Annotated in this window: 38 protein-coding genes, 2 pseudogenes and 1 riboswitch; of the genes and pseudogenes, 19 read left to right on the plus strand and 21 right to left on the minus strand. The window is 67.5% G+C overall.

Translation table 11 applies throughout. From position 1 onward, the window contains the following. Positions 1-1,112, minus strand: a 1,112-nt coding sequence (locus CEK65_RS12810; protein ID WP_152181981.1) for a histidine kinase, incomplete at its 3' end; no start/stop codon positions are given. Between the two features lie 140 nt (positions 1,113-1,252). Here CEK65_RS12810 and CEK65_RS12815 point away from each other — a divergent pair. The 5 genes from CEK65_RS12815 (at position 1,253) to CEK65_RS12835 (ending at position 4,340) form a co-directional block, all read left to right on the plus strand. Next, entirely contained in the window at positions 1,253-1,846 is a 594-nt protein-coding gene (locus CEK65_RS12815) for a GNAT family N-acetyltransferase (protein ID WP_010341204.1), read from the plus strand. A 2-nt stretch (positions 1,847-1,848) separates the two neighbouring features. Beyond that, positions 1,849-2,610, plus strand: a complete 762-nt coding sequence (gene minC / locus CEK65_RS12820; RefSeq protein ID WP_152181982.1) for a septum site-determining protein MinC — start codon at positions 1,849-1,851, stop codon at positions 2,608-2,610. Between the two features lie 36 nt (positions 2,611-2,646). Beyond that, positions 2,647-3,456, plus strand: a complete 810-nt coding sequence (minD, locus tag CEK65_RS12825) for a septum site-determining protein MinD (protein ID WP_010340244.1) — start codon at positions 2,647-2,649, stop codon at positions 3,454-3,456. 2 nt (positions 3,457-3,458) lie between these two features. After that, the gene (gene minE / locus CEK65_RS12830; protein ID WP_010340245.1) at positions 3,459-3,716 is read left to right on the plus strand and encodes a cell division topological specificity factor MinE; all 258 of its coding nucleotides are present in this window, start codon (positions 3,459-3,461) and stop codon (positions 3,714-3,716) included. Positions 3,717-3,842: 126 nt separating this feature from the next. Then, a complete protein-coding gene (locus CEK65_RS12835; protein ID WP_152181983.1) occupies positions 3,843-4,340 on the plus strand; it encodes a hypothetical protein in 498 nt (165 codons plus the stop codon). A gap of 10 nt (positions 4,341-4,350) precedes the next feature. Here CEK65_RS12835 and CEK65_RS12840 read toward each other — a convergent pair whose 3' ends face one another. Together CEK65_RS12840 and CEK65_RS12845 are read right to left on the minus strand one after the other, a co-directional pair. Beyond that, positions 4,351-5,664: a HAMP domain-containing sensor histidine kinase gene (locus tag CEK65_RS12840; RefSeq protein WP_017910133.1), complete on the minus strand. Its 1,314-nt coding sequence runs from the start codon at positions 5,662-5,664 to the stop codon at positions 4,351-4,353. Continuing rightward, positions 5,654-6,355 (minus strand): response regulator transcription factor, encoded by a 702-nt coding sequence (locus CEK65_RS12845; RefSeq protein ID WP_010340248.1) that lies wholly within the window; start codon positions 6,353-6,355, stop codon positions 5,654-5,656. The genes CEK65_RS12840 and CEK65_RS12845 overlap by 11 nt, the downstream gene beginning before the upstream one ends. 304 nt (positions 6,356-6,659) lie before the next feature. On the opposite strand from CEK65_RS12845, the gene CEK65_RS12850 reads away from it, so the two are divergent. From CEK65_RS12850 to CEK65_RS12860, 3 genes are all read left to right on the plus strand, one after another. After that, positions 6,660-7,439, plus strand: coding sequence for a phosphatase PAP2 family protein (locus CEK65_RS12850; RefSeq protein WP_152181984.1), 780 nt, complete (start codon positions 6,660-6,662; stop codon positions 7,437-7,439). Continuing rightward, positions 7,436-9,097, plus strand: coding sequence for a phosphoethanolamine--lipid A transferase (locus tag CEK65_RS12855; protein ID WP_152181985.1), 1,662 nt, complete (start codon positions 7,436-7,438; stop codon positions 9,095-9,097). Before CEK65_RS12850 ends, CEK65_RS12855 begins: the two co-directional genes overlap by 4 nt. A gap of 126 nt (positions 9,098-9,223) precedes the next feature. After that, a complete protein-coding gene (locus CEK65_RS12860; RefSeq protein ID WP_152181986.1) occupies positions 9,224-11,242 on the plus strand; it encodes a M2 family metallopeptidase in 2,019 nt (672 codons plus the stop codon). A 30-nt stretch (positions 11,243-11,272) separates the two neighbouring features. Here the strand turns inward: CEK65_RS12860 and CEK65_RS12865 are convergent, their stop codons facing one another. The 3 genes from CEK65_RS12865 to CEK65_RS12875 are packed head-to-tail and all read right to left on the minus strand — an operon-like array spanning position 11,273 to position 13,519. Beyond that, positions 11,273-11,803 carry a GNAT family N-acetyltransferase gene (locus CEK65_RS12865; protein WP_017911298.1) on the minus strand — a complete coding sequence of 177 codons (531 nt, stop codon included), beginning with the start codon at positions 11,801-11,803 and terminating at the stop codon, positions 11,273-11,275. 4 nt (positions 11,804-11,807) lie between these two features. Further along, positions 11,808-12,218 carry a hypothetical protein gene (locus tag CEK65_RS12870; protein ID WP_017910138.1) on the minus strand — a complete coding sequence of 137 codons (411 nt, stop codon included), beginning with the start codon at positions 12,216-12,218 and terminating at the stop codon, positions 11,808-11,810. Between the two features lie 50 nt (positions 12,219-12,268). Continuing rightward, on the minus strand, positions 12,269-13,519 hold the full coding sequence (locus tag CEK65_RS12875) for a multidrug effflux MFS transporter (RefSeq protein WP_152181987.1): 1,251 nt from the start codon (positions 13,517-13,519) through the stop codon (positions 12,269-12,271). A gap of 288 nt (positions 13,520-13,807) precedes the next feature. Next, a riboswitch (glycine riboswitch) is annotated at positions 13,808-13,912 on the plus strand. Between the two features lie 102 nt (positions 13,913-14,014). Between CEK65_RS12875 and gcvP the strand changes: the two genes are divergently transcribed. Continuing rightward, complete coding sequence (gcvP, locus tag CEK65_RS12880; RefSeq protein ID WP_152181988.1) at positions 14,015-16,876, plus strand: aminomethyl-transferring glycine dehydrogenase; 2,862 nt, start codon at positions 14,015-14,017, stop codon at positions 16,874-16,876. Positions 16,877-17,108: 232 nt separating this feature from the next. Next, complete coding sequence (locus CEK65_RS12885; protein WP_152181989.1) at positions 17,109-19,223, plus strand: catalase; 2,115 nt, start codon at positions 17,109-17,111, stop codon at positions 19,221-19,223. A gap of 821 nt (positions 19,224-20,044) precedes the next feature. On the opposite strand, the gene CEK65_RS12890 is transcribed toward CEK65_RS12885, so the two are convergent. Further along, entirely contained in the window at positions 20,045-21,208 is a 1,164-nt protein-coding gene (locus tag CEK65_RS12890; RefSeq protein WP_152181990.1) for a zinc-dependent alcohol dehydrogenase, read from the minus strand. Positions 21,209-21,363: 155 nt separating this feature from the next. Here CEK65_RS12890 and CEK65_RS12895 point away from each other — a divergent pair, with 155 nt between their 5' ends. Beyond that, positions 21,364-21,714, plus strand: a complete 351-nt coding sequence (locus CEK65_RS12895) for a nucleotide pyrophosphohydrolase (protein WP_150411117.1) — start codon at positions 21,364-21,366, stop codon at positions 21,712-21,714. A gap of 367 nt (positions 21,715-22,081) precedes the next feature. Here CEK65_RS12895 and CEK65_RS21000 read toward each other — a convergent pair. From CEK65_RS21000 to CEK65_RS12910, 3 genes and pseudogenes are all read right to left on the minus strand, one after another. Then, positions 22,082-22,597, minus strand: a pseudogene (locus CEK65_RS21000) (DUF6496 domain-containing protein); the annotation flags it as partial. 124 nt (positions 22,598-22,721) lie between these two features. Beyond that, positions 22,722-23,363 carry a phosphatase PAP2 family protein gene (locus CEK65_RS12905; RefSeq protein WP_226980569.1) on the minus strand — a complete coding sequence of 214 codons (642 nt, stop codon included), beginning with the start codon at positions 23,361-23,363 and terminating at the stop codon, positions 22,722-22,724. 286 nt (positions 23,364-23,649) lie between these two features. Beyond that, positions 23,650-25,053, minus strand: coding sequence for a DUF763 domain-containing protein (locus CEK65_RS12910; protein ID WP_152181992.1), 1,404 nt, complete (start codon positions 25,051-25,053; stop codon positions 23,650-23,652). A 403-nt stretch (positions 25,054-25,456) separates the two neighbouring features. On the opposite strand from CEK65_RS12910, the gene CEK65_RS21340 reads away from it, so the two are divergent. Both CEK65_RS21340 and CEK65_RS12925 read left to right on the plus strand, forming a co-directional pair. Continuing rightward, positions 25,457-26,413 (plus strand): DUF4291 family protein, encoded by a 957-nt coding sequence (locus CEK65_RS21340; RefSeq protein WP_343192914.1) that lies wholly within the window; start codon positions 25,457-25,459, stop codon positions 26,411-26,413. Between the two features lie 210 nt (positions 26,414-26,623). Further along, entirely contained in the window at positions 26,624-28,906 is a 2,283-nt protein-coding gene (locus tag CEK65_RS12925; protein WP_152181994.1) for a glycoside hydrolase family 3 N-terminal domain-containing protein, read from the plus strand. Positions 28,907-29,281: 375 nt separating this feature from the next. On the opposite strand, the gene CEK65_RS12930 is transcribed toward CEK65_RS12925, so the two are convergent. Both CEK65_RS12930 and CEK65_RS12935 read right to left on the minus strand, forming a co-directional pair. Continuing rightward, positions 29,282-31,798, minus strand: coding sequence for an excinuclease ABC subunit UvrA (locus CEK65_RS12930; RefSeq protein ID WP_152181995.1), 2,517 nt, complete (start codon positions 31,796-31,798; stop codon positions 29,282-29,284). A gap of 124 nt (positions 31,799-31,922) precedes the next feature. Continuing rightward, a complete protein-coding gene (locus tag CEK65_RS12935) occupies positions 31,923-32,564 on the minus strand; it encodes an HD domain-containing protein (RefSeq protein WP_152181996.1) in 642 nt (213 codons plus the stop codon). Positions 32,565-32,791: 227 nt separating this feature from the next. On the opposite strand from CEK65_RS12935, the gene CEK65_RS12940 reads away from it, so the two are divergent. The 6 genes from CEK65_RS12940 to CEK65_RS12965 all read left to right on the plus strand — a co-directional run bounded on the left by CEK65_RS12940 (position 32,792) and on the right by CEK65_RS12965 (position 37,553). After that, entirely contained in the window at positions 32,792-33,253 is a 462-nt protein-coding gene (locus tag CEK65_RS12940; RefSeq protein ID WP_152181997.1) for a GNAT family N-acetyltransferase, read from the plus strand. Positions 33,254-33,405: 152 nt separating this feature from the next. Continuing rightward, positions 33,406-33,666: a hypothetical protein gene (locus CEK65_RS12945; RefSeq protein WP_226980570.1), complete on the plus strand. Its 261-nt coding sequence runs from the start codon at positions 33,406-33,408 to the stop codon at positions 33,664-33,666. Positions 33,667-33,744: 78 nt separating this feature from the next. Continuing rightward, the gene (locus CEK65_RS12950) at positions 33,745-34,167 is read left to right on the plus strand and encodes a hypothetical protein (protein WP_152181999.1); all 423 of its coding nucleotides are present in this window, start codon (positions 33,745-33,747) and stop codon (positions 34,165-34,167) included. 64 nt (positions 34,168-34,231) lie between these two features. Then, entirely contained in the window at positions 34,232-34,963 is a 732-nt protein-coding gene (locus CEK65_RS12955; RefSeq protein ID WP_226980571.1) for a hypothetical protein, read from the plus strand. A 23-nt stretch (positions 34,964-34,986) separates the two neighbouring features. After that, positions 34,987-35,727 (plus strand): hypothetical protein, encoded by a 741-nt coding sequence (locus CEK65_RS12960; RefSeq protein ID WP_152182000.1) that lies wholly within the window; start codon positions 34,987-34,989, stop codon positions 35,725-35,727. Positions 35,728-35,732: 5 nt separating this feature from the next. Beyond that, positions 35,733-37,553 (plus strand): XVIPCD domain-containing protein, encoded by a 1,821-nt coding sequence (locus tag CEK65_RS12965; protein WP_152182001.1) that lies wholly within the window; start codon positions 35,733-35,735, stop codon positions 37,551-37,553. Positions 37,554-37,717: 164 nt separating this feature from the next. Here the strand turns inward: CEK65_RS12965 and CEK65_RS12970 are convergent, their stop codons facing one another. The 9 genes and pseudogenes from CEK65_RS12970 to CEK65_RS13015 form a co-directional block, all read right to left on the minus strand. Then, entirely contained in the window at positions 37,718-38,014 is a 297-nt protein-coding gene (locus CEK65_RS12970) for a hypothetical protein (RefSeq protein ID WP_226980572.1), read from the minus strand. Between the two features lie 348 nt (positions 38,015-38,362). Continuing rightward, a complete protein-coding gene (locus tag CEK65_RS12975) occupies positions 38,363-41,140 on the minus strand; it encodes an SNF2-related protein (protein ID WP_152182003.1) in 2,778 nt (925 codons plus the stop codon). Positions 41,141-41,150: 10 nt separating this feature from the next. After that, positions 41,151-41,648 carry a hypothetical protein gene (locus tag CEK65_RS12980; RefSeq protein WP_152182004.1) on the minus strand — a complete coding sequence of 166 codons (498 nt, stop codon included), beginning with the start codon at positions 41,646-41,648 and terminating at the stop codon, positions 41,151-41,153. Then, entirely contained in the window at positions 41,645-44,869 is a 3,225-nt protein-coding gene (locus tag CEK65_RS12985; RefSeq protein ID WP_152182005.1) for a DUF1156 domain-containing protein, read from the minus strand. Before CEK65_RS12985 ends, CEK65_RS12980 begins: the two co-directional genes overlap by 4 nt. Positions 44,870-44,881: 12 nt before the next feature. Further along, positions 44,882-45,871, minus strand: coding sequence for a hypothetical protein (locus CEK65_RS12990; RefSeq protein WP_152182006.1), 990 nt, complete (start codon positions 45,869-45,871; stop codon positions 44,882-44,884). Next, the gene (locus tag CEK65_RS12995; RefSeq protein WP_152182007.1) at positions 45,871-48,600 is read right to left on the minus strand and encodes a DUF499 domain-containing protein; all 2,730 of its coding nucleotides are present in this window, start codon (positions 48,598-48,600) and stop codon (positions 45,871-45,873) included. The genes CEK65_RS12990 and CEK65_RS12995 overlap by 1 nt, the downstream gene beginning before the upstream one ends. Positions 48,601-49,000: 400 nt before the next feature. After that, positions 49,001-49,562: pseudogene (locus CEK65_RS13005) on the minus strand (hypothetical protein); the annotation flags it as partial. Between the two features lie 414 nt (positions 49,563-49,976). After that, positions 49,977-50,324: a hypothetical protein gene (locus CEK65_RS13010; protein ID WP_226980573.1), complete on the minus strand. Its 348-nt coding sequence runs from the start codon at positions 50,322-50,324 to the stop codon at positions 49,977-49,979. Then, positions 50,308-50,979, minus strand: a complete 672-nt coding sequence (locus tag CEK65_RS13015) for a transcriptional regulator (RefSeq protein WP_226980574.1) — start codon at positions 50,977-50,979, stop codon at positions 50,308-50,310. The genes CEK65_RS13010 and CEK65_RS13015 overlap by 17 nt, the downstream gene beginning before the upstream one ends. Between the last annotated feature and the right edge of the window lie 139 nt (positions 50,980-51,118).

Genomic DNA, 51,118 nt, shown 5'->3' on the forward strand with positions numbered 1-51,118 from the left:
GACGTGGCGGCCGCCACGTCCAGGCTGCCGCCATACTGGCTCAGGCGCTCGCGCATGCCGCGCAGGCCGTTGCCGGGAGCCAGGGTCTCGCACCCGCGGCCGTCGTCGCGCGCCTGGATCACCACCTGCGGGCCGTCGCGGCGCACCTCGATCCACAGATTGTCGGCCTGGGCGTGGCGCACCGCGTTGGTGATGATCTCCTGGGTGCAGCGCAGCAACACGTGCGCACGCTCGGGATCCTCCACGGTCAGCGGCTCCTCCACCTGCAGATGGATCTGCAGCGACGGCACCCGCTCGGCCAGCGGCCGCAGCGCCGCCGCCAGGTCGATCGCACCGCTGTCGCGCAACTGGCTGACCGCCTCGCGCACGTCGGTCAGCAGCAGCTTGGCCAGGGTATGCGCCTGCTGCACGTGCTCCTGCGCGCGGCCCTCGGTGATATGGCCGGCCACTTCCAGGTTCAGGCTGAGCGCGGTCAGGTGGTGGCCGAGCAGGTCGTGCAGTTCGCGCGAGATGCGGGTGCGCTCGTTGACCCGGGCGCTCTCGGCCAGCAGCGCGCGGGTGGCGCGCAGCTCGGCGTTGAGCTGGCGCTGCTCCTCGCGCGCCTGGGTCTGCTGGCGCGCGACCAGGCTGGTGACGAAGATGAACATGGAGAAGCCGCCGTACAGCAGCGACTGCATCAGCGCCTCGAACGGCGGGAAGCCGATGGTCAGGTACACCGGCAGCACCGCCAGCTGGCTCAGCAGCAGCCAGGCCACGCCGGCGCGCACCGGCAGCAGCCAGGGGATCACCCCGGCCGCGACCATCATCAGGATACTGCCCAGCCCCGAGCGGTGCAGGTAGCCGACCGCCAGCGCGCAGATGGTCAGCAGCACCAGCATGCCGCGGTCGTACCAACGCACGCCGTCGCCGCTGTGCAGGCGTCGGGTCAGCAGGAAATAGACCACGCCGAAGCCCAGGTAGCTGGTCAGCAGCAGCCACACCTCGCCGCTGGGCATCCGTCCCGATTCCTCGACCGGCTCCCAGTACAGGTACAGCAACGGCATGCAGATGACCGCCCAGGTGAACAGGCCGGCATAGCGCAGGACGCGGGTATGGCTGAGATATCCCAACATGCAGCCATCTTAGGATGAACGGCGCGCATTGCACTCCCACGGAAGTCATGCCGGCGCGGCTCGCCGCCCCGGGTCGCGCGTGCGATAATCCGCCCCTGCGGTCCGCACGGGGCCGCGCGCGCATCAGCAATGGAGTCTCAATGTCGATCGTCATCCGCGACGTGCGCGAGCACGAGCTCGATTCGGTCCTGGCCCTGAACAACAACGCCGGACTGGCGATCCTGCCGCTGGATTCGGCCAAGCTGCACCGCTTCTACGAAACCGCAGAGTACTTCCGCGTCGCCGAGCGCGACGGCAACCTGGCCGGCTTCCTGGTCGGCTTCGGCAGCGACAGCGACCACGACAGCAGCAACTTCGCCTGGTTCCGCGAGCGCTACCCACAGTTTTTCTATATCGACCGCATCGTGGTGGCCAGCCGCCGCCGCGGCGGCGGCGTCGGCCGGGCGTTCTACGCCGACGTGCAGAGCTACGCCGAGTTGCGCTACCCGCAACTGGCGTGCGAGGTTTTCCTGGATCACGGCGCCGATGCGGCGCTGCTGTTCCATGGCAGCTTCGGTTTCCGCGAAGTGGGCCAGAACACGATGAACGAAGTGGAGGTGCGTGCGAGCATGCTGTTGAAGGATCTGTGCAGTTACGCCTGGGTGCGCGAAACCTACGGCGACACCCTGCCCGACCTGCCCTGGGCCGGCCACGCCCATCGTCTGCAGCGGGCGCAGCGCCCGACCGGGACCTGAGCGTGTCGTCGATGAATCTGGACTTCGAGCAGGCCGGCGAACTGAAGATCGGCCAGGTCGGCATCGCCAACCTGCGCGTGCGCACGCTGGACGTGGCGCGGCTGAGCCAGGAGATGCGCGAGCGCGTGCAGCGCGCGCCCAAGCTGTTCGGCCGGGCCGCGGTGATCATCGATTTCGGCGGGCTGGCGCAGACCCCGGACGTGGCCACCGCGCAGGCGCTGCTGGACGGGCTGCGCGACGCCGGCGTGCTGCCGGTGGCGCTGGCCTACGGCACCCGCGAGATCGAGGAACTGTCGGTGGCGCTGGGGCTGCCGCTGCTGGCCAAGTTCCGCGCGCAGTACGAACGTTTCGATGGCGGCGCGCCCGCTGCGGCTCCGACACCGGTCTCGCCGCCGCCCCCGCCTCCGCCGCCGCCCGCTCCGGCGGCGCGGCCGCAACCCGGGCGCATGCAGAAGAACGCGGTGCGCTCCGGGCAGCAGCTGTACGCGGAGAACTGCGACCTGACCGTGATGGCCACCGTCGGCGCCGGCGCCGAGGTGATCTCCGACGGCAGCATCCACATCTACGGCACGCTGCGCGGCCGTGCGCTGGCCGGCGCCCAGGGCAACACCGAGGCGCGGATCTTCTGCCGCGATTTCCACGCCGAACTGGTCGCCATTGCCGGCCACTACAAGGTGCTGGACGATATTCCCAAGGAACTGCGTGGCAAGGCCGTCCAGGTCTGGCTGGAGCAGGACCAGATCATGATCGCCGCGCAAGACTGACGCGGCCCAACCTCGAACGTATCAGGAGATAGTCCTTTGGCTGAAATTATCGTTGTCACCTCCGGCAAGGGCGGCGTCGGCAAGACCACCACCAGCGCGAGCCTGGCCTGCGGGCTGGCGCGACGCGGCAAGAAGGTCGCCGTGATCGACTTCGACGTGGGCCTGCGCAACCTCGACCTGATCATGGGCTGCGAGCGCCGCGTGGTGTACGACTTCGTCAACGTGGTGCACAACGAAGCCACGCTGAAGCAGGCGCTGATCAAGGACAAGCGCTTCGACAACCTGTTCGTGCTGGCCGCCTCGCAGACCCGCGACAAGGACGCGCTGACCCAGGAAGGCGTGGAGAAGGTGCTCAAGGACCTGGCCGCCGACGGCTTCGACTACATCGTCTGCGATTCGCCGGCCGGCATCGAGAAGGGCGCGTTCCTGGCGATGTACTTCGCCGACCGCGCGGTGGTGGTGGTCAACCCGGAAGTGTCCTCGGTGCGCGACTCCGACCGCATCCTCGGCCTGCTCGACTCCAAGACCCACAAGGCCGAGAGCGGCAAGAGCCTGCCCGCGTTCCTGCTGCTGACCCGCTACAGCCCGGCGCGCGTGGAAACCGGCGAGATGCTCAGCATCGGCGACGTGGAGGAAGTGCTCGGCCTGAAGGCGATCGGCGTGATCCCCGAATCCGGCGACGTGCTCAACGCCTCAAACAAGGGCGAGCCGGTGATCCTGGACGCCGAATCCCCGGCCGGCCAGGCCTACGAGGACGCCGTGGCGCGCATCCTCGGCGAGGAACGTCCGATGCGTTTCATCTCCGTGGAGAAGAAGGGCTTCTTCACCAAGTTGTTCGGAGGGTGAGCATGGGACTATTCGATTTCCTCAAGACCAAGAAGAACACCGCCGAGACCGCGAAGAACCGCCTGCAGATCATCATCGCGCAGGAACGCAGCCACCGCGGCGGCCCGGACTACCTGCCGCTGCTGCAGCGCGAACTGTTGGAAGTGATCAAGAAGTACGTCAACATCGACGCCGACGCGGTCAAGGTGGACCTGGTCAAGGACGGCGAGCACGACGTGCTCGACATCTCCGTCGCCCTGCCGGAAGGGCCGACGCCCTGAGGCCGCGCGTCGGCCGTGGCAGCCGCCGCGGCTGACGCGTCGATCCGGGCCGGCGCCGCGACGCGCTGTGCCTGCCGTGATCGGGCGCGCCCGCCGCGCCTTTTCCATCCCGACGACCTCCACACGATGCAGACCGACGCCGCCCTCTCCACTGCCGCCGCCCAGGTGCTGACCGTGGGCACGATCGGCCTGGACGCGCCGCGTGCGCTGCTGGCTGGCTATGGGCTGACCCTGCACCGCGTCGCCGACGGCGCCGCCATTCCCGGCAGCTACTGGGGCGAGCCGGAGGCGGGGGTGATCGCCAGCGACGTCTACGTGCGCGACGACACGCCGGTGCATTCGCTGCTGCACGAAGCCTGCCACCTGATCGTGCTGCCGCCGCAGCGGCGGGCGCAGGTGCATACCGACGCTACCGACTCGGTGGAAGAAGAAGACGCCACCTGCTACCTGCAGATCGTGCTGGCCGACGCCCTGCCCGGCGTGGGCCGTGCGCGGCTGATGGCGGACATGGACGCGTGGGGCTACACCTACCGGCTCGGTTCCACCCGCGCCTGGTTCGAGCAGGACGCCGACGACGCGCGCACCTGGCTGGCGCAACGCGGGCTGCTGCCGGCGCAAGCCTAGCCCGTCGTCCTTACGACGCGGGCGACGGCGGCGACGCGCCGGGGCGCTTCAGCGCGCTGCTCAGGTCCAGCGTCGCGCGGGTGCCGCTGCCGGCCAGCGAATCCAGGTGCAGCGCCCAGCCCAGGTGTTCGCACAGCCGCGCGATCAGGTCCAGACCGATACCGCTGCCCTCGCGGCTGCCGCCGCCGCGCGCCATGCGCATGTAGATCGCGCTGATCTCTTCCGGGCTCATGCCGTGGCCGGGATCGTCGATGCAGACCACGCCCGGCGCCAACATCGTGATCTGGATCTGCCCCTTGTCGCTGTTCTCGATGGCGTTGCGCAGCAGGTTGCCGATGGCGACCTGCAGGATCGCCAGCGGCGTCTCCACCTCGCACGGCGGCATCGGCGCCAGGGCCAGCTCCAGGCGCTTGTCCGCGCACAGGTGGCGATGGTCCTCGACGATCTCCGGCAGCAACTGGTCCAGCCGCACCAGGTCGCTGCCACGCGCCATCCGCGCCGGATCCTTGGCCAGCACCAGCAGCAGCGAGATGAGTTGGCCGACGCCGCTGGCGGTACGGCGGATGCGCAGCAACTGGTTGCGCACGCTGGGCGGTACGTCGTGCTGCTCCAGCGCCAGCTCGGCGGCGCCGCCGATCACCGCCACCGGCGTGCGCAGTTCGTGGCTGGTGCTGTCGATGAAGGCGCGCTCGCGCTCCACGAACAGGTCGTTGCGCGCCAGGTAGTCGTTCAGCGCTTCGGCGATCACCACCTGCTCGGCGCTGGCGCGCGGATGCACCTCGATGCGCTGCCCGGGCCGGTCCGGGCGCAGGCTGCCGATGCGCTGGGCCATGTCGATCAGCGGCTGCACCACCCGGCCCATGCCCCAGGCCACCAGCGCGCCGAGCAGCAGCACCGCCACCGCGTTGGATACCAGCATCCACAGCGCCAGGTTGTCCTCATGGTCGTGCAGTTCGGTGATGTCCAGCGCCAGCGCCAGGCGACGGCCGCGCACGTCCTGCACCAGCACCACCTTCTCGCTGCCTTCCAGTTGCACTTCGTCGTGCAGGCCCGGACCCAGCGCCGTCACTGCCGGCGGCAGCGGTGCGCCACCCTCGTCGCCGTACAGGCTCACGGTGCGGGTGTCGATCCAGCGATAGTCCGGGTCGGCCGCGCTGCGCGCCAGGAAGTGGTCCAGCTCGGAGGTCAGCAACGAGCGCCAGGTGAGCTGCTCGGCCTGGTCGTTGACGATGTAGCCATGCACGAACACCGCCAGCGACAGCAGCGCCGCGTAGCCCACCAGCCACAGGGTCAGCCGCTGCCGCAGGCCGGCCCTAGTCGGCATGCTCGCCCTCGTGGGGACCGACCACCGCCAGGCGGTAGCCGATGCGCGGCAGGGTGTGGATCAGCTTGGCCGCGAACGGGCCATCGACGCTGCGGCGCAGGTCGTAGATGTGCGAACGCAGCATGTCCCCGTCCGGCGGCTCGTCGCCCCACAGCGCCTGCTCCAGGCGGTCGCGGGTGACCGCGGCCGGGCTGGCCTGCATCAGCACCTCCAGCAGCTTGCGACAGGCCGGGTACAGATGCAGGGTGCGCCCGCCGCGGGTCACTTCCAGCGTGGACAGGTCCAGCTGCAGGTCGCCCACGCGCAGCAGCTTGCTGCGGCCGCGGCCGCTGGCGCGCACCAGCAGCGCCTCCAGCCGCACTTCCAGTTCCGGCAGCGCGAACGGCTTGGTCAGGTAATCGTCGGCACCGGCGCGGAAGCCGGCGATCTTGTCCGGCAGCTCGTCGCGCGCGGTCAGCATGATCACCGGCACGTCGGCGTGGTGTTCCTCGCGCAGCGCGCGCAGCACCTGCTGCCCGTCCAGGCGCGGCAGCATCCAGTCCAGGATCAGCGCGTCGTAGCGCTGGGTGGTGGCCAGGTGCAAGCCGGTCACGCCATCGGGCGCCGCGTCCAGGGTGTGGCCGCGCACCTCGAAGTAGTCGAACAGATTGGCGACCAGGTTCCGGTTGTCTTCTATGACCAGCAGCCGCATGGGCGCGCTCGAATTCGGGGGACGGACCTGCCCATGCTAGCGGAAGCGTGTCGGAACGAAGTCAGAACGGCCGCGCGCCCTTGATCGAATCTCGACAAACCCTGGAAGGAATCCCAACACGACATCCTCAGGCTGGCAGTCCTGCCGGTCACGGACTTGTATGGCCCGGCGCTTGCATCAGTGCGGCGGTGCGCAACCTTCGCTGAAGCCCTGGCCCTCTCACCGGCAGTTCCGACAGCTATCCGACACCGGCAACCTGACCATGCCCCCACTTTCCCGCCGTCCCTGGCCGCTTTCGTCGACCATGATCAGTACGCCCCTGCGATTGTCCGCTGCGGCGGCGCCCCACCTCGGCGCACGCCGGCATTTCTATTTGTTCCACCTCTGGATGCCGCTGGCGCTGGTGCTGCTGGCCAGTGGCGTGCTGATGGGCCTGGGCGGGGATTTCTGGATCGCCGACCTGCTGTATCGCTGGGAAGGCGGACAGTGGGCGCTGAAGGATGCTGCGCTGACCCGTAGCCTGATCCACCACGACGGCAAGATGCTGAGCGCGGCGGCATGGGCGGTGACCGCCGCGCTGGCGGTGTGGGCCTGGCACCGTCCGGATGCCCGCCGCTACCGGCTGCCGCTGCTGTACCTGCTGCTGACGGTGGCGCTGAGCACCGGCGTGGTGTCGCTGCTGAAGTCGGTGACCCACATGGACTGCCCCTGGGACCTGGTCCGCTATGGCGGCGAGCGGATCTTCGTGGGCCTGTTCGAGACCCGCCCGGCGGGCATGCCGCGCGGGGTATGCTTCCCCGCCGGTCATTCCAGTGCCGGCTATGCCTGGGTGGGGCTGTACTTCGTCGCGCTGGCGCTCAAGCCGGCCTGGCGTTGGCCGGCGCTGGCGATCGGCCTCGGGGGAGGCCTGCTGTTCGGTCTCGGCCAACAGCTGCGCGGCGCGCATTTCATGTCGCACGACCTGTGGACGCTGGCCCTGTGCTGGGGCGTGGCACTGGGCCTGTACCGGGCGATGCTGTGGCCGCGCGCGACCCTGTCGCAGGCCAATCGACGCCCTTCCACTACCAACGATTCCGCCGCATGAGCCATTCCGTCGCCCCGCCCTCGCCGTCCACCGCCTCCCGCGCCCGCTGGTGGGCCTGGCGTCCGCAATTGAGCAACGAGATGCTGGCGCTGGCGGCCAGCGCGTTCTTCGCCCTGGCCTGCAACGGCATGTTCTGGCGCAGCGCGATGAGCGGCCATGGCGGCGACGTGAAGCTGGCGCTGTCGCTGTTCCTGCTGCTGCTGGCGGTGCACGGCCTGCTGCTGGGCCTGCTGCTGTGGCGCGGCATCGCCAAGCCGGTGCTGACGGTGCTGCTGATCACCACCGCGTTCGCCGCGCACTACATGAACAGCTACAGCGTCTACCTGGACGCGGACATGCTGCGCAACGTGCTGGCCACCGACCACAAGGAATCGCGCGAGCTGATGACCCCGGCGCTGATCGCGCCGCTGCTGTTCTACGCGGCGCTGCCGATCCTGGTGCTGTGGCGGGTGCGGCTGATCCGGCGTTCGCCGCTGAAAGCGCTGGCGATCCGCGCCGGCTTCCTGATCGGCATGCTGGCGCTGGGCGGCGTCGCTGCGATGCTGTCGTTCCAGGACCTGTCGGCGATGATGCGCAACCATCGCGAGATCCGCTACCTGGCCACGCCGATCAATTACCTGGTCGCGCTGCGGCAGAACTTCAAGTCCGACAGCCCCACGCGCAAGGCGCCGAAGCTGCCGCTGGAACACGACGCCAAGGCCACCACGCGTGCGCCGGGCAGCAAGCCGCGGCTGCTGGTGGTGGTGCTGGGCGAAACCGCCCGCGCGCAGAACTGGGGCCTCAACGGCTATGCGCGGCAGACCACGCCGGAGCTGGCCAAGCGCGACGTGATCAACTTCCCCGACATGCACTCCTGCGGCACCAGCACCGAGGTGTCGGTGCCGTGCATGTTCTCGCCGTTCGGCCGCCACGACTACAACGAGAGCAACATCCGCAAGCACCAGTCGCTGCTGCACGTGCTCGAGCACGCCGGCATCAGCACGCTGTGGCGCGACAACCAGTCCGGCTGCAAGGGCGTGTGCGACGGCCTGCAGATCCAGCACCTGGACGACGCCAAGGATCCGCAGCTGTGCAAGGACGGACGCTGCATGGACGAGATCCTGCTGCAGGACCTGGCCGCGCAGGTGCGCGCCAAGCCCGGCGACCGCGTGGTGGTGCTGCACCAGCTCGGCAGCCACGGCCCCAGCTACTTCGAGCGCTACCCGGTCGCGTTCCGCCGCTTCACCCCGACCTGCGACACCGCCGACCTGGGCAACTGCAGCCGCGAACTGATCACCAACGCCTACGACAATTCGCTGCTGTACACCGACCACCTGCTGGCGCGCACCATCGACGCGCTGCAGGCGATGCCCGACTACGACACGGCGATGATCTACCTCTCCGACCACGGCGAGTCGCTGGGCGAGAAGGGCCTGTACCTGCATGGCGTGCCCTACGCGATCGCGCCGCAGGAGCAGACCCATGTGCCGATGGTGATGTGGTTCTCGCCCGGCTTCGCCAGCGCGCGCGGCCTGGACCTGGCCTGCCTGCAGGCGCGGTCGCGCCGCTACGCCGACCAGGACAACCTGTTCCCGTCGGTGCTGGGCCTGATGCAGGTCAGGACCGGCGTCTACGACCACGCGCGCGACCTGTTCGCGCAGTGCGCCAAGCCGCAATGACCGCCGGCCCACGCGCGGGCGTGGCGTAAGCGGACGCGGCGGCGCGACCCAGAGCGCGCCGCCTGAACTTGCGGCGGTGCGGGCGGGCCACTAGCCTTCCGGGCAATCGCCCTGCAAGGATTCGCCGTGACCCATCGCTCTCCGCTGCTCGCGCTGTGCCTCGGCGCGAGCCTGCTGACGCTGTCCGCCTGCCGCAAGGAACCCGCGGCCGAGACCGCCGCCCCCGCCGCGGCCCAGCCCCAGGGCGAGAGCGCCGACCAGTTCGTCGCCCGCATCAACGAGGAGTACCGCGCGCTGCTGCCGGAACTGACCGCGGCGCAGTGGCTGTCGGCGACCTACATCAACGGCGACAGCGAGCGACTGGCGGCCAGGGCCAACGCGCGCTGGCTGACCACCCTCAACGGCTGGATCGCGCAGGCCCGGCGCTACGACGGCAAGCCGATGTCGGCCGACAGCGCCCGCGCACTGCGCCTGCTGCAGCAGATGACCGCGATGCCGGCGCCGCGCGATCCGGCGCGGCTGGGCGAACTGGCCGCCCTGGCGACGAAGATGGAGGGCGCCTACGGCGCCGCGTCCTACTGCACCGGCGAGGGCGACGCGCGCCGTTGCCGGCAGTTGGGCGAACTGGAGGACGTGCTGCGCCGCAGCCGCGACTACGACCAGCAACTGGATGCCTGGCAGGGCTGGCACGCCGCCGTGCAACCGATGCGCAAGGACTACCAGCGCTTCGTCGAACTGGTCAACGAAGGCGCGCGCGACATGGGCTACGCCGACACCGGCGCACTGTGGCGCAGCGGCTACGACATGCCGCCGGCACAGCTCGCCGCCGAGACCGACCGGCTGTGGACGCAGGTCAAGCCGCTATACGAACAACTGCACTGCTACGCGCGCGGCAAGCTCGACGCCGAATACGGCAAGGACAAGGGCGAACTGGCCGGCGGCCTGCTGCCGGCGCATCTGCTCGGCAACATGTGGCAGCAGGACTGGAGCAACCTGTGGGACCTGCTGCAGCCCTACCCCGGCGCCGGCAGCCTCGACATCACCGACGCGCTGGAGCGGCAGTACCAGGGCAACCTGAGCGCGGCGCTGGCGCGGCGCAACGGCGACACCTCGGTGGACGCGCGGTTCATGGCCCAGCGCGAGGCGCAGTTGCTCAGCGCACGGCAGATGACCGAGCGCGCGCAGGACTTCTACACCTCGCTGGCGATGCCCAGGCTGCCCGACAGCTACTGGACGCGCAGCCAGTTCATCAAGCCGCTGGACCGCGACGTGGTCTGCCACGCCAGCGCCTGGGACATGGACATGGCCGGCGACGTGCGCACCAAGATGTGCGTCAAGCCGAACGAAGAGGACTTCACCACCATCTACCACGAACTCGGCCATGTCTATTACGACCTGGCCTACAACCCGCTGCCGCCGCTGTTCCAGGCGGGAGCCAACGACGGCTTCCACGAAGCCATCGGCGACACCGTGGTGCTGGCGATGACCCCGCAGTACCTGCATTCGATCGGCCTGGTCGACGCGCCGCAGGTGGGCCGCGAGGCGCTGATCAACGCGCAGATGCGCATGGCCTTGAGCAAGGTCGCGTTCCTGCCGTTCGGGCTGATGATCGACCGCTGGCGCTGGGGCGTGTTCGACGGCTCGATCGCCCCGGACCGCTACAACCAGGCCTGGTGGGAGCTGAAGGCCAAGTACCAGGGCGTGGCACCGGCGACACCGCGCGGCGAAGACTTCTTCGACCCCGGCGCCAAGTACCACGTGCCGGCCAACACCCCCTACACCCGCTACTTCCTCTCGCACATCCTGCAGTTCCAGTTCTACAAGAGCCTGTGCGACGCCGCCGGCTACAAGGGCCCGCTGTACGAGTGCACCTTCTACGGCAACAAGGAAGCCGGGCAGAAGTTCTGGTCGATGCTGCAACGTGGCGCCAGCCAGCCGTGGCAGGCCACGCTCAAGGAACTGACCGGCAGCGAGCGCATCGACGCCGGCCCGCTGCTGGAATACTTCGCGCCGATGCAGGAATGGCTCAAGCAACAGAACCAGGGACGGATGTGCGGGTGGGAGGCGTCGGCGCCTGTCTCGGCGCAAACCACCTCGCCCGCATCCCCTACGCCGGCTCCGACCACGCCACCGTCTCGGCATTGAGCGCTGCCAGCCGCATGGGCCACCGCCAGCTCAGTCGTCCGCCAGCCGCGCCCAGCGCTCGTGGTCGCGCCACACCCCGCCGATGCGCAGGTAGCGTGGCGAATAGCCTTCGCGGCGGAAGCCGGCGCGCTGCGCCAGCGCCAGCGAGCGGGTGTTGTCCGGCTGGATGTTGGCTTCCACCCGGTGCAGGCCCAGTTCGGCGAAGGCGTAGGCCACGCACAGGCGCAGCGCATGCGTCATCAGTCCGCGACCTTCGCAGCCGGCCATGGCGTGGTAGCCGAGATAGGCGCTCTGGAAACAGCCGCCGACCACCTGGCTGAAGGTGAACAGGCCGGCGAGCGCGCCGCTGCTGCGTTCGCGCGCCAGCAGGGCGATGTTGCTGCCGTCCAGGGTCTGCGCGTACCAGGCCTCGAAGCCCGGCACATCGGTGAACGGGTAGGTCCACGGGTGATGCAGGGCGACGCTGGCGCGGTGCGCCTGGATCAGCGCGATGCCGTCGCGGCGCCGCACCCGCGCCAGCGACACGGCCTCCTGCGCAGCCTGGCCGGCGCTCTGGCCCATGGCCTCAGGCCGGAGCCGCCGCGCCGTCGTCGCGACGCATGACCTGGGCGTGGCGCGTCTTGAACTCCTCGAAGCTCAGGCCCTGCGCCTGCGCATCGGCCTGCGCCGCGTCCTTCAGCGCGTCCGAGTACATCAGCCGCACCGGCGTGCCGGCGCGCTCGTGCAGCTCCGCTGCCTGCATGATCAGCGACAGCACCTGCGCGGCGCTCTCGCTCTGCCCGGCGATGCGCCCGTCCATGCCCAGCACCCACTCGCCGTCGCGGCGCACGATGCCGGCCAGCAAGGTGCGCTGCTGGTCGCGCAGTTCCGCATGCGGTTCGATGGGCGCGGCCGGCGCGGCGCCCTCGGCGCGGTGGCGCAGGCGCTCGGCCAGCTTCTTGCGCAGGTCGCGGCGCTGCTTGGACTGGATGGACATGCGGTTTCCTCAACGATGACCCGACGACGATAGCCCAACCGCGGCGATGCTCACAGCGGGTCGACCGGTTCCAGCCGCGGCACCTGCGCGTTCGGCCGCGGCAGGCGCTTGCCGCTGCGCCGCTCCCAGCGCCAGAAACCCCAGCCGAGCAGGAAGAACGCGCCCGAGCCCAGCGCCAGGTGCAGGGCATGGCCGCTGAGCAGCGGCGACAGCACCCCGGCCACCAGCACGGTGACCATCAACTGGGTGAAGGCCTGCAGCGAGGAGGCCAGCCCGCGCTGGCGCGGATACATGTCCAGCACCGCCAGCGCCAGGATCGGGAAGATCAGCGCGGTGCCCAGGCCGGCGAAGAAGATCGGCAGCACCGCCCAGGGCAGCGCGATGGCCGGCGCCAGCGCGGTATAGGCGATGTTGCCGGCCATCGACAGGCCGCAGCAGACGAAGCCGAAGCGCACCTGGCGCATCGGCCCGAGCCGCCCGGCCATGCGCCCGGACAGGAACGCGCCCAGGGTCATGCCGCCGATGGTGGGCAGGAACAGCCAGGCGAAGTCGCGCTCGGTCTTGCCCAGCAGGTCGATCATGAACACCGGCGCCGAGGCGATGTACAGGAACACGCCGCCGAAATTGAACGCGCCGGCCGCGGCCAGGCGCTGGAAGCGCGGATTGAGCGCGATGCCGATGTAGTCGCGCAGCAGCGTGCGCGGCGCCAGCGGCGTGCGCGCCTGCGGCGGATGCGTCTCCGGCATCCAGCGCAGGGTCGCCACCAGCAACAGCGAGGAGAAGCCGACCAGGAACCAGAAGATCGTCGGCCAGCCGCGGCCGCTGCCCAGGATCCAGCCGCCGATGATCGGCGCGATCGCCGGGGCGATGCCGAACAGCATCGACACCTGGCTCATCAGCCGCTGCGCATCGTCGCCGTGGAACAGGTCGCGGATCACCGCCCGCCCGACGATCATGCCGACCCCGGCCGACACACCCTGCAGCGCGCGGAACACCAGCAGGGTCGGCAGGTCGCGCGACAGCGCGCAGCCGGCCGAGGCCAGGATGAACACGACCAGCCCGGCCACGATCACCCGGCGCCGTCCCAACGCGTCGGACAGCGGCCCGTGGGCCAGGCCCATCAGCGCGTAGGCCAGCAGGTACACGCTCACCGTCTGCTGGATCGCCACCGGATCGGCATGCAGGCGCTGCGCAAGCTGCGGGAACGCCGGGAAGATCGTGTCGATGGAGAACGGACCGAACATCGCCAGCCCGGCCAGCAACAGGGCCATGCGGCGTGTGGACACGGACGGGAGCGTCATGGGGACATCATCCTGAAAGCCGGCCGCGGCGGCCGCAGGACGGGCGCACGCGCGGCGACGCCGTCCGGCATGGACGGGCGCGAGAAAAGGGAGTGCGGCCATGATACGCGCTGCGGCCGCAGGCGCGCATCCGCCGCGGCTTGCCCATTCAGGCTGGCGTGGGCGCGCGCGGCCCGCCGTGGGCGCCGCCGGCCACGTTATAATCGCTGCGCAGCAAGGTGGGAGAAGCGGGGCGACCCGCTGCCGAAGGCGCAAACGCCCGTAATCGCTCAGGCCCGATACCACCCGCACCAAGACTCTGGAGAGACCGGTCAAACCCGGCGCCGAAGGGGCACGAAGCGCAGCGCCAGCCGCCGCTTCCAAACTCTCAGGCAAAAGGACAGAGGGGCATTGGGAAGACGCGTGCTTCCCGTCGATCGTGCCCGCCGCTGCGGCCCGACGACGGCCTAGCGCGCGTCCCCGCCTCCTCGTGCCTTCCTCAGCCGGACGACTGCCATGTCTCACACCTCTTCGCTGCGCGACCTCGAACACCACTGCGCCTTCATCGAGCGCCACATCGGCCCGAACGACGCCGAGATCGCGCACATGCTGCGCACCGTCGGCCACGACTCGCTGGAGGCGATGACCGACGCCATCGTGCCTGGCAACATCAAGTCGCCCGCCGCGCTGGCGTTGCCCGACGCCATCACCGAGGAGGAGGCGCTGGCCAAGATCCGCGCCATCGCCGACAAGAACACCGTGTTCCGCAGCTTCATCGGCCAGGGCTACTACGGCACCCACACGCCGAAGGTCATCCTGCGCAACATCCTCGAGAACCCGGCCTGGTACACCGCCTACACCCCGTACCAGGCGGAGATCTCGCAGGGCCGCATGGAAGCGCTGATCAACTTCCAGACCATGTGCGCCGACCTCACCGGCATGGAAATCGCCAACGCCTCGCTGCTGGACGAAGCCACCGCCGCGGCCGAGGCGATGACCCTGGCCAAGCGCTCGGCCAAGTCCAGGTCCGACACCTTCTTCGTGCACGACGCGGTGCACCCGCAGACCCTGGAACTGCTGCGCACCCGCGCCGAGCCGCTGGGCATCGTGCTGCGCGTGGGCACGCCGGAGGAAGCGCTGCAGGCCGAGTGCTTCGGCGTGCTGCTGCAATACCCTGATAGTTTCGGTCACATCGGCGACCACAAGGCACTGGCCGACGCGGTGCACGCGCAAGGCGGCCTGGTCGCCGTCGCCACCGACCTGCTCGCGCTGACCCTGATCGCCGCCCCCGGCGAATGGGGCGCGGACATCGTGGTCGGCAATTCGCAGCGCTTCGGCGTGCCGTTCGGCTTCGGCGGCCCGCACGCCGCGTTCATGGCCTGCCGCGACGCCTACAAGCGTTCGATGCCGGGCCGCCTGATCGGCGTGTCGATCGACGCCGCCGGCAACCCCTCCTACCGCCTCACCCTGCAGACCCGCGAGCAGCACATCCGCCGCGAGAAGGCCACCTCCAACATCTGCACCGCGCAGGTGCTGCTGGCGGTGATGGCCTCGATGTACGCGGTGTACCACGGCCCCGAGGGCCTGGTGCGCATCGCCCGCCGCACCCACCGCCTGGCCGCGATCCTCGCCGCCGCGCTGCGCGGTGCAGGCGTCGCCGTCGGCGAGCGCTTCTTCGACACCCTGCACGTCACCGGCGTCGATGCCGAGGCCATCCACGCCAAGGCGCGCGTGGCCGGCATCAACCTGCGCGCGATCGACAGCGCATCGCTGGGCATCAGCCTGGACGAGACCGCCACCCGCGCCGACGTGGTCGCGCTGGCGCAGTTGTTCGGCGCGCAGGCCGATGTGGACGCGCTCGACGCCGCCACCGCCGATGCGCTGCCGCCGCAGCTGCTGCGGCACAGCGCGTTCCTGCAGCACCCGGTGTTCAACACCCACCACAGCGAGCACGAACTGTTGCGCTACATGCGCGCGCTGGCCGACAAGGACCTGGCGATGGATCGCACCATGATCCCGCTGGGCAGCTGCACCATGAAGCTCAACGCCACCGCCGAGATGATCCCGGTGACCTGGCCGCAGTTCGGCGCGATCCATCCGCTGGCCCCGGCCGAGCAGAGCGTCGGCTACAAGCAACTGATCGACGAACTGGAAGCGATGCTGGTCGAGTGCACCGGCTACGACGCGGTCAGCCTGCAGCCCAACTCCGGCGCGCAGGGCGAGTACGCCGGCCTGCTGGCGATCCGCGCCTATCACCGCGCGCGCGGCGAAGGCCACCGCGACATCTGCCTGATCCCCGAATCGGCGCACGGCACCAACCCGGCCTCGGCGCAGATGTGCGGCATGACCGTGGTGGTGACCAAGTGCGACGGCAACGGCAACGTCGATGTCGCCGACATCCGCGCCAAGGCCGAGAAGTACTCGGACCGCCTGGCCGCGCTGATGATCACCTACCCGTCCACCCACGGCGTGTTCGAGGAAGACGTGGTGGCGATCTGCGAAGCGGTGCACGCGCACGGCGGCCAGGTCTACACCGACGGCGCCAACATGAACGCGCTGGTCGGCCTGGCCAAGCCCGGCAAGTGGGGCTCGGACGTGTCGCACCTGAACCTGCACAAGACCTTCTGCATCCCGCACGGCGGCGGCGGCCCCGGCGTCGGCCCGTGCGCGGTGAAGGCGCACCTGGCACCGTACCTGCCCAAGACCCTGGGCGGCGACGGCGAGGTCGGCATGGTCAGCGCCGCCAGCTTCGGCAGCGCCTCGATCCTGCCGATCAGCTGGATGTACATCACCATGATGGGCAACAGCGGGCTGCGCAAGGCCACCCAGGTCGCGCTGCTCAACGCCAACTACATCGCCAAGCGCCTGGCGCCGTACTACAAGACGCTGTACACCGGCCGCAATGGCCTGGTCGCGCACGAATGCATCCTCGACGTGCGCCCGCTGGAGAAGACCAGCGGCATCGGCGCCGAGGACATCGCCAAGCGCCTGATCGACTTCGGCTTCCACGCGCCGACGCTGAGCTTCCCGGTCGCCGGCACGCTGATGGTGGAGCCGACCGAGAGCGAATCGCAGCACGAGCTGGACCGTTTCATCGACGCGATGATCCAGATCCGCGAGGAGATCGCCGCGATCGAGGACGGCCGCCTGGACCGCGAGGACAATCCGCTCAAGCACGCCCCGCACACCGCCGCGCAGGTCACCGCCAGCGAGTGGACCCACGCCTATCCGCGCGAGCTGGCCGCGTTCCCGCTGCCGACGCTGAAGCAGCAGAAGTACTGGCCGCCGGTGGCGCGCGTGGACAACGTGTACGGCGACAAGAACGTGATGTGCGCGTGCATCCCGGTGGATGCGTACAAGGAAGACGCGGTGGTCTGAGCCGCGTTCTCGTTCGACGCTGCACCCCAGACCCAGCCTCGTGCGCGAGGCTGGGTTTTTTTATGCGTGCGCAGCGCGCGTACCGAGGTAGACAAGTGCGCGCGATGCGGCGCGTTGCACGGCTCGTTCACGCCGCGCCACCCAGGATCGGGACTTCCGCCGCGCCCGCATCCTCACGCACCGGGCACCCCACCGCGACACCTTCTTCCGCCACGCACCGGAGCGATCTCCCATGGCCAGCCGCAAGCGCACGCCCAGCGATTCCGCATCGTCCACCGCCCTCGCCTCCACCGCCGCGCCCGCCGATCAGCGCGGCCATGGCGACGAACTGCACCAGCAGGCCGGCGGCACGCATCCGCCGCTGACCACCAACCAGGGCATTCCGGTCGCCGACAACCAGAACTCGCTGCGCGCCACGCCGCGCGGGCCGACGTTGCTGGAAGACTTCATCCTGCGCGAGAAGATCACCCACTTCGATCACGAGCGCATTCCCGAACGCATCGTGCACGCGCGCGGCAGCGCCGCCCACGGCTACTTCGAACTGACCAAGTCGCTGGCCAAGTACACCACTGCCTCGCTGCTCACCGAGGTCGGGGTGAAGACGCCGGTGTTTACCCGCTTCTCCACCGTCGCCGGCGGCGCCGGCTCGGTGGACACGCCGCGCGACGTGCGCGGCTTCGCGGTCAAGTTCTACACCAAGGAAGGCAACTGGGACCTGGTGGGCAACAACATCCCGGTATTCTTCATCCAGGACGCGCTGAAGTTCCCCGACCTGATCCACGCGGTGAAGATGGAGCCGGACCGCGGCTTTCCGCAGGCGGCCAGCGCGCACGACACATTCTGGGACTTCGTCTCGCTGATGCCCGAATCGCTGCACATGATCATGTGGGCGATGAGCGACCGCACCATCCCGCGCTCGCTGCGCATGATGGAAGGCTTCGGCATCCACAGCTTCCGCCTGCTCGACGCCGAGGGCCGCAGCACCTTCGTCAAGTTCCACTGGCGGCCGAAGCTCGGCCTGCAGTCCACGATCTGGGACGAGGCGGTGAAGCTGGCCGGCGCCGACCCGGACTTCCACCGCCGCGACCTGTTCGAGGCGATCGAACGCGGCGACTTCCCGGAATGGGAACTGGGCGTGCAGTTGTTCACCCAGGAACAGGCCGACGCCTTCCCGTTCGACCATCTGGACGCCACCAAGCTGATCCCGGAGGAGCTGGTGCCGCTGCAGATCGTCGGGCGCATGGTGCTGGACCGCTGGCCGGACAACTTCTTCGCCGAAACCGAGCAGGTGGCGTACTGCCCGGCCAACATCGTGCCCGGCATCGACTTCTCCAACGACCCGCTGCTGCAGGGCCGCCTGTTCTCGTACCTGGACACCCAGCTCAGCCGCCTGGGCGGGCCCAACTTCCACCAGTTGCCGATCAACGCGCCGAAGTGTCCGTTCGCCAACATGCAGCGCGACGGCCACATGCAGATGGGCGTGCCCAAGGGCCGCGTCGCCTACGAACCCAGCTCGCTGCAGGCCGACAGCCCGCGCGAGACCGCGCGCGGCTTCGTCAGCCACCGCACCCAGCCCGACGATGGCGCCAAGGGCCGCTTGCGTGCCGAGAGCTTCGCCGACCACTACAGCCAGGCGCGGATGTTCTACCGCAGCCAGACGCAGCCGGAACAGGCGCACGTGGCCTCGGCGCTGGTGTTCGAGCTGTCCAAGGTTGAGACCGCGCACGTGCGCGAGGCCGTGGTCGGGCATCTGCGCCACGTCGATCCCAAGCTCGCGCAGCGCGTCGCCGATGGGCTGGGCATGGATGCGCTGCCACCGGCACCGCCGGCCGCGATCGCACCGCAGGACCTGCCGCTGTCGCCGGCGCTGCAGTTGATCGGGCGGATGAAGCCGACCCTGCAGGGCCGCGCGATCGGCATCCTGATCGACGAGGGCTCGGACGCGAAACTGGTGCGCGACCTGCGCAAGGCCGCCACCGACGCCGGTGCCGCGGTCAAGATCGTCGCGCCCAGGCTCGGCGGCGCCGTCCTCAGCGACGGCAAGCGCCTGGCCGCCGACGGCCAGCTGGCCGGCACACCCTCGTTCGTGTTCGACGCGGTGGCGGTGGTGCTGTCGGCCGAGGCCGGCAAGCGGCTGAGCAAGGAGTCGGCGGCCATCGACTTCGTCAGCAACGCTTTCGCCCACCTCAAGGCGATCGCCGCCGACGCCGGCGCGCAGCCGCTGCTGAAGGCCGGCAATGTGCAGAAGGATGCCGGGGTGGTCGAAGCCAGCGACAGCAAGGGCTTCGTGACCGCGGCCAAGACCCGCCAGTGGAGCCGCGAGCCGAAGCTGCGCCTGCTGGCCTGAGCAGGGCAGCGGTTTCCGCCATGGCGCCGCACGGCTGGCGCCATGGCGATGCCGGGAAAGCTGACAGGGCGCCGGCTTCACGCGGAACCCGGGGCCACACGCTGGTCGCGATCCAGGATCTTCGGCACGCTGGCACTGCCATCGCCCCGGGGCAGCCACGCCCTCGCCTGATAGTCGCCCCCGCGCGTGCTCCGGACTGCCGTGCCGCACAGGCACCGATACGACCGCGAGGCGATCGGCGCCCGTCGCCACCGCCCCGACTACGCCCCCGATATGCCCCCTGCGAGGTCACGGCACAGGCCCCAAGGTGCGGCCCACTGGCGGCCGCAAAATCGCCTGGTCAATTTTTCGCCACCCCTCTTGACACTGTTGTGTCACGGGCCGGCATTGGCCTTATCCACAACCTTATGCAGAAGTCATCCACACCCCCTGTGGACAAGCCGCCGATGCCACCCTCACCGCACCGGAACATCCAAGTCATTGATTCGTGGTCAAAAAGCTTGTCACGCACTTGACAAGAAGCGGGCGGGCCACTCCCGCGTGGGCGCCTGACAGCGACGGCGGGAAAAACTTATCCCGAGCCTCGGGGCGGCGCGTCTACATCGGAGCAAGGTGAAGGAGGCGTGAAATCTTCACCTGCTCGCGACGGACGGTTGGCGCTATGTCCCCCACTCGCGCCAGGCAGGCCGAACACCGATGCCCGGGCGCGCAGGACCGCCTCGCAGGTGGTGCAACGCACCATGCTTTACGCCCGTTCCGACACCTTCAGGCGCGGGCCCGGGGCCGGGTGACCCGCCATGGGGCACCCGGCCACACCACGGTCACGGCGTCAGGATCACCTTGCGGCAATCCTGCTCCTTCTTGTCGAAGATCGAATACCCCTGCGCCGCCTCGGCCAGGCTCAGACGGTGGGTGATGATCTCGTTGGGCCGCAGCCGGCCCTCGCCGATGTGCTCCAGCAGTTCGGGCATGAAACGCTGCACATGGGTCTGGCCCATCTTGAAGCTCAGCCCCTTGTCGAAGGCGTCGCCGAACAGGAAACCGTGGATGAAACCGGCATACACGCCCGGCACGCTGACCGTGCCACCGCGGCGGGTGGCGGCGATGCACTGGCGCAGCGCCGTGCCGCTGCTGCCTTCCAGCTTCAGCGTGGCCATCACCGTCTCCACCGTGCTGCCCTTGGCCTCGAAGCCCACCGCGTCGATGCTGGCATCCACGCCACGCCCGTCGGTCTGGCCGACGATGATGTCGGCCGGATCGTCGATCTCCTCGAAGTTCAGCGGAATCACCCCGTAGGTGCGCTGGGCGAAGTCGAGCCGGTACGGATAGCGATCGACCATGAAGATCCGCTCGGCGCCGAGCATGCGGCAGCAGGCCGCGGTCATCAGCCCGACCGGGCCGGCGCCGAAGATCGCGACGGTGCTGCCCTGACGCACGCCCGCGTTGACCGCCGCCTGGTAGCCGGTGGGCAGGATGTCGGACAGGAACAGCACCTGCTCGTCATGCAGCACGTCCGGCACCACCAACGGGCCGACATTGGCCTTGGGCACGCGCACGTACTCCGCCTGGCCACCGGCCACGCCGCCGTACAGATGGCTGTAGCCGAACAGCGCCGCCGGTGGGCGGATGCCTTTCTGGTTCAGCGCCGCGCCCTTGCCGGGGTTGGTGGTCTCGCAGGCGGCATATTCGGTCAGGCGGCAATGGAAGCACTCGCCGCAGGCGATCACGAACGGGATCACCACGCGGTCGCCCTTCTTCACCCGCTGCACGTCCGGGCCGACGTCTTCCACCACGCCCATGAACTCGTGCCCGAGCACGTCGCCGGTGTGCAGATCGGGAATCTTGCCGCGGTACAGATGCAGGTCCGAGCCGCAGATCGCGGTGGCGGTGACGCGCAGGATGATGTCGTCGGTCTCGACCAGCACCGGGTCGGGAACGGTTTCCACGCGCACGTCCCGGGTGCCGTGATAGGTCAGAGCTTGCATGGGTAGGTCCTTTCGTCTGCGAACACGTGCCCGCAGTGTCGCCGCCGATGCCGTGCATCGTCGGTGACCACGCCGTGAGTCCGATGTCGCGACCGCAGTGCCTGCGCGCGTGATTGCTGCTTTACCATGCGCCGTCCCCACTGCGAGCCGATGCCATGCCCGACAGCCTCCACGACCTGCAGGCCGCCCAGCGCGCCTTCGCCGACGCCCGCGACTGGGGTCAGTTCCACAGTCCGCGCAATCTCGCCGCGGCGCTGTCGGTGGAAGCGGCGGAATTGCTGGAGCACTTCCAGTGGCTGGACGATGCGCAGAGCAAGCAACTGTCTGCAGAAAAAAAGCAGCAGGTCGGCAGCGAGATCGCCGACGTGCTGCTGTATCTGGTGCAGTTGTGCGACAAGCTGGAGATCGATCCGATCGACGCCGCGCAACGCAAGATGCTGGCCAACGCCGCCAAGTATCCGGTGGAGCGCGCCAAGGGCCGCATCACCAAGTACACCGAACTGTAAGACCACGGCGAGTCGCGCCGATCGCGGATGCGTCGACGCGCGGCGGTGGCATCCGCCGCCGCGCGCCATGGAGCGACTAGCCGCTCGAGCGCGAACTGCGTGTGCGCGCGGACGACGTCTTGCCTGCGCGCTTGCTGGTCGTGCGTTTGCTGGATGCGCTCTTCTTCGCTGGTGTCTTCCTGGCGACCGCGGTTTTCGCCGTCGACTTTTTCGACGCTGTCTTTCTGGATGCCGTCTTCTTCGATGCCGTCTTCTTGGTCGCAGTCTTCTTTGCCGAAGAAGTCTTGCTCGCCGCCTCCTTGCTCGCGGCCTGCTTGGCCGTCGTCTTCCTGGCCGAAGCGGTCTTCGCCGTGCGCTGCTTCGCGGCAGCCGTTCGCGTACCGGCCTGTTTGGCCCGGGTCTTCGCAGCCTTCTTGGCCGCGCTCTTGCGCACCGTCGCCCCCTTGGTCTGCGCGGCCTTCTTCGCCGCGGCCGAGCGGCTGCTGGCGCTGCGCTTCTTCGCTGCGCGCTTGGTCTGCGTCGACAGCGCCTGGCTGCCCACCGTCTGCGTTGCGCTCTTGCCCTTGCTGGCGGTCTTCAGCGCCTTCTTGGCGCCGCGCGAGCGCGTTGGCGACGGCTTGGCCTGCTTGCCGCCCTTGGCCTCTTCCTGCGCAACCTTCTTCCTGGTGGCTTTCGACGCGGTCTTCGACGCGCCGGTCTTGACCCCGGCGCGGCGCGCCTTGGACAGGCCGATGGCGATCGCCTGCTTGGTCGACTTCACCTGGGTCTTGCCCTCGCGCACGCGGTCGATCTCCTCGCGCACGAACTCGCCGGCCTGGGTCGTGCCGGCCTTGCCTTCGCGCTTGGCGCGGCGCGCACGGGTGGTGGTGGATTGCTCCGGCATCGATACATCTCCTGAAAGCGGCCACGACGGCCATCGGCTCCGGGTGTAGCAACGCGCAGGTCAAGAGCAGGCATACGACAGGCGAAGCGCACGTGCATATGCCTGCACGCGGAAGACGGCGCCATCAGCTGTCGCGACCGCACAACGCCGGCGAATAGGTCTGGATGGCATGCTGGATCGACGCGTGTCGTCCGTACATCAACGTGCCGACCAGGACCACCGACACAATGGCGTACATGCGCAGGCGCGCGGGCAACTGCGGCGCACCGCGCCACTGCAGATAGCACGCCGTCGTCGCGGCCCCGACCACCACACCGGCAGCGACCTCGGACAGGCTGTGCGCTCGCGCGTAGACGCGGGCAATGGCGATCACGCTGGCGATGGCGAAACCGCAGGCGATCGCAAGCCGCGGCCGCGGACGGGCGCGCAGGCACAGCATGCAGACCATCGGCCATACGCAGGCGGCGAGCATGGTGTGTCCACTGATCACCCGGAACTGCAGCGCGCGCAGCTCCACCCCACAGCCGGCGTAGAGAATCTTGGTCGCCCCGACCAGGGCCGCGGCGCTCGCCAGCAGGCCAAGCCACGTCGCCGCGGCACGCCATCCCGCGCTACCCAGCGCCAGCCACAGTGCGCAGACGAGCGCGAGCGGCAGCGTCATCGCCGCGTCGCCGAAGTTGCTGATGGCAGACCACATGCTGGGGAAAACGTCCTTCTGCGTACGCGTCGTTCGGAGCCAACGACGCCGTGCGCCGGGGGCGGCCATGATACGGGCGATCGCTCGAACGGGAGGAACCTGGCACGCGCTCAGACCGCGTTCCCTCCTCCGACCAGCGCTATCGCATGACAGCGGACTCCCGGAGAGGCGCAACCGTGATCTTGTGCGCGAGTGCCGACGGCAGCGCTGACCACAAGTCCCTGCTTGTGGGAGGGACTTCAGTCCCGACTGCAACGAGGTCGGTTGCGCAGATGGACTTGCACATTGCGGGCGAATCGCCGTCGACGCCTGCGCGACACCCGACAGCCGGTTCGATCGCGTCGTACCCAGGCCACTAGCCGAGCGCTCGCTTTGCGCGTGCGGCGCGCCGCTCCGCCACAGCCTCCGGCGCCGGCGCCGGCTCCCAGCCGAACACACTGCGCCCGCCATAGGCGTGCGACTGCGCGCGTTCCTCGGCGATGTAGTCGTCCACCGACGGCCCGCGCGCGGTCGGTTCGAGCAGGCGCGCCTGCGCGTCCAGGCGGCGGATCGCGTCCAGTTTCTCTTCGCGGCCCAGCTTGGCCTGCGCCACCGCCGTCTTGAGCACGCCGATGGTGTGGTCGTAGACCCGCGTCGGCACCGGGAACGGATGCCGGTCCTTGCCGCCATGGGCCAGCGAGAACCGTGCCGGATCGCTGAAACGGCACGGCGCGCCGTGCAGCACCTCGGCCACCAGCGCCAGCGCGCGCACCGTGCGCGCGCCGACGCCCGGCACCTGCAGCAGGTCGGCGAAATCGCGCGGGCCGCATTCGGCAGCGGCGACCAGCGCACCGTGCAGGCGCCGCACCACGATGTCGCTGCCGCGCACGTCGTGGTGGTCGGGCAGCGACAGATGCGGCAGGTCGGCCGGCCTGCGCTCGGGCACCGTGGTGGCCGCCGGCGCGAACAAGTCGCCGGTCTCCGCGAACAGCGCATCGGCGGCCGGCGCGGTGGCGCCCCGCCCCTGCGCGGCGTGGGTCGGCGCCGCGGCGGCCGATGCCGGCGTCTGCGCGGCCTCCAGCGCAGCGTATTCGCGGGCGATGCGCTCCGGTGCCAGCGTCTGCAGCAGCTCCACCTGCGCCGCACGCGCGGCGGCGGCGCGATGATCGGCGAGATTGACGATGCGGCCCTGGCGCGGGCCGTCGATCGCTGCATGCGGTGCATCGACGAAGCTGCTCAGGCCTTCCGACAGCCAGTGATAGCGGCGTGCCTGCTTGCGCGCGCCGTGCATGCCCTGCTGCACCACCACCCAGCGCCCGTCGTCGCTGACGATGAAGCCGTGCAGGTACAGGTCGAAGCCGTCCTGCACCGCGGCGCTGTCGACCTTGGCCACCAGGCGGCTGACCCGCGCCAGGTCCGCGCCGTCCAGGCCGGTGCGCTCGCCCACCGCCTGCAGCTCGTCCGGCGTGGCCCGCGAATGCCGCCCGCGGCCGCCGCACACGTGGATGCCCAGTTCGCCGGACAGCGGCGCCAGGCCGCGCTTGAGCGCGCCCAGCACGCTGGTGGTGATGCCGGAGGAATGCCAGTCCATGCCCATCACCGCCCCCAGCGACTGGAACCAGAACGGATGCGCCAGGCGCCGCAGCAATTCGTCGCGGCCATAGCTGTGCACGATGGCCTGGCACATCACCGCGCCGAGCCGGGTCATGCGCGCGCCCAGCCAGTGCGGCACGCGACCGCCGTGCAGGGGCAGATCGGCGCTGCCGGAACGTCGGCTCATGGGGGCTCCGAGGAACGGGGTGCACCAGGGTAGCCAGTGCGGGTCTCAGCGCGCGAGTCTGGAGGCGAGCGCAGGCTGAGTGATTCAGTGCGGCCGCACGCGCGAAAGCACCCAGGGCGCTGCATGGATCGGCCCTGCTCGTTGCGTGTCCCGCTGGGCATGCCTTTCGACGACGCCGGCGGGCAACTGGATCCCACAGGAAGTCAGCGCCGCTCTCACGGCGGCAAGCACCTCCGCGCAAGCGCGCCTGCCATCGAGGCTTCAGCCCTGAGAGGAGGCGTTACGGCTGGCGTCCCGATCCAGGCGAACGCATCGCGCGGCATCCAGCCGATACGAGAAACGCGGCAGCGGATCGACGACGTTGCTGCGACGACGTAGGCTGCGCGACGCTGCATCCCCTTCCTTGCGCTGCCTGCAGCTCACCTGGCCGCGCCAGTGCCGTGACGTCCTGTCGTGCTTAGACACCGATGCGATCGATGTCTACCAGGTGGATCGCCCTGCGATTACGCCGTTCGCCTTGGACCACCGGCGCTTCGGCGGCGAGTTCAGCTACGACCGGATGAGCTGGATCAAGCCGAGTTTCCTGTGGACGATGTACCGCGCCGGTTGGGCGCAGAAGCAAGAGCAGGAACGGATCCTGGCGATCCGGCAGCCACGCGCCTGCTTCCACTACGCAAGCACTACCGGCACCGCATCACGCACCCGGCGCGCGACACGCGCCGGGCATAATGCGCCTCAGGTCGACTGTCGCCACACGCCCGATGTCCTACGCCACCCTCCGCAAGCTGCTCGCCTCCTGGGGCGAACTGCGTCCGCAACCTGCATCCGACTGGCAGGGCACGCTGCCGCTGCCACAGGTGCTCGCCGACTTTTATGCGCAGGTGGGGCCATGGGGCGACATCCGCGACGCCACGGCCGGCCCGACCGGCCTGTCGCTGCAACTCGGCGGCAACCCGCTCGACATTCCGCCGTTGTGCAAGCTGTGGGCGCTGCAGGCCGGCTACCGCTGGAACGCGATCGACGGCAAGCCCATTGCCGCCTGGCACGACCACTGGCTGGTGATCGCGGACCAGGGCGCGGACCCTGTCATCCTCGACACCGCCAGCGGCGGCGTGCTGTTCGCGTTCCACGGGGCCGGCGCATGGCGCCCCCGACCGCTGGCCGCCAGCCTGGAGATCGCATTCGGTGGTCTGGCGACCATGGCCAACACCATGGCCGAACTCGGCGATGCCGCATTCGACGACAGCGCCGCGCTGTGCGCCACTGCCCGCAACGCGGTCGCCGCGTCGCTGGCCGCCTATCTGGGCAGCGACGTCGAGGCCGCGCGCTTTCTGGAAACGCTGGATTGGTAGCGGGCTGAGCAAGCAAGGCGCGGCCGCGCCAAGCGCGACGTCTACGCCCAGATTGGCGACGGCATCGCCCCTGCCGGTCGCCCCATCGCGATCACGCGGCTGCCTGGTGATGTTCCAGGGAGCGCGCCTGCCGACCCACGATTATCGTGCACCGCATCACAACTTCTCGCTCCCGATGAGGTAGCGTGACCATCGGGGTCCAAACAGGGGATTTGCCGATGACGTTTCGTACCACGCGGCGCGGGCTGTTGCTCGGCGCCGGTTCGTTCGCGTTGCTGTCGCACGTGCCGATGGGCCTGGCCCTGCCGCGTACGCCGGCGAAGACGCCGGCCTTCATCGATGCGCTGATCGCGCGGATGACGCCGGAAGAGAAGGCCGGCCAGCTGACCCTGTTCGGTTCGGCGCAGCAGACCGATGCGGCGGCCGCCGCCAATCCGGTCAACGTGCGCCCCACCGCCGAGGGCCAGTTGGCCGCGGCGCGCGCCGGACGCCTGACCGGCATCTTCAACGGCTCCAACGTGCGCTGGCACCAGCAACTGCAGCAGGCCGCGCTGGAGAGCCGGCTGAAGATCCCGATGCTGTTCGCCGCCGATGTGATCCACGGCTTCACCACCGTGTTCCCGGTGCCGCTGGGCGAAGCCGCCAGCTTCGAGCCGGAGCTGGCGCAACGCACCGCGCGTGCCGCCGCACTGGAAGCCAGCGCGGTCGGCATCGACTGGACCTTCGCGCCGATGGTCGACATCGCCCGCGATGCGCGCTGGGGCCGCGGCGTGGAAGGCAGCGGCGAGGACGTGCTGCTGGGCCGGCGTTTCGCCGAGGCCCGCGTGCGCGGCTTCCAGGGCGAGGGCATCGACCATGCCGATGCGCTGGCCGCCTGCGCCAAGCACTTCGCCGCCTACGGCGCGGCCGAGGCCGGCCTGGACTACAACACCGTCGACATCTCCGAGCGCACCCTGCGCGAGGTGTATTTCCCGCCGTTCCAGGCCGCCTTCGGCGCTGGCGCGGTGACCACCATGGCCTCCTTCAACGAGCTGTCCGGCGTGCCCGCCACCGCCAACACCTGGCTGCTGAGCCAGGTGCTGCGCGGCGAGTGGAACTACAGCGGCCTGGTCGTCTCCGACTACACCGGCGACCTGGAACTGGTCGCGCACGGCTACGCCCGCGATGCGCGCGACGCGGCGCGGCTGGCGTTCCTGGCCGGCGTGGACATCAGCATGCAGAGCGGGCTGTACCTGCAGCACCTGCCTGGCCTGGTCGCCGACGGTGCGGTGCCGATGGCGCGGCTGGACGACGCGGTGCGCCGCGTGCTGCGCTTCAAGGCCGCGCTGGGCCTGTTCGACGACCCGTTCCTGCGCATCGTGCCCGAGCGCGCGCAGGCGCGGCAGCGGCGCCCGGAGACGCTGGCACTGGCGCACGAGGCCGCACGCAAATCGGTGGTGCTGCTCAAGAACGAGGGCGAACTGCTGCCGCTCAAGCGCCAGGGCCAGCGCATCGCGCTGATCGGGCCGATGGCCAGCAACTGGGTGGAGAGCGCCGGACCGTGGACGCTGTTCGGCGGCGACGACAGCGGCAACGACCTGGCCACGGCCCTGCGCGCGCAATTGGCCGATCCGGCCGCGTTGCAGGTGGTGGAAGGCTGCGCGTTCGAACACGCACTGCCGGGCGGCGTGCAGGCGGCGGTGGCCGCGGCGACCGCCGCCGACGTGGCGATCCTGGCGATCGGCGAACCGCTGCGCTACTCCGGCGAAGCGCAGTCGCGCACCGACATCAGCATCCCCGGCGCGCAGCAGTCGCTGCTGGCCGCCGTGGCGGCCACCGGCACGCCGGTGGTGGTGGTGCTCAGCAATGGCCGTGCGCTGGTGCTCGACGGCGCGGTGCTGGACGCGCCGGCGATCCTGGTCAGCTGGTTCCTCGGCTCGGCCTCCGGCCCGGCGCTGGCCGACATCCTGCTCGGCGTGCACGGCCCCTCCGGGCGCCTGCCGGTGAGCTTCCCGCACGAATCCGGGCAGTCGCCGTACTACTACGCGCACAAGCCCACCGGTCGCCCGGATCCGCGCCCGAACGCGCTGACGCCCTTCACCACCCACTACCGCACGATCTCCAACACCGCGCTGTTCCCGTTCGGCCACGGCCTGACCTATGGCCGCATCGAATACGGCGAACTGACCTTGAGCACGTCGCGGCTGGCCGCCGGCGGCACGCTGAAGATCGCCGCACGCATCCACAACCGCGGCCACCGCGACGCCGAGGAAGTGGTGCAACTGTACGTCCGCGACCGCAGCGCCAGCATCACCCGCCCGGTGCGCGAACTGAAGGATTTCCGCAAGGTCGCGGTGCCGGCCGGCGGCAGCGCCAGCGTGGACTTCGTGCTGCGCCGCGAGGATCTGCTGTTCGTGGGCCAGGCGCTCAAGCCGACGGTGGAACCGGGCCAGTTCGATCTGTGGGTCGCGCCCTCGGCGCAGGCACCGGGGCTGACGGCCAGCTTCGAACTGCTGGGCTGATCGCCGCAGCCTCGGCAACCGCTGGCGGTGGCGGCCACGCGGTCGCCACCGTGGCCCGCGCGTGGCCAACGTGGGCGGCGTTTCACGTCGGCGGCACTGCGGGCTGTCGCGTCACAATGCGCGATGCGCGATGCGCGATGCGGCATGGGACCTCATCGCGGGAGCGGCTCCAGGCGGTTTTCAGACTACACGGAGCCCTTCCCGCAGAGCCGTGCGAAGCCTTACCCGGGTGCACTGTGGGAGGGACTTCAGTCCCGACGCTTTGCAGGGTCAGGCACCCGGCAGGCTTCGCTCGCTGCGACTGCATCATCGTGCATTCCGGCATGCCCTCGCCGTGTCGGAACTGACGAAGACCACGCGCCGCGACGCGCGCGACTACCCCGCCAATTCCGCAGCCAGGAAAGGCGCCGTTCGGCTGCCTGCATGCGTCGCCACCACTCCCGGTACGCCCGCCGCCACGACCTTGCCGCCCGCCCCGCCCGCGCCTGGCCCCATGTCGATGATCCAGTCGCTGGCCGCGGCCACGCGCATGTCGTGCTCCACCGCCACCACGGTGTTGCCCGCCTCCACCAGCCCGCGCAATTGCCGCAGCAGCGTGTCCACGTCGGCCGGATGCAGGCCGGTGGTGGGTTCGTCCAGCACGTACACGGTGCCGCGGCGCTGTGCGCGCTGCAGCTCGCTGGCCAGCTTGATCCGCTGCGCCTCGCCGCCGGACAGTTCGGTGGCCGGCTGGCCCAGGCGCAGATAGCCCAGACCCACCTCCATCAGCACCTGCAGCGGCCGCGCGATCGCCGCATCGTCGGCAAAGAAATCCAGCGCCTGCGCCACGGTCATGCGCAGCACCTGTGCGATGTTCTGGCCGCGCAGTTCGATCTCCAGCGTCTTGGCGTTGTAGCGCGCGCCATGGCAGGTCGGGCACGGCGCATACACGCTAGGCATGAACAGCAGCTCCACGCTCACCGCGCCCTCGCCTTCGCAGGTCTCGCAGCGGCCCTTGGCCACGTTGAACGAAAAGCGCCCGGCGTCGTACTTGCGCTTGCGCGCTGCCGGCGTGGCCGCAAAACGCTTGCGCACATGGTCGAACAGGCCGGTGTAGGTCGCCAGGTTGGAGCGCGGCGTGCGCCCGATCGGCGCCTGGTCCACCTGCACCAGCCGCCGCACGTGTTCCAGGCCGCCGGCAATGTAGCCATCGGTGGCGACACGCGCACCGCGCTCCAGCGGATCCAGTTCCTCGTCCGCCTCGGCCGGCGCCTGCCCCAGTTGCGTGCCCAGCAATTCCACCAGCGCCTGGCTGACCAGCGAGGACTTGCCCGAGCCGGACACGCCGGTGACCGTGGTGAACACGCCCAGCGGGATGTCCACGTCCAGCGCGACCACGTTGTTGCGGCTGACCTCGCGCAACTGCAGCCAGGCCTCCGGCGAGCGCGGCGCATGCGCAGCGGCGTGCGGTTCGGCGAACAGGTAGCGGCGCGTGGACGAGGCCTGCACCTGCGCCAATCCCACCGGCGGACCGCTGTACAGCACCTGCCCGCCGTGCTCGCCGGCACCGGGGCCGACATCGACGATCCAGTCGGCATGACGGATCACGTCGATCTCGTGCTCGACCACGAACAGCGAATTGCCCGCGCCCTTGAGCTGGTCCAGCGCGCCCAGCAACGCCTGCGTGTCGGCCGGATGCAGGCCTGCCGACGGCTCGTCCATCACGTAGACCACGCCGAACAGTTGCGAGCGGATCTGCGTGGCCAGGCGCAGCCGCTGCAGTTCGCCGGGCGACAGCGTCGGCGTGCTGCGCTCCAGGGTCAGATAACCCAGGCCCAACGCCTCCACCACCTGGATCCGCGCCAGCAGGTCCTGGGCGATGCGCTGCGCGGCCAGCGCCTGCTCCGGATGCCGCGATCGGCCCTGCATGCGGCCTTCCGCCGCGGGCCGCAGCAGCTCGGCCACCTCGCCGAGCGGGCGCTGCGACAGTGCGCCGATGTCCAGCCCGGCGAAGGTCACCGACAGCGCCTCGCGGCGCAGCCGCTTGCCGTCGCAACTGGGGCACGCGGTGCTGATCAGGTATTGCGCCACGCGTTTCTTGATCAGCGCGCTCTGCGTGCTGGCGAAGGTATGCAGCACGTAACGGCGCGCGCTGCTGAAGGTGCCCATGTACGCCGGCTCCTGCTTGCGCTTGAGCGCACGCTGGGTCTCGGCCAGGGTGAAGCCGGGATACACCGGCACGGTCGGTTGCTCGTCGGTGTACAGGATCCAGTCGCGGGTCTTCTTCGGTAATTTCGCCCACGGCACGTCGACATCGTGGCCGAGCGTGGTGAGGATGTCGCGCAGGTTCTGCCCGTGCCAGGCCGGCGGCCACGCCGCCACCGCGCGCTCGCGGATGCTCAGCGAACGGTCCGGCACCATCGACGCCTCGGTCGCGTCGTAGATGCGCCCCAGCCCATGGCAGGTGGGGCAGGCACCGGCCGGCGTGTTCGGCGAGAAGCCGTCGGCGTGGATGATGTCCTGCCCCGGCGGATAGGTGCCGGCACGCGAATACAGCATGCGCAGCGAGTTGGAGATGGTGGTGACGCTACCGACCGACGAGCGCGTGCTCGGCGCGCCGCGATGCTGCTGCAGCGCCACCGCCGGCGGCAGGCCGTCGATGGCGTCCACGTCGGCCACGCCGGCCTGGTCGATCAGGCGCCGCGCATACGGCGAGATCGAATCCAGATAGCGCCGCTGCGCCTCGGCGAACAGCGTGCCGAACGCCAGCGACGACTTGCCCGAACCAGACACGCCGGTGAACACCACCAGCGCATCGCGCGGCAGCTCCACGTCCACATCCTTGAGGTTGTGCTCGCGCGCGCCACGGACGCGCACGAAGCCGGAAGCGGCGAAAGCGGGAGGCGTGGACATGGGCAGGACCGGCAACGCGAAGGAGCGCGCAAGCTTAGCCGGTCGGCTGCCATGGGCGTGTCGCGGCGACTTTGCTGCGGCGTGTTCGGTAGCGTAGCGGCACGCAGCGCCGTTGAGGCGGAGATCAACCCACCACGGGCGCCGTCAGCGTGTCGGCATCCTCAGCGCGCGCCGCCAGCGCCTGCATCCGCGTCACCGCACTGGCGAACGCGCGCAGCACCGCCACGCCGCGTTCGGCATAGATCGCATGCAGCGCCTGGTAGTACCACAGCGTGCCGTCGCGGCCGGCGGTGAAGCGCTCGAACACCGCGGTGCCGACCTCGGGGTCTTCCAGGTCGGCGACGATGCTGCGCGCGTTGTAGAGCTTGTCGCAGGCCGACACCAGCAGCACCGCGTCCGGGGCCTCGGCCAAGTGCGCCAGGTACGCCTGCTTGCGGATGCGCCAGTCGCGGCGCTTGGCCGGCACGTCCGCGGGCACCGCCTTGCGCTCGGCCGTGGCGTCGGTACACGCCATCACCATGTCCGCCACCACCTCGCCGAACTGCGCGCGGATCACGCCCTCATGGCCGGCGCCGCAATCCTCCACCACGTCGTGCAGCAGCGCCGCGATCGCCTGGTCCTCGTCGCCGCCGGCCTCCAGCACCAGCGTCGACACGCCCAGCACGTGGCTCAGATACGGCACCGTGCCGCCCTTGCGGAACTGGCCGGCGTGGGCGATGCGCGCGTAGTCCACGGCGCGCGCGTAACGTTCGGTGAGAGCGGTCATGCGGCGATCCTGACGGAACAGTCCGGCATTATCGCCAAACTTGTCGGCGTGAGCGCGTGGAGACGCGGGTGGACGTGGCTGCTGTTCAAGCCGCGTGTGGCGTCCCATTGCATGCGTGATGGGCCGACAGCCCGCACGGACGCGGGCTGCCGCGCAGCCCTGCCCTGGTCCAGGCGCGTTCCCCGCTTACACTTCCCTGTTCACGCACCACCGCAACGCTCGCACGCATGAACGTCCGTCATCTCGACCAACACGCCCCGGAACTGCCGCAGATCGCCGCCTGGTACCACGCGGCCTGGGGTCGCGAGGCCGGCTTCTCGCTGGACGACGAACTGCGCCAGCTCCAGCGCGCCCCGGATGCGCACGGCCTGCCGCGCGTGCTGGCGGCCTTCGACGGCCGTCGACTGATCGCCGCCGTGCAGCTGAAATACCGGGAAATGGACGCCTTTCCGCAATATCCGTACTGGTTGGGCGGCATGTACGTCGCCGATGCCTATCGAGGGCGCGGCATCGCCGGTCGCCTGCTCGCCCATGCCCTGGCCGACGCCGCGGACCTGGGCCTGGACGCCCTGTACCTGCAGACCGAGCACTTGGACGGCGGCCTGTACGCACGCCACGGCTGGCAGCCCGTGCAGGAAGCCGATTCCTACGGCAGCCGCGTGTTGCTGATGGTCCGCCAGGTCGGCTGAGCCAACGCCAGCGGGACCCGGGGCGCCTGCACATTACTTTTCCCCCGCGCCGCGTTAACGTGGCGCTTGGAAAGATAGGGCGTCAGCCACCAACCGACCGACCGCTCGATCGACAGACACGCATGAACGCAGCGCCGAGGATGCAACCCACCATGATCACCGACACCGTCCACGCCGTGGACGACACCGCCACCGACAGTGCCCCGACCCCGCCCGCACGCCGCGCCGCCGTCTCCGGCCGCGCCGCCGCGCACAGCGTGTACCGCTCGCCGCTGTCCGCCGACAACGCCAGCGGCGACGCCCTGCGCCTGCGCGAACAACGCGCCAAGCGCGCCGCACAGGTCGCCGCCGTCGGCACCGTCGCCGCCCTGGCTGCCGTGGCCCTGATCGCCTGGCGTCGCGCACGGCGCTGACCGCGCAACAGCCCAAGACGCATCCGGCATCATGCGCCGAGCAGGAAGCTCGCCACCGCGCACGCAAGGAACGTCCTCATGACGCCATGGCACCGCATCGCCCAATTCGCCGGCCTGGCGCTGGTCGCCAGCGCATGCAGCATGCCCTCTGCCACCCGCAAGACGCCCACGGCCTCGGCGGTGATGAGCGTCCCGGCCGAGCTGCCCAACCAGCGCCTGTTCGACTGCGCCGAATCCAGCATCGCCACCCTGTCGGAGACGAGCAGCTCCTGGCCCAAGGTCACCCGCGAAGACCCGGCGCGAGGCATCCTGGAATCGGGCGATTTTCCGGAAACGAACCGCAGCGGTTTTCGCCTGCGCCTGGAGCGCCCACCGGGCGCCAACCAGGCCAGGCTCGCCCTCAAGGGCGCCGGCGCCTATTTCGTCGACCTGGGTGTCGACAAGGCGATGCAGGATCTCAAGATCGCGCTGGACCGCTGTATCGCCGCGCAATCGCAGTGAGCCCGAATAGGACACGGCAGTTCTGCCGCCCGCGCCATCACAGCGATCAAGGAAGGACATGACCATGCCCAGTTACGCCATCGAAGCCCGCTCGCTCGGCGTCATCGGCATCGCCGGCCACGCCTTCTGGGTGTTACGGGACGAACACGGCAAGGCCGTGGCGGAACTGCATGGCCTGGCCACCGATCGCCAGACCGGCCAGGCCATCCCCATCGGCACCCACGCCACCCGGCACTCGCTGCGCGCCTGGCACCACCCGCACGATCCTGCGTACGCCCGCTCCATCGGCGAAAAGGTCGACAGCACCAGCTACATCCGCGACGGCCAACCGGCGCGCACGGTCGCCACCGGCGACAAGCACGAGATCCTGGAGCGCTGGAACACCGCGGTGCGCGCCGTGCAGGAACTCAACGCCCAGGACCGCGACTATCCGAACTACGGCTTCAAGGTCTTCGGCGAGACCATCAACAGCAACTCCGCCTACCGCACCTTCGGCGAACTAATGGATGTGCCGGTGCAGCGCTTCCCTAGGCGCCTCGAACCGGGCATCGGCAACCGCATGCTGTCGCCGGAACGCACCGAGGAGCTGCGGTATCACGCAGCGGAGGGGCAGGAAAGGCAGCACTTACCGGATCCCACACGTGCCGACCACCCCGATGACACAATGGTCCAGCAGATCCGCAGCGTCGGCCCTAAACGCCCTGAACGGAAGGCGATCCGTGCCATCCCCATGGTCTACGACATCAGCCCGGCAGCGCAGTACCCTATCGAAAGCGGCAAGCCAACGAGCTATTAACGCTTATGCAAAGCAAATGGTGGATGCGTATGCACCATTGCTCCGATCAAAAAGAAGACATCCATGGGACACCCAAACATAAACGTTTGAGGTCGACGTCGTTGTGCGGCGCAAGAAGAAGCAACGTCCAGGCCAGCAAAAATGGAGCAGGCAACGTGAAAGCAACTTCAACGATTCCATTGGCCATAGCAATCATCTTTCTATCAACATCCTGCGCAACCACCGGCTTGGCAGCCAACGAGCGACAAGCAGGAAACATGAAGGAGCACACGGAAATGACGCCAGCCGAACTGGGCCATCGCTTCCTAGCGATGATAGAGACTATCGACAAATTCGATGACCTGTCCGCGGAGTCGCTGCAACGGCTCATGGACGTCCCATTCACCAGGGATGAAGCGAAAAATTCCGGGTTCTACGTACTGAATTCCCAAGAAAACTGGAAGTACAACCTCACCTACAACTTCGACGAGAAATTTCCAAGATACTCGAATGTAAATCTGGAAATATCCGCAGCAGGAGGTACAAATGAAGCAAATTCACCGCCATGCGACCTGATATTGAAAAACTACGATGACTCCTTGAAGAAGCACGGCTTCAAGCCCGAGCCAACGTCCTACAACGAGTTCGGCTGGGCGCTTTCCTTCTATTATTCGCGCAACGATCTTTACATCCAAATCATCCCCCAGAACAAAGCACTGAAGTCTCCAGACGCACCTGGCGGAACCTGCATCGAAGCGATCAGCCTCCACAAACTAGAAGGGTGACGACAATGCCAGAAGCTAACGCACAGTTGCAGGCGGCCTTGGCGCGATTCGGCAGCCAGCCCGGAGTCACCGCCGATCAGGCAGCACAGTTGCGCGCAACCATTGCTGCAGATCAGGACCTTACACAGCGCCTGAATCAAGAAGCTGCCAACGGTCATTTGAGCGGCTTCGCATTGAGCCAAAGCGGCTCCCAATCGTTGATCGGGTCTTACGACAAGTCGTCCGGGGTTGTCACCCTTCCCACACTCCAACCCGGCTCCGCCGCTGCAGAAGATTTGCGCGGTACTCTGCGTCTGCAGGAGATGAGCATACGCTTCGCTCACACCACCTATGTAGACGCCAACCAGCAAAGCCATGCGGTGACCCAAGACATGGTCACCAATCTGCAAGCGACGATCAACAGCTCGCCCGCACTGGCCACCGAAATGAAGCGAGCGGTCACCACGATCGACAGCAACACCAGTAGCAACCGGCAACAGCACATGTTGCTTGAGAATTTTGCACCTCTTAGCGGAACTGTCGCAGGCGGAACCTTCAATCCTGCAAACAAGACGATGAGCATCCCGCCTACTACGCTGGGGCAATCGCCAAGCCGGTTCAATCAGAACGGCGCTACCGACCTGACATTCGTACTGGGCCACGAGACCCAACACGCCTTCAATCAAGTGCCGATGGTCGGCGCCTATCGTCAATTCGATTCCGCCGTGAAGGCGATCGCCAGCGACAACAATCCGATCAACGACTACACGGTTCCTATCGAAAACCTGGTTGCAAGAAACCGGGAGGATGAGGCCAAGGCACAAATTTCGGGCTGGAACGCATTGATCGATCGAGAGCGTCAGATCAACCCTCAGGTCGATCTGACCGCCATGAAAGGCATTCCGAATAGCCGCATCAAGGACTTTGTCGAAGCAGACCCGGCCAATCCTAGTCAAGCCAGAGCACGACCAGGACTCAGCTTCAATGCGGACGGTTCGCTCCCGATGACGCCGGAGAACATTGCCGCACAAGGGCACTACTACTTCGACAAGCTTCCCAAAGGCACGCCTGGCCTGTCAGTGGATCAGACAACCGGCATCGGCTATCACGGCGACTCGGACTACCCCAATTACTACGGCGCCTTGGCACTGAGCCGCGCGATCAAGATCGACAGAGAAAACGCGCACTCCATCCGCGGCGTCGCGCCGCAAATGCATCTGAACATGCAACGCCTGCACTTCAATGAGACCTTGCTGGAGCGCAACGGCATCGCTTTGCCGCAAGGCAGCACAGCCACCCCTCAGGCGTTCTGGGATACCAGTACGACCCCGCCAACACCCGGCCTGCTGCAACACACCCAGGATTCCCACCAGCACATCAGTCCAACGCCCGAGCTCGCCCCGTCGCAAGCAGGACGCACCCAGCCGGGCGACCCTGGACATCCCGACACCCCGTTGTTCGAGAAGATTCGCGATGGCGTGCGCGGGCTGGATCAACAAGCAGGCAAACCGTGGGACGAGAACAGCGAGCGGCTGAGCGCAAGCCTGTTGCTGCTGGCGGGCGAAAAGGGATTCACGGCGAGGGACGACCTGAAGATCGCCGCCAACAAGCCAACCGCCACCTTGGGCAGCGGCGAGGTGGTGCACCTGTGGCGCACCGGCCACCCATCGCCCGACCCCGCCGCACACCGAGCGCACATGCCCATACAGGACGCGCTCGCGGTACCGGCGGAACAGCGCTTCGCGCAACTGGAGGCGGTGCAGCAGCAAGTCAGGTCAGAGGAACTGCAACGTAGCCAACAGCAGGAGACCGTGCAGGCGCAGTCGGTGCCGGTGCGTTCGATGTAGTTGCCGCACGCCCTCTTCACATGTATCAGTGCGGACACGGCATCGGCCCGGCCGCGGTGGCGCCGGTAGCCGCAAGCGACGGGCTGCACAACAGCGGCGACTCCGTCGACCGGAGACTGCAAGCATGGGCGAATGGCGACTCGCCTACCGCAGAGGAGGACCCGTCATGGCGCCCCGCTATCGGCGCCGTAGCCCTGTGGCTGATACGGAGACTGACGCTGCGCCGTCCACGACACCTCGCGTAGCACCATGTCCATCTGCTCCGCGAGCAATTCCATGCACACCGCTAGCTCGCCCGCTCGCACCTTCGGCGCGGCCTCCCGCTCTTCGGCCACGCTGCGTGGCTCTGCCAGTCTTGCGAGGAACTTGATGAACTCGCCCAGCCGCACCAGCTGGAACTGGCTTTCTTCGGGCAGAAAATAGCCCGCCATTTCAAGATCGTCCGCTCTGTATTCCGACATCGTCGCCTCTCCTTCCATGAAGTGGCCGTCCGCCGCAAATGGCGGACGGGAAGTCGGGAGGCTAGAAACCGCACACAGCCGGCGGGCTTATTCCCCTTGCGGGTGTTGTATTCACCGCCCTCCCGACACAGACGTTGCGTCGGTTGCACCTGCCTAAAGCATGCAAGCACAAAAAAACCCACCGGTTTGTCGGAGGTGGGTACCGCTGTGTGCGGAGTTTCTAGGCTCCGTGAGGAGAGCGTGCTACCAATTAATCGTCTCGTCAATCCCTTAGGCCTCGCCTCGAAGGCTGTGGCCACCCCACATAGCCACAGCCTTCAAGGCCAGCCAATTCGCCTGCTACAAGCATCAGTTCTCGCTTACGGCGATTTCGACGTAGCCGATCAGCTCCGCCGAATAGCTGCCGTCCCCGCTCGCCGCCCCTTTATGCTTCAGCTCCCGTTGCAAGGTCGGCTCGACCACCCCGGAAAACAAGTCGATCCGTTGCTCCGGCTGGAAAGTCCGCGTGGCGGATGGCGCTCGCAGGTACTTCTCGCATAGGCGCTCGACCGCTGGAACGCGCGTGCCGTCCTGCTTGACGGCGATGGGCTGCACCACCACGCGGCGCTCGCCCTTGCCAGCGGATGCTTCAACCAGCCACAGCGACAGCAGCACTGGCTCGTCGACGTCGCCGGACACGGCGATGCCGACTTCCTCCGGCGGCACGCTTCGCCAGCGACCCAACTCGTCTTGCACCAAGGGGTGATCCAAGCCCATCAGCTGCAGATCGTCCTGATTGGTCGCGGCTTCGCGGCTCAGTGTGAAGCGGGCGCGGCGGGTACCTTCGGCGGTGACGAGGTCGTAGGTCGCATCGTCCACTTTGACCAACTTCTGCTGGCGATCCGCGACCGCCGCTGAGAGGAAGCGCACCAACCGATCCAGACCAGACGACACGTCCGAGAAGGGCTTGTAGTCGTCGAGACTGAATCCGTCGAGATTTTGGAACAGGTCGAACACCACCTGTCGCGCCTCGCGGGAGTTCGACAGCGCCGCCTCCAGCTCTACCTGCGTGCGCTTCAGCTCCGGGTCGGACAGCGCCTCCTGGTACAGGCGGTCGTAGTTCAAGCGTTCCGACAACTGCCCCAGAATCTGCGCACGCAGGTCTTCGGCCACATTGCCCTGCTCATCCACCTTGCCGACCGTGCGCGCGATCTCGGTCAGCTTCTCGTCGAGCAGCAAAAAGATGCGGCCTTCGATGGTGTCCGACAGCACGAGGTTGTAGACCTGCGCGGTATGGCTCTGGCCGTAGCGATGGATGCGCCCGATGCGCTGCTCCATATCCATCGGGTTCCACGGTAGGTCGAAATTGAACAAGACGCGGGCGAACTGCAGGTTGATGCCTTCGCGCCCGGCCGCCGTGCAGACCAGCACGCGCGGGCCGTCCTTCAGGCGGAAGCGACGCTCCGCCGCCACCTTCGCACCGTGATCACCGCCGCGCAGCACGGCGACGCCCTGGCCGGGAAAGGTCTGCTCGATCTCGCGGGCGATCATGTCCACCGTGCCGAGGTAGGTGGCGAAGATCACGATCTTCTCGTTGGGGTTCTGCCGCCACAGCGTGCCCAAGCCGTCGAGCAGCTTTTGCATCTTGGTTTCGCGCTCTGTCGGGAACACGCGCAGCAGGTCGCCGATGCGCAGGCGTTCCTCCGGCAGATGCAGGTCCACCACCGCCGACGCGGCTTCTTCGGCGTGCGTGGCCGAATACTCGCTGCCGTAAGGGTCTGAAGCCATCTCCAGCGCCTCTTCGTCCAGCTTCTTGACCAGCCGGTACTTCAGATCGGCCAGCACGCGATCTACCTCGCTGCGCCCGACGCTGTCGCGGGACAGGTTGAACTCCTGATGGATCAGTTCTCGCGCTTCCTCGGTCAGGCGCTCACGGCCTTCGATGTCCAGTTCCTTGTCGCGCAGAAACGCTTCGTGCAGCGTGAGCATCAGCAGGCGGCGCTTGAGCGTGCGACGCACGGCAGCGAAGCTCGATGCCGCGATCTTCTGGAAAATCGCCATCAGGAAGCCCAGCGCACGCCCCTGGTTGCCTTGGCGGCGCGCGAGGTCGAAGCCGTCCTCCAGGTACTCGCGTAGCTTCTCGTAGAACAGCCGCTCCGCTGGGTTCATCACGAAGGATTCGGTGTGAACCCAGCGCCGCGCGAACAGCGGCGAGCCATCGGGCTGACAGGCGTCTGCCTTGGTGCGGCGGAACATTACGGTATTGAGCCGGTGCCGCTCCTCCAACATCTCCTCGGGGCTGCGGAACAGCGTCGGGTTCAGCAGTTGCGCCAGCATCCAGAACTGAAAGTGATTGCCCTGGTGCGGCGTGGCCGATAGCAGCACGAGGTCGCGCGAGTGATCCTTCAGCGCTTCGGCCAGCTTGTAGTTCTCGGTCTTTCGCACCTTGCCGCCCGTCTTGTAGGCCGTGAGGTGATGCGCTTCGTCGAACACCACCAGATCCCAGCGCGGCGCATCCAGCAGGCGCTTGATGCGCTCCGGCCGCTTCAGCGTGTCGATGCTGGCGATTAGCCGGTCGTGCTTGGCGAATGCATTGGTCTTGCGGTCGGTGATGTCGCCCTCGGAGCCGAACACCTCGAAGTCGAGGTTGAACACCTCGTTCAGCTCGCGGTGCCAGTTGTTCACAAGGCCCGCAGGCACCACCATCAGCGCACGAGTCAATTCGCCCCGACTGGCCAACTCGCGCAGGATCAGCGCGGCTTCGATCGTCTTGCCCAAACCCACCTCGTCAGCGATCAGGTAGCGTCGGGGCGAGGCGGTGGCAATGCGGTGCGTCAGCACCACTTGATGCGGCAGCAGGTCGATCTTGGCCGAGGTCAGCGCCGAGGCGCTTTCCATCACCGGCAGCGCGTGCGCCTCGTAGGACAGCCATGCCTTGCGCGAGCGCTCCGCGCCGCCATCCACGGCGCGCAGGATGCGCTCGGTGCGCGTGAGCTCGCGCCGCAGCGACGCCACCGGCACCCGGCGTTCGCCGACGCCGAAGAACGCGCGCAAATAGCCGTCACGCGCCGGGTCGAGGACGACACCCTGTCCGTACTCGTGGTGAGTGATGCGCTCGCCGGGTTGGAACTGAATCTCTGCCGTCACGCAGCCACCCTCAAGTAATCCGCAGGTGGAACAGGCCAGCGGGCCTGCCGCCGTCGCGCAGCAGAATCTCCTGCGGGTACTCGTTCGCTTGGCCCCACAAGATGCGGCCGAGGTCGATCTGATGCCCGTGGGGCGCGTGGCATAGCCAACCCACCTCATCGGTGGCGGTATTCGCCCTGACGCGGCTGTGGCCGCCGGGTAGCCAGAAGACCAGCGCGCCATCGCTTCCCAACTCATCTTGAAACGACAGGATGGCGGGCTTGATCGCATCGCCCAGCCACGCTTCGGCATCGCCCGGCGTCAGCAGATCGAGGCTGCCATCCAGCCCAGCCACCACCAGCGTCCTGCCGCCATTGCTGGGCAGGTCGTCCGGCCAGTTTCCCTTCGCACGGAGGAACTGGCGCAGGCTCCAGACCTCGCTGGCTGCGCAGATCTGGTTGCGGGCCTCTTCGTCCCACACCCAACTGGTGCCGCGCACCTGCCAGACCGGGTCGCGCAGTTGTCTCATTGTTCGTACTCCCCTTCGTCATCGAACAAGGAACCCTGCGCGGGCTGGGGTGCCTGGCTCGCGTGCCATGCGTTGTGGATGGACACCGCACGCGAGGCTGCGTTGCGGGTGGTCTGATCCGGGCCGTTGCGTTGCAGCCATTCCAGCAGCGGCTTCAGCGCGACGTGCGGCTTGAAGTTGTCGTTCTTCAGCGTGTCCGAGGCGTTGATGCCGCTACCGTCGAAGCACGCGCCGATCAGCACCAGCGCCTGATCCAGATCGGAGGTCAGCTTGCGGCGGTGCTTGCCCGACCACTCGCGGGCGAACTGCAGCGCGTCGGCGCGGGTGAACACCTTGTTCTTCTCAGTGCACCAGCCGCGTTGCACGAACTCGTCCGGCGTGGTGATCGAGCCCTTGAGAAACTTCTGCAACTGGTCGCGCTTCAACTCAGGCGCGTTTCCGAAGGTGCGCAGGAACTGGCGTGTGATCGGCTCAGCGTTGACCGGCGGCGCTTCCCTGCCCTTGTCGGCATCTTCGTCGATGAGCTGGTTGATACCCACCAGCGCGTCGCGAACGGAGATGGTCCGGCCTTCGTCCACATACACCTTGCCGTAGTGGCGCGAGAAGTATTCCAGCGCCTTGCCGCGCCGGATCACCTGGATGTCGGCGGCGGGCAAGCCTTCCTTGGCGTGGTTCTCCAACATCGCCTGCAACTGGCGCACATCGGCCATCACCTCGCGTCGCATCCGGCCCCAGCTCACCGGCTTGGGTTCTTCGGTGCGTTTGCGGCAGACGTGGATGATGTCGTACTCGATGGTCTGTGAGCCAAACGTTCCCGGCTTCGAGCCTTCGCCCTTGGTCTCGTCAGAGCGGATGGGGTAGGTCGCTTCGAGGTAGTAGCCCGCGTCGAACAGCGACTCCAGCACCGCCACCCACGGTTCGTCCTCGCTGTGGTGGAAGGTGAAAGCCAGGATGCCGCCAGGTTTGAGCGCACGATGTGCCTCGCGCCAGCACTGAGTGAGCAAGCGCTGGTAGAAGCCGTCCGGGTCTTCCGGTTCGCGCGCGCGGTTGGCGACCGCCTCCAGCGACTTGGGCGTGTAGTCGGCGCTGAAGTATTCGGGGTACTTTCCCTTCAGCGCGAGGCGCAGCCAGACGTAGAAGAAATCAGCCAGCTCCGAGTAATGCAGTAGGCCGCCGAAGGGTGGATCGGTAATAACCAGGTCGAGGCTCAAGTCTGGCGCAAACGCAAGCTCGGTAGAAGAGCCACAGTACGTCGTGGCACCGAGGCAGGGATCATCGGGAAATGTCTTGTCGCCTTTCGAGGCGAAGTTGTCCGCAAGGCGCGAATCGATTCGATGCAAATTTGCGATGCTGACTGTGTCCCAGGGACGACCTCGCCATTCGGCAGCTTCGAACAAAGGTTGTGTACATGAATACCAGTTACCCATGCCCGTGGGAGGGAAGACCGAATTCTCGACAATTGTGCTTTTGGGGTGGTAGTTGTTGTTGCTCATGTGCGGAACGATGTGGTCCTTTCCGACATGCCAAAAGCAGAAGCTATTCTGATAACGAACGTAGTTTTGAAACACCGCAAGCACGTACTCGCGAACGGCTAAATCAAATTCTCCAAGCGTGACAATGGCTTTCAAGATTTGTGAGACGATCAACAATTGCTTGCCGCTGAACATCGTCCACCAGTGCGTGTAACCGTGGTTTGGAATCCCACCGTTATTCATGTGAGTCATAAAACCATAGGGCACTTCGGAACGCGGCCAGTAATCCTTCAGGTCAGCATCCTTGCGTGCTTCCCATTCCGCTAAGGCGCTCTCGTATTGCCGGGCTTGCGCCGTTTCGTAGGCAGCGAAGAACCGACCGCTGTAAGGCTTGCCCGCTTCGTCTCGCTTGGGGGCGTAGCCCTGTATCGCATAGGCTGCCATCGGCCCGGTCTTGCCCGTGGCCTTGATGGTGGTCAGAACATCCTGCACCGTGCCGCAGGCCGAGCAGGCGTAGTGCGATTTCTTCGGCACTGTGCCTTTCTCGGGCGCAAAGGTGATACCCGTTTCCGGGTCGGTCACTTCATCCGGCAGCGCTCCGCGCACCTCCAGCAGGCGAATCTTCGCGGCGCGTGCCGCATCCCAGCGCGCGGTCGCCGTCACGTCGTCCTGCGCCGAACCGCCGTAGGGCTGGCCGTTTGCATCCTGCCTCGCTTCGCCCGCCAGCCATTGAGGATGCACCAACAGGCTCAGTTCCACCTTCTTGTTCTTGCCCTTGCCCAGATTCGCCATCGCGGTGTGGCCGCAGTGAGGGCAGATCACGCCTTTCCTACGGTCAAGCACGGAGTAAGGAGCTTCGGTGGGCGCGACGTAGAACGGCGCATCGGGTGCCATGCGCGCGGCTTCTTCCTCCACGTCGAAGCTCTCGCCACACTTGCCGCAGTTGTGTACCCAATGCTTGACGGTGAGCGCCTTCACCGCCATCACCGGGCTGGTCATGATCGGCGTGCGGTGGCCGCAGCCGGTCACCTGACACGGCCCGTGCTTGGCCCAGAAGGTGTAGATGATTTCCGGGCCTTCGTACTTGTAGTCCTTGCGCTCGCCGCGCGGAATGGCGAGCGGATCGAAATCGGCGGGCATCACCTTGCCCGTGGGCAGGTGCGTCCATGTGCCTTTCTCTCCTTGCGGGCCGTCGCAGTAGTAGTACGGCATGATCTGCGGCTTAACCTCGGCCTCGATGTCGGCGAGGAGCTTCTTCACCTGCTCCAAATCGACATTGGCCAGTTCCTGCTTCACCACGAACCACGCGACCGGGTTGAGGTCGTTGCCGACCATCTGCATCCCGAGGCGGGAGCCTTCCACCAGCGTGGTGCCACCGCCCATGAAGATGTCCGCCACCTTCAGGTGCTTGAACGCGCCTTTCTTCTGGTGGTTGGCGTAGTAGTTGTCCCACACCAGCTTGGCCGCGTGCGAAGGGTCGTCCGGCGCTTTGGTAGCTGCCGCGATCAACATCGAACGGAACACGCTGGAGCGCCGCCGTGCCCACCATTTCGACATCTGGTAGATCGGCTTGCCCGCGTTGCCTTCGATGATCGCCACCTGATTGACCGGCAGGATGGGGAAATCCACCTCCAGGCAGGTCTTGGGGCGGTTCGGGTCGTTGAAGTCGACGGTTTCGAGTGCGACCGCCTTGCCTGCGCCGACGGCTTTGGCAACTTCTTGTTGGAGTAGTTCTTTCTTGGTGGCCATCAGCCGCAATCCTTACTTGGTCAGCTCGACGAAGGGCGACAACACTTCCAGCAGCGACAAGCCGCCATGCGTGAGCGTCGGGTAGCCGCCCTGGCTGCGCCACTTCCTGCGGCCAAGAGCCAGCAGGTGCGCGCCGTGAGGGCTGTTGATCTGCAATGCCACCGGCGGCACGAAGGGGCCGGTGTCGCCGGTCCCTGTCTTGCTGCGCGAGCTTCCAAACGTCTGCTTGAGGAACTGGCCGACCTCGCCATCGGCATCGGGGAAGTAGCCAGTGGCCGCGTAGCCGTGATCGGAAGTGATGACCAGCCGCCGCCCGGTGGCGAGGCGCTCGACGAAGGCCCAGAAGTCATCACTGGACAACTGCTCGGCCACGTCCTTGGTCAGCGGCTCCAGCCCCTGGCCTGCGCCGGAGCCGTCGTGCAGCTTGGCGTCGGGCCAGTGGTGCCAGAAGATTTGGTTCGGCGCCCTGCCGATCAGGGCTTGGCAGTCCTTCCACGGCAAGTCCACGGTTTCGGTGTTCGCGGCTTGCAGCTTGTGCGCGAGACCGCCACCGTTGTTCTGGAGTTTGCTGCGGCTGGCGAAGCCGAGCGCGCGGGCAAATTCATCGGTTTCGCCGGGCAGCTCGGAGGCACAGGCAGCGACCTCACGCGTGGTGAAGCCGCGCTCCTTCGCGCCCTGCAACAGCCACGGCAGTTCGCGCAGGGAAAGGCCGTCGAGAATCAGCACCGCCTTGGCGCTGAAGGGCTCGGCCCACCAACGCGTCAGGCGATCTGAGGTGCGCTCCACGCTGTCGCCGAAGGCTTGCCACAAGTCCCAGCCGCTGGAGGAGAGGAAAAGATCCAGTGCGCCGATCTCGCGGTCGCGCCGGACGATCTCGCTTGGCGCATTGCCTGCGGCCAGCGCCTTTCTGGCGATCTCGACAGCCTGATCGACGATGACGCGCCAAGCATCGGCGTCGGAGCCTTGGGTCAGAGCCTGCAAGGCGCTGGCAGTCAGGGCCATCAGTCGTCCTCCTTTTCAAGATTCAGCTCGAAGGTCATCCCTTCGGGGAGCTTCTTGAGCAGTTCCTTGAGCTGCGCCCCGGTGGCGGCGGACACCTTGATGGACACCTCCGCGACCTTGGTGGCCGGGCCAATCCCCCAGCCTTCGATCTTGCCGATCAGGTTGAGCGGCGACGTGGCGGGGTTCGACAGAGCCGCGCGCGGCTTGGTGGTGTCGCCGTCGCCGCCGAAGATGCCGCCCGGCGTGGGCCCTGGCGTGGGAGCGGGCGAGCCAGCGGGTGTGGGGTCGGGCACGCCCGGCGTGGGGGTCGCGCCACCACCGGATGGCGTACCACCCGGCGACGGCGCAGGCGGCGTTGAGCCACCCGTTGCGGGCACAGCCGATGGCAGCATCACGAACACGTCGTCGAGGTGGCGGCCCGTGAGCGAGAGCTTGGGGCGCAGACGCCGCCACGCGGTGTCCTCGTCCTCACCCGGGTTCGTTTGCAGGTACTCCATGCCACGCACATTGATGGCGACCTTGCCCTTGGCGCACAAACGCAGCAGGCGTTCCTTCATCGCCGTTTCGCCCAGCCAAGGGATGCAGTCCTGCCCGGCCGGACGCGGCTCCTGCAGCTCGCGCAGCAGCTTGCCGACCGATTCGTTGTTGCTGGCGTATTCGAGCACCAGATCCTCGAAGTCCTCCGGCACGAACAGGTCGCCGGTCAGCGCCTCCTCGATGGCTTCGGGAATCTGCGAGCCCTGCTTGTCGAGACGCTCGACACTGAACTTGCACTGCGCGGGGTCGGCGAAATTCCAGCGTTGCAGCACGGCGAAACGGTCGAAGCGCTTCTTGAGGTTGTCGCGCAGAGTGTTCTCGAATTCCTTGTGCAGCTTCTTGTATTCGGGGTTATGGCCACCCCATTCCTGGGCCTTCATTTCGGCGCGGGCAAGGATGAGCAGGTCGCGATCCATGAAGGAGTTGGTACTGCCCGCGCGCGGCAGCAGGAAGCGCACGGTGTTGCGGCGCTTCTGCAACTGGTCTTTGAGCCAACGCCCCAGCGTGGCGTCAAGCTTGTCGGCTTCCTCCGGCAGTACGAGGATGGGCAGACGGTCATCCCATTTGTCGGGCTGCTCGGCTTCATCAAGCGCCGTCCACGGATCGTTGACCCACGACTTGGGCAGTGCGATCACGCGGAAGGTCTTAGCGACCTCGTCGCTGCCGCCGATGACGTAGCGCACCTGCTTGGCGAGCTGCGCCTGATCCGCGCCGTCGGCGAACAGCTTGTCGTTGCGCGCGTAGGCCATGAGCTTGGCGCGAGGATTCTCTTCCTCGCGGAACAGCAGTTTGGTGCCGTCCTGATGGATGTTGAAGCTGTTCTCGACGATGGTTGCCAGCTCGACCTGGAAGGCATTGTCGTCCACCGGCTTGTCACGGGTGATGTCCAGTTGCAGCGTGGCGGGATCGGCTCCGGCGAGGTTTCCCACGGCAATCGAGCGCAGCCACAGTGCGCCGATGATTTCCTGCAGGTGTGGTGCGACGCTGGCGTGGTCGTGCCGCGCCTCCTGCACCGAGATGATGTTCTGCTGGGCCTTCTCGCGCAGCGTGCGGTGGTGCTGGTTGGCGACGGCTTCAAGCAACGCGCCGATGCCCGAGGTGTCGTCGTCCAGCCGGAAGTCGGCGGCGGTGAGCACGGGCACGGCCTCGCCACGGCTCTTGTAGAGGTTGGCGAGGATGCGGATCAGGTCGCGCGTTTCCTGCGCGTCGGTGGCGATGAGTACCTGTTCTTCGAGCAGGCGCAGCAGGTGCGGCGCGTAGGGCCACGATTCGGTGAACTCCCGGCGCTTGCGTTCCTGCTCGGCGGACGGCACGTCGAGCAGGCGGAAGGATTCGGCGACGTGCTGCGCGACCAGCGATTCGATGGTGCCGCTGGCGATCTGCAGGCGGTTGTCGAACAGGCGGTGCAACAGCATCCGGCGGCGATCCAGCTGGATGCGCTCGGCGCTGCCGCCTGCCTTGAAGTCGATGGCGACCGGGTTGACGCGATGCACCTGCTGGTAGGCGTCGCTGCCGCCGTTGCGCACCGAGATCACCAGCACCAGCAGGTCGGGGCGTTCTTTGGCAATCTCCGAAAGAATCTGGATGAAGTTGAACGCCCAGTGCTTCCACGGATACTGTTTGGTGTTGGTCAAACCGTCATACCACGTCTGGAACTCGTCCAACAGCAGCATCGTCGGCTTGTTCTCTAGCAGTTCGATGATGAGCTTGTCGGATGGGATTTCGGTCTTGGACGCGCCCTGGCCTTCCCACTTACCCTTGATGAAGGTGCCGTGAGGATGGTTCTCAAACAGTACATCCCACAGAAACTTGTACCGGTGGCGGTGCAGACTTTCGCCGATGACGTGCATCCCATTGCGCAACGCAATTTTGCCGACGCCGGGGTCGGCAAGGATAGTTGCCCACGCAGTGAGCCACGCGCCCGTCGATGAGGGATCGGTGACGGCGTGAAAGAGCGCGGCCATCAAATGCGATTTGCCGAGACCTCGTTCGCCGATCACGACAACTGGGCGCCCCTGATTAGGGCCGACGGCTTCTATACCTTTCAGCAGATCGTGCGTGGGATAGGTGATATTCAAGAACTGCTTGGCAGCGATCTGGGTCGCACCTGTGTTCTGGTCGTTGGACAGCTCGATGGCTGTGCCCTTGAGGCGTTTGCCCCGGAACTCTTCTCGTAGCACCAAGCCCAGCATACATTCCCTTTTAAGCGATTTGCCAATACAAACTTAGTGATCTATTAGCAACTCACCTACGCAAAGGTAGCCATTTCGAGTGGCCGATCCTCAAGCGCAGGTTCTCTGCAGGATCATAGTATGATCCCTATCTTGGCAATCGTTGGCGTTCACCGCTCGCGATTGGACTTCGCCTTGGCATGACGTAGGCACGTGGCGTCCAACCGGGACTCCAGTTCGGCCAGCACGTCCTTTGCGGCGACATAGCCGCCTGATTGGCGGGCACGCTCGCGCGACGCCAAGCCGCGGGCGAGGAACGCCTGAAGATGCGGGGTTGTGCTGATGGCGACACCCCCACGAAGCGGTCCTCAGCCACATCCGGCGGCTGCAGACGCGCGGCCTCGTCCGACGGCATCGGCTCGCACGGCCACTGCGCGCGGGTAACGCGCTCGACGCGCTCGACGCGTTCGCCGGTCCAGCGCACGAAGCCGAAGTGGGCGTAGCTGTCCGCGCCTAGGGTCGCTCCTGGCCAACGGCCGGTCTGGGTCGCACTCCATCAGCCAGCGCAGTGTCGCGACGTAGAGCAGCTTGTTCGACAACAGGAACAGATCGCTGCCTCCGTGTTTCTCTTGCCGCGCGAGATCCGCGGCGGTCAACACAGGATCGCGCGGCAGCACCTGCGCACTGACGCCGTGTGCGATGCCGTCGGCGCCGACGTGGAAGGCTTTGTACCCGGTGCCAGCGCTGCAGGCCATGCCGGCGTCGCCTGCACCGCACCGCACCGACCAAACCAGGTAAACGGTCTTTTGCGGGTCGGGGCTCTCGAAGGAGCGCACGGTGATGTCACCGACCACCACGGTGAAATCCGGGCGGCGCCCCTGCCCTGGCGCCGCCAGATAGATCGCGTCGCGCAGGCCTGCGGCGCGCGCGTCCTGGCTCATGGTGAGCGCGTCGGGCTGGATGCCGAGCAGCGCGCGCGCCATGTGCGCGGGTGCGGGGCCCGCGGCAGTACGCGTCGCGCAACAGCAACGCAGGCGCACGGCTGCGCGCCTGGTCGCCATCGACACAGACGGCGCCCAATTGCCGCTCCACCTCGAACGGCCGCCACAGCTGCGGCGTACTGGCCGGCACCACGGGGAAGCCGGCCATGGCGTCCGCCGCGCCTCCCGGCGCCGCGACATGCGCGCGCGTGCACGCTGCCGAGTACAGCCAGGGACAGCATCCATCACACCATCGTGCAACGTGCGAAGCGCGCCATACCGCCTCCTCCATGAACTGCGTTGTGTTTGGATGATCCGGCCAAAGCGATTTTCCGCACCTGCTCCGCCCCCTACCCCTCGCGCCCCAGCGCCACCCGCACCGCATCGCACGCCCCAATCAAATCCAACACCAACCGCTCACTCACATCCAGCTCGCCCTCGTACTCGGCAACGTTGCGCTGGTGATGGCATTTTGTCCAGCACCCGCCACACCTCCGGCCCCAGGCCCAGGGTGTGCGGCAGCACCTGGAACACGATGTAGCGGTTGTTGGCGCGGTAGCTCTTGGCGCGCAGCGCTGCCAGGCACAGCGCGTGCGCTGCGTTGTAGGCCAGGTCGAATCGGCTTTCCAGGGCGAGCGAGGCGTTCTTGGCGTCGCCCAGGCGGGCCAGGGCAGAGCGGATCAGGCCGTCGAATTCGCGGGGGTCAGTCGGTTCGGCGCTGAGTTGCTTGCCGGAGCCAGACAGATTTTCAAGTGGCGAGGTCATCCATGCCTCCGATCACCCAGATCTTGGGTTGCTGCAGCACCCGCTGCAGGAATGCGTTTTCGTCGCGCAGCCGCTTGGCGTAATCGGCACGCGTGTACAGCGTGGGATTGACCGGGCGGCCCAGCCGCGCCTGCATGCCATCCAGCGCGCGCATCAGGTCGGCATAGCCCAGCGTATCGGAGATCACCATCAGGTCGATGTCGCTGCGCGCGGTGTCGCTGCGCTTGGCGACCGATCCGTAGACGAAGGCGGCCACGATGTCGTCGGCGATGGGCTGCAAGGCATCTCCAAGCGGGCCGGCCAGGCCGATGGTCTTCTGCACGATGCCGAGCAGTTCGTCGTGGATGGGCGAATGCGGATTGGCTTGGTAGCGCTTCTGGTTGCCGATGCGCTGTACCGTGAGCAAGCCGGCGTCGGCCAGCTTGGTCAGTTCGCGCTGCACGGCGCCCGAGCCGCCGCTGGCAGCGGCGATCAGTTCGCCGACACCAAAGCTGCGCTGCGGCTGACCGTACAGCAGGGCCAACACGCGTTGCTGGGTGCGAGTGAACAGAGCATTTGCCAGACCCGACGTCAGCGCGTGGGAAGAGCGCAGCGCCTCGCCTACGCCCGCGGGATTGAGCAGGTTGTTGACCATGCGGTGCAGCTTACTACCCACATGGACAATTTTCTTCCCATTATGGGTATTTATTTACCCTTTTTGGGTAAATTTCGTCACTTGATCCGCTTTGATCTTGCATCCCTCCCAGCGCTAACTCACACCACCCCCTGCCCCACCAGAAACACCACTCCATCGC

Source organism: Xanthomonas sp. LMG 12459, from assembly GCF_009192905.1.
Taxonomy (GTDB): Bacteria; Pseudomonadota; Gammaproteobacteria; order Xanthomonadales; family Xanthomonadaceae; genus Xanthomonas_A; species Xanthomonas_A sontii.

Excerpts from the sequence above, each read along its gene's own strand:
- CEK65_RS12990 (WP_152182006.1), bottom strand. The coding sequence starts at position 45,871 with ATGGCCCTGACTGCCAGCGCCTTGCAGGCTCTGACCCAAGGCTCCGAC.
- CEK65_RS12845 (WP_010340248.1), bottom strand. The coding sequence starts at position 6,355 with ATGCGGCTGCTGGTCATAGAAGACAACCGGAACCTGGTCGCCAATCTG.
- CEK65_RS12835 (WP_152181983.1), top strand. The coding sequence starts at position 3,843 with ATGCAGACCGACGCCGCCCTCTCCACTGCCGCCGCCCAGGTGCTGACC.
- CEK65_RS13010 (WP_226980573.1), bottom strand. The coding sequence starts at position 50,324 with ATGACCTCGCCACTTGAAAATCTGTCTGGCTCCGGCAAGCAACTCAGC.
- CEK65_RS12895 (WP_150411117.1), top strand. The coding sequence starts at position 21,364 with ATGCCCGACAGCCTCCACGACCTGCAGGCCGCCCAGCGCGCCTTCGCC.
- CEK65_RS12930 (WP_152181995.1), bottom strand. The coding sequence starts at position 31,798 with ATGTCCACGCCTCCCGCTTTCGCCGCTTCCGGCTTCGTGCGCGTCCGT.
- CEK65_RS12995 (WP_152182007.1), bottom strand. The coding sequence starts at position 48,600 with ATGCTGGGCTTGGTGCTACGAGAAGAGTTCCGGGGCAAACGCCTCAAG.
- CEK65_RS12815 (WP_010341204.1), top strand. The coding sequence starts at position 1,253 with ATGTCGATCGTCATCCGCGACGTGCGCGAGCACGAGCTCGATTCGGTC.
- CEK65_RS12985 (WP_152182005.1), bottom strand. The coding sequence starts at position 44,869 with ATGGCCACCAAGAAAGAACTACTCCAACAAGAAGTTGCCAAAGCCGTC.
- CEK65_RS12850 (WP_152181984.1), top strand. The coding sequence starts at position 6,660 with ATGATCAGTACGCCCCTGCGATTGTCCGCTGCGGCGGCGCCCCACCTC.
- CEK65_RS12935 (WP_152181996.1), bottom strand. The coding sequence starts at position 32,564 with ATGACCGCTCTCACCGAACGTTACGCGCGCGCCGTGGACTACGCGCGC.
- CEK65_RS12960 (WP_152182000.1), top strand. The coding sequence starts at position 34,987 with ATGCGTATGCACCATTGCTCCGATCAAAAAGAAGACATCCATGGGACA.
- CEK65_RS12965 (WP_152182001.1), top strand. The coding sequence starts at position 35,733 with ATGCCAGAAGCTAACGCACAGTTGCAGGCGGCCTTGGCGCGATTCGGC.
- CEK65_RS12955 (WP_226980571.1), top strand. The coding sequence starts at position 34,232 with ATGCCCAGTTACGCCATCGAAGCCCGCTCGCTCGGCGTCATCGGCATC.
- gcvP (WP_152181988.1), top strand. The coding sequence starts at position 14,015 with ATGTCTCACACCTCTTCGCTGCGCGACCTCGAACACCACTGCGCCTTC.
- minE (WP_010340245.1), top strand. The coding sequence starts at position 3,459 with ATGGGACTATTCGATTTCCTCAAGACCAAGAAGAACACCGCCGAGACC.
- CEK65_RS12855 (WP_152181985.1), top strand. The coding sequence starts at position 7,436 with ATGAGCCATTCCGTCGCCCCGCCCTCGCCGTCCACCGCCTCCCGCGCC.
- CEK65_RS12865 (WP_017911298.1), bottom strand. The coding sequence starts at position 11,803 with ATGGGCCAGAGCGCCGGCCAGGCTGCGCAGGAGGCCGTGTCGCTGGCG.
- CEK65_RS12840 (WP_017910133.1), bottom strand. The coding sequence starts at position 5,664 with ATGCCGACTAGGGCCGGCCTGCGGCAGCGGCTGACCCTGTGGCTGGTG.
- CEK65_RS12885 (WP_152181989.1), top strand. The coding sequence starts at position 17,109 with ATGGCCAGCCGCAAGCGCACGCCCAGCGATTCCGCATCGTCCACCGCC.
- CEK65_RS12905 (WP_226980569.1), bottom strand. The coding sequence starts at position 23,363 with ATGGCCGCCCCCGGCGCACGGCGTCGTTGGCTCCGAACGACGCGTACG.
- CEK65_RS12950 (WP_152181999.1), top strand. The coding sequence starts at position 33,745 with ATGACGCCATGGCACCGCATCGCCCAATTCGCCGGCCTGGCGCTGGTC.
- CEK65_RS12870 (WP_017910138.1), bottom strand. The coding sequence starts at position 12,218 with ATGTCCATCCAGTCCAAGCAGCGCCGCGACCTGCGCAAGAAGCTGGCC.
- CEK65_RS12925 (WP_152181994.1), top strand. The coding sequence starts at position 26,624 with ATGACGTTTCGTACCACGCGGCGCGGGCTGTTGCTCGGCGCCGGTTCG.
- CEK65_RS12945 (WP_226980570.1), top strand. The coding sequence starts at position 33,406 with ATGATCACCGACACCGTCCACGCCGTGGACGACACCGCCACCGACAGT.
- CEK65_RS12940 (WP_152181997.1), top strand. The coding sequence starts at position 32,792 with ATGAACGTCCGTCATCTCGACCAACACGCCCCGGAACTGCCGCAGATC.
- CEK65_RS12970 (WP_226980572.1), bottom strand. The coding sequence starts at position 38,014 with ATGTCGGAATACAGAGCGGACGATCTTGAAATGGCGGGCTATTTTCTG.
- CEK65_RS12875 (WP_152181987.1), bottom strand. The coding sequence starts at position 13,519 with ATGACGCTCCCGTCCGTGTCCACACGCCGCATGGCCCTGTTGCTGGCC.
- CEK65_RS12910 (WP_152181992.1), bottom strand. The coding sequence starts at position 25,053 with ATGAGCCGACGTTCCGGCAGCGCCGATCTGCCCCTGCACGGCGGTCGC.
- CEK65_RS12890 (WP_152181990.1), bottom strand. The coding sequence starts at position 21,208 with ATGCAAGCTCTGACCTATCACGGCACCCGGGACGTGCGCGTGGAAACC.
- CEK65_RS12980 (WP_152182004.1), bottom strand. The coding sequence starts at position 41,648 with ATGAGACAACTGCGCGACCCGGTCTGGCAGGTGCGCGGCACCAGTTGG.